Raw genomic sequence first — 55,055 nt, forward strand, 5'->3', positions numbered from 1 at the left:
ATGATGCTTCTCTACTACGTCAAGGTCGCTCTGCACAATGCAGCGAGAAGCAAGGTCGTCACCGGACTGATGGTCCTGGCGATCGCCGTCGGCATTGGTGCCTGCATGGCTACGCTGACCGTCATGCACCTGCTGTCGGGCGATCCACTTCCGGGAAAGAGTGCCCGCATCTTCTACCCTCAGGTCGATGTGAACCCTGCTTCCAAAGGACGCGAGCCATATGACGTGCTGGATTACCGGACTGCCCACGATCTGTGGTCGTCCGGCCAGGCCGACAGGCAGACGATGGTCGTGTCGAGCCCGGTAAAAGTCCGATCAGACCTGGCCGGTACCGTTTCATTGATGGTGTCTTCGACTTCGACCACAGCGGACTTCTTCCCGATGTTCGAGGTCCCGATTCAGTACGGGCGAGCGTGGACGCAGGAGGATGATGGGCGGCGCAGCCGGGTAGTGGTCATATCCGATCGCCTGAATCAGCAACTGTTCGGAGGTCGTGACAGCGTCGGTCAGACCCTCAGGGTCAAAGATACAAAACTGCAGGTAATAGGTGTACTCAAGCCCTGGCGCCCTGCGCCCCTGTTCTACAAAATCCGGGGTGGTCGCTTCTCTGGTGGCGAGACCTCGGGATTCTATGGCGCGGCCGATGATGTCTTTCTCCCGATGTCAGCGAGCCTTGAGATAAACGAAGGAGACTTCCAGCCATTTACCTGCTGGGCCGCCCCAGAGCGCACTGGCGTCCTGCAGGGGTCACCGTGCGTGGCGGTCGGTGTCTGGGTGGAGCTTGGCAGTCGGGAGAAGGTCGCAAACTATCGTCGCTATCTCGCCAACTATGCCAGCGAGCAGAAGCGCCTGGGTCGTATTGCGCATGACCAGAACACTCGTATGCCCTCGCTGATGGAGTGGCTGGACTTCAATCGCGTCGTACCCAGTGATGTGAAAGTTCAGGCCGTTCTGTCATTCGCTTTTCTCATCATCTGCCTGGCGAATGTCGTCGGCCTGTTGCTGGCCAAGTTCATGAGGCATGGCGGCGAGATTGGACTGCGGCGGGCGCTGGGAGCGAGCAGGACAGCGGTGTTTACGCAGTGCCTGGTAGAGGCGGGGGTCATTGGCATCATTGGTGGCGTCGCTGGCCTGCTGTTGACTCTGTTCGCCTTATGGACGATTCGCATCCAGCCGGTGGCATACGCGGACCTGATACGCCTGGACGTCACCATGTTCATCGCTACGTTCGTCCTGTCATTGGTGAGCAGCTTGCTGGCCGGTGCCCTTCCGGCCTACCGGGCCAGCTCGATCCAGCCAGTGGCCCAATTGAAGCTGCTATAGCGGAGTCCATCATGCAAGTTGGAATCATCGTCGCCGCCCTGCGAAAGCATCGAATGGCCACGTTTCTGATAGCAGCGGAGATTGCACTGGCATGCGCAGTGCTCTGCAATGCGATCTTCATGTTCATGGAAAGACGTCGGGCGCTGAATCTGGACAGCGGGATTCAGGAGTCTGCGCTTGGTGTCGTTCAACTCTCTGGTTTCAGCTCGGACAACGCCAATGACATCAATGCCCGTGTGATGAGTGCCCTCCGGGCGATTCCCGGTGTCGAGTCGGTGGGGGTGATAAGCGCTGTGCCTTTTGGAGAGCCGGGCATCCGGGCCGGGGTGAGCACCGACGAGGCGCTGGAGCAACCTGGTGGCGTGCTGGATTTCTACCTGGGAGACTCCGCTGCGCTCCAGGCGTTGCGCTTGAGACTTGTCGCGGGCAGGATGCCGGAGCCGGCTGAGTACACGCCTGTTGTTCAGTACGTCCCTTCGAATGCGCCCGTGCTGATCACCCAACAATTGGCAGAGCGCTATTGGCCCGGCCAGAGCGCCGTGGGGCGGAGCCTGTGGGCGCTGGAGACGCGATTCACTGTCATCGGCGTCGTCGAGCATCTCATCATTTCCCAACCCGGCGGCGGTGAGGCTCTGGGAAATGATTGGTCTCTCTTCGTGCCGGCAAGTCCGGGGCCATACCTTGCAGGACGTTACGTCGTTCGAGCAATGCCCGACGATCTCCCGCGGGTGTTTGGCCAGGTGGCAAGGGTGGTGTCATCTGCCGCCCCTGATGTGGTCTTCGATCAATCCGCCAGTCGAACGTTGACTGAGCTCCGTACAGAGTTCCTCCATGGCGCCACGGTGATGATGGGACTTCTGGCGGGCGTGATCGCCGCGCTCCTCGGTGCTACTGCACTCGGCATCGGGGGATTGGCGAGCTACTGGGTGGAGCAGCGCCGCAAGCAGATCGGGATCCGCCGCGCATTGGGAGCAACACGATGGGACGTGCTTCGCTACTTCCAGATCGAAAATTTCCTGATCGTGAGCGTCGGTGTCGCCGCGGGCCTGGTGCTGGCCTACGGACTGAATCTGGGGCTGATGCGCTTCTATGAACTGCCCAGGCTGCCCGCCATCTACCTGCCACTTGGCGCCATGGCGCTATGGATACTCGGCCAGGTCGCAGTACTTGCGCCGGCGCTGAAGGCATCAATGATCACGCCTGTTCAGGCGATCCGGTCGTTCTGAATCGATCTACGGGCGCTTGCAAGGCGTCTCCCCACGCGCGAGGTGGAAGATGTTGAGAATGCAGGGATTGAGCAAGGTGTTTCAGGTCGAACAGGTGCGAACGCATGCCTTGAGGGAGCTTGACCTTCACGTAGGCGAAGGGGAGTTCCTCGCTGTCACCGGTCCCTCGGGCTCCGGCAAGTCCACATTGCTCAATATTGCCGGGCTTTTGGAAGGGGCGACGGCGGGTACGTACACGCTCGATGGCCGGGATGTGTCCAGGCTCAGTGACGGCAATCGAAGTCGGATCAGGAACGAAAAGATTGGTTTCATCTTCCAGGGCTTTAATCTGATCCCTGATCTGACACTCTACGACAATGTCGATGTGCCCTTGAGATATCGCGGACTCGGCGTGAAAGAGCGCACTGATAGGATCATCCGCGTACTGCAGCGTGTCGGCCTGGGTTCCCGAATGCATCACTTTCCAGGCGCACTGTCTGGTGGGCAGCAGCAGCGCGCAGCCATCGCGCGAGCGTTGGCTGGCCACCCGCGGCTCCTGCTGGCGGATGAGCCGACAGGCAATCTGGACGCTGAGATGGCTCGAACGGTCATGGAGCTGCTGCAGGAGATCAACGCTGGCGGCGCCACGATCATCATGGTCACCCATGATCCTGATCTCGCCCTGAAGGCGACCAGGAACGTACACATCGTGGACGGTACCCTCAGTGACAGATTCAGGCCCGGTGTGAATCTTGTGGCCGCTTAGCCGCCTGACGGCTGGGCCGGCTGCCGGCACGTTGGTGGATCGGACTCCGCCGACGTGTCCCGCATCACGTCCCACCACCCCGATCCAACTGCCGATACCCAACCGCCTCCGCCACATGCGCAGTGTTGATCTCCTCGGCATGATCCAGGTCCGCCAGCGTCCGGGCCACCCGCAGAATGCGATGCATCGAGCGCGCTGACAGCTGCAGCCGCTCCACGGCATTTTCCAACAGCTGCTGATCCTCCCGCGACAGCCGGCAATGCTCGCTCAGCTCGAATGGCAGCAGTTGGGCATTGGCCTTTCCACTGCGCTGCAGCTGCACCTCTCGTGCCGCGACTACACGGGCGCGAACACTCGCACTGTCCTCGCCCAGCGGCGCGTCATCACGCAGCTCGCGCGGGTCCAGCCGCGGCACTTCCACATGCAGGTCAATGCGGTCCATCAGCGGCCCGGAAACGCGCCCGCGGTAGCGGCGGATGACCTCCTCGGTGCAGAGGCAGCGACCGCTGCGATCGCCGGCCCAACCACACGGGCAGGGGTTCATCGCCGCAACGAGCTGGAACCGCGCGGGAAAGCGCTCGGTACGGGCCGCGCGGCTGACCACGGCCACCCCGGATTCGATCGGCTCGCGCATGACTTCCAGCGCGTGCCGACTCCATTCGGGCAGTTCGTCCAGAAACAGCACCCCGTTGTGCGCCAACGAGATTTCGCCCGGGCGCGGATGCGAGCCGCCGCCAATCAGCGCCACCGCGCTGGCGGTATGGTGTGGCGCCCTGTACGGCCGTTGTCGCCATCGCCCGGCGTCAATGCCCTGGCCGCTGCACGACGCAATGGTGGCGGCCTCCAGTGCTTCAAGCTCGCTGGCCGCCGGCAGGATGCTGGGCAGACGCGAAGCCAGCAGCGTTTTGCCGCAGCCGGGGGTGCCGAGCAGCAACAGGTGATGCCCGCCGGCTGCTGCCACTTCCAGCGCCCGGCGCGCCTGCAGTTGGCCGCGCACGTCGCGCAGGTCGGGAATGCTGACCGGAAGTGGGTCAGCGGCCACGGCGGGGGGCAGCGTTCCACTCTCAAGGGCGCTGCAGACCTCCAGCAGGGTGCGGGCGATGCGCACATCGGCATGCTGGGCCAGTGCGGCTTCTTCGCTGTTGGCGGCCGCGACGATCAGGCTCCGGCCGTCCCGGGCGGCAGCGATCGCGGCCGGCAGGACACCGTCAACACCGCGCAGTTCGCCGGTCAGGGCCAGCTCGCCCAGGAACTCATACTTGTCCAGCGACTGCGCGTCGATCTGACCACTGGCGGCGAGGATGCCAAGCGCGATGGCCAGGTCGAATCGACCCCCTTCCTTGGGTAGATCGGCGGGCGCCAGGTTGATGGTGATCCGCCGCTGTGGGAACTCGAACCGCGCGCAGATCAGCGCGGCGCGCACGCGGTCGCGCGATTCCCGCACGGCTGCGGCCGGCAGCCCGACGATCTGGGTGTGCGGCAGTCCGCCCGACAGGAACACCTCGATCCGCACGTAGGGGGCTTTGACACCGGCGCGGGCACGGCTGTGCACCAGCGCAAGGCTCATGCGGTTGTTTCCAGGGGCTGCGGCATGCCGACCACAATGGCAGCGCATGCACGGCCGCTCCATCAGCATTTCCCGCGCCGCGCGGTAGGCAAGTGCCACCCTCCTGTCAGGCACTGCCGCTAGACTGGATGCCCCCACGCACCACGCCGTCGAACACCATGGATATGCACCATCGCTCCGGCCCCATCGAACTGGTCGCCATCGACATGGACGGGACCCTGCTCGATCCCGCACACACGCTCACGCCCCGGGTCATGCAGGCCATCGCCCGCGCCCGCGCGCAGGGCGTGCAGGTGGTGCTGGCCAGCGGTCGCCCGGTGTCGGGGATGGCGCCGTTCCTGCAGCAGCTGGGTATCCAGAGCGAACAGGACTACTGCATCGCCTGCAACGGCGCGCTGGTCCAGAACATCGGCAGCGGCCAGCGCGTGGTCGAATTCCCGCTGAGCTTCGAGGACTTCGTGTTCTGTGAGCGGATCTCACGCGAGCTCGGCATCCACTTCCAGGCGCTTGATGGGCGGCGCATGTACACGCCCAACCAGGACATCAGTATCTACACGGTGGCCGATTCGCACCTGTCGAATGTGCCGTTGTCGTATCGCCGGGTGGCGGACATGGACCCGGCCATGCAGTTCATCAAGCTGATGATGATCGACGAGCCGACCGTGCTGGATGCCGCCATCCAGCGCCTGCCCTCGGAACTGACCGACCGCTTCGCGGTGCTCAAGAGCGCGCCGTTCTTCCTGGAAGTGTTCGATCACCGCGCGGGGAAGGGGTCGAGCCTGGAGAAGCTGGCCGCGCACCTGGGCGTGGACCGGGCCAACGTGATGGCGGTCGGCGATCAGGAGAACGACCTGACCATGCTGCAGTTCGCCGGGACCAGCGTCGCCATGGGCAACGCGATTCCGGCGGTCAAGCAGACCGCGCGCTTCCAGACCGCGACCAACGCCGAAGATGGCGTGGCGTTGGCGATCGAGCGGTTCGTGCTGCAGGACGCGTAAGCAACGCGCAGTCCGAGCCTGGCTCAGTCCCGGGGCGCAGCCGACCCGCCACGCGCTTCCAGCTCGGCCACCGCCTTCTCCAGCGCCTCCAGCTTCTCGCGGGTCCGCAGCAGCACCGCACGCTGCACGTCGAATTCCTCGCGGGTCACCAGGTCGAGCTTGCCCAGGCCGGCCTGCAGCGCGGTCTTGAAGGTGGCCTGCAGTTCTTCGCGCGACTGGCGCAGGCCCGGCGGGACCATGTCGCTCAGGCGGCGGGCGAGGTCATCGAGGTGGTTGAGGTCGATCATGGTGCGGCTCCGCGGGGTATGCGCCAAGGATAAGCCGCCACGTCGCCGGCGGCACTGACCGCGCGCATCGCGTTCACCGGCGGACAGGCGTTATCCTCGCAGCCTGAGAGACAGGAGTGCAGACGGATGAAGATGGTCATGGCGGTGGTCAAGCCGTTCAAGCTCGACGATGTGCGCGAAGCGCTGGCCGAGCGCGGCGTCACCGGGATCACGGTCACCGAGGTCAAGGGCTTCGGGCGGCAGAAGGGCCACACCGAGCTCTACCGCGGGGCCGAGTACGTGGTCGATTTCCTGCCCAAGGTGAAGATCGAGGTGGCGGTCACCGACAGCCAGGTCGAGGAGGTGGTGGAAGCCATCGTCAAAGCCGCCGGCACCGGCAAGATCGGCGACGGCAAGGTGTTCGTGTACGACCTGGGCAGCGTGGTGCGCATCCGCACCGGTGAATTGGACGCCGACGCGCTGTAACGCGCGCCGGCTTGCCGATGGAGGCGCGCTGTCAGGCGTGGCCCTTGAACCAGCGGTAGAAGCGCTTCCAGGCCACGCGTACGCCGGCCACCCAGCGCGGATCGGCCACCTGGGCCACCTCGGAGGCGCTGGGCCGCTCGCCGGTCAGGCGCTGGCGCATCTTCAGCAGGTTCTTCATGTCGCTGCGGCGAAGCTGGCGCGAGACCGGGTGCACCGGCAGCCAGCGCGGGCTGCGCCAGGCCGAGGTGAAATCCACCAGTACCGGCACACCACCGCTGACCATCACGTTGGTGCCGTGCAGATCGTTGTGGGTGATGCCGGCCGCGTGCAGGCGGGTCAGTGCGTACTGCAGCTGCTCGAACACCTCCACGCCGACCGACTGGGCCGCGCTCAGGGTCTGGCCGGGGATGAATTCCATGCCCAGCGCCAGCCCACCGATGGTGCCGAGCAGGGCGGGCGCATGCTTCCAGCCGCTCAGGCGCTGCAGGATGCGCGCTTCGCGGCGGACCAGCAGGCGCGCGATCGGCGACAGCGGGGTGCCGCGATAACGGGTGTAATCCTTGACCACGGCCGGCTGCCCGTTGAGGCAGGTCCGGTAGACGTCGGGTTCCAGGAGGCGTTCGCCGCGCTTGAGCAGCTCGGCGGGGGCGGTGTCATCGACACACGAGGCAACGATTGTGTTCATAGGGGTCTGTGCGACCCGGCGGTCGGCGCAATGCGTCAGGCGTACCGGTGTTGCTTGCTGTGGGAACTAAAGATTTCGTTAATTTTAGTACTCGCCAGTACACGAATCCAGAGAATGTCGGAGAAATGTCGTAGCGCGGCGTGGAACAGTTCGTCGCGCTGAAGCGGACAATCTTGTATCGTTTGCGATAATGTCGTTTTAAATCAGCAGCTTGTCGGCGAACGTCCGAGAGTGCAGCGGAGGCATGGCAGCCGTGCGTCTACCGGAACGTCTGGTCGGGCGAGCCGGGTACCGGCCGCGTGGACGCGGCCGATCCAGGCACGGGGCGATGCCAGCAGGCGACCGCCGGGACCGACCGTTCAGCCACGCCGCGCTGAATGCCGCCCAGCCCGTGCTTGACCGCGACGCGGGCGCTGCCGACCATATGCTGTTGCTTGCGACATCGGCGGCCGCCCCTCCCCGGCACGTCCCCGCCTTCTGCCGCCCTTTCGATGCCGGTCGCTGCCGTGCATCGCCCCCACCATTTCGGGTCCGGCCATGCCGGAGGAAGACTGATGATCAAGATCGTGCTGGCAGGGCTGTTCATCGCCTGCGTGCTGTACATCCATTTCCGCGGCAAGGTGCGTGCGCGCTGGTCGCGCCAGCTGCTGGACCACTCCAGCTTCATGGCCCCGATCAACGTGATCATGTACATGTTCTCGAAGGTGCCGACCACGCCCTTCCTGGACCCGGGCAAGGAGTTCCCGCAGCTCGAGCCGCTGCGCCGCAACTGGCAGATGATCCGCGACGAAGCGCTGGCCCTGCGCGATGCCGACAAGATCGCCGCCTCCAGCACCTTCAACGACGCCGGCTTCAACTCGTTCTTCCGCCGCGGCTGGAAGCGCTTCTACCTGAAGTGGTACGGCCCCTCCCACCCCTCGGCCAAGGCGCTGTGCCCGAAGACCACCGCGCTGCTGGAATCGCTGCCGGACGTGCGCGCGGCGATGTTCGCCCAGCTACCCTCGGGCAGCGAACTGCGCCCGCACCGCGATCCCTTCGCCGGCTCGCTGCGCCTGCACCTGGGCCTGGCCACGCCCAACGATGATGGCTGCTACATCGAAGTGGACGGCATCAGGAAAAGCTGGCGCGATGGCGAGTGGATGATGTTCGATGAGACCTATATCCACCACGCGCACAACGAGACGCCGGACGACCGCGTGATCCTGTTCTGCGATATCGCGCGCCCGCTGCGCTTCGGCCTGCCGGGCCTGTTCAACCGTGCGGTGGCCTCCACGCTGCTGGCCGGCGGCGCCTCGCCGAACCTGCCGGGTGACCCGACCGGTGGCGTCAACAAGGCCTTCGGCAGCGTCTACAAGGTGCGCCTGAAAGCCAAGGCGCTGCGCGAGCGCAGCGTGGTGGCCTACCAGCTGATCAAGTGGGGCCTGGTGGTGGCGGTGATCGCCGGGATCTGGGCGATCTGAGCAACAAGAAACCCGCGCTGTCGCCAGCGCGGGTTTTTGGTTTGTCCGCATGCATCGCGGTTTCAGGGCGCACCGACCAACGGTCGGTGCCTACCCCTTCATTGCCGGGGCCGGCCGATCAACGCCGGGCCCGAAGGCCAACCGGGGCCGGCCGATCAACACCCGGGCCGAAGGCGACCGGTAGAGCCGACCGTTGGTCGGCTGGCCGCGCGAAGCGCGGCAACGATCGACACCGACGCTTAACGCATCAGCCCTTCAGGGCCGCCGCCACGAAGGGCGGGGTCACCAGCACGCCGGTGTGCAGCGCGGCGGTGTAGTACAGCGTATCGAACGACTTGGCGGCCGAATCGGCCTGGCGGAAATCGAAGCTGCTCTCGCCCTTGCGGGCCAGGGTGACGCTCCACCAGCCGGTCGGGTAGCACGGCTGCGGGAACGGCAGGGTCTTGAACGAGCCGAAGCCGGCCTTGCCCATCTCGGCGCGCATTTCGTTGATCAGGTCCAGCTGCATCAGCGGCGACTCGGACTGCTGCACCAGGATGCCGTCGTCCTTCAGGGCCTTGAAGCAGCTCTCGTAGAACGCCTTGTTGAACAGGCCTTCGCCCGGGCCGACCGGGTCGGTGGAATCGACGATCACCACGTCCACGCTGCCGGCCGGGCAGTTGGCCATGTAGGCCACGCCGTCGTCGAACATCAGCTCGGCGCGCGGGTCGTCGTTGGAGTCGCACAGTTCCGGGAAGTGCTTGCGGGCCATCACGGTGACCTGCTCGTCGATGTCGCACTGGGTCACGCTCTCCACGCCCTGGTGCTTGAGCACTTCGCGCAGGGTGCCGCAGTCGCCGCCGCCGATGATCACCACGCGCTTGGGCGCGGCATGGGTGAACAGCACCGGGTGGCTGATCATCTCGTGATAGAAGAAGTTGTCCTTGCTGGTCAACATGATGGCGCCATCGATGGTCATCAGGTTGCCCCAGTCGCTGGTCGCGAAGATCTCGATCTTCTGGAACGGCGACTGCACTTCGTCCAGCTTGCCGGTCAGGCGGTAGCCGATGGCCGAGCCGGTGCGCTCGAAGTGCTCGATGTACCAGTTGTTGTTGTCAGTCATGGAATAGCAGTCCTGTTCGGAGGGGTGTTGGAGCCGGGCTGGCGGCGGTGCCGCGTGGCGCAAGCCACGTCCGGACGGGTTGGCCCGTTCAGGTTTCAAGCCTGAGCACGGGCGCGGGCGCGCATGATAACGGAGCTGTCGCCACATAGGCGTTATCATGCACCCCCTTTTTTTACCAACCAGGCCCACTGAAATGACCGATTGGTCCCTCGACCAAGCCCGCAAGACCTACTCGATTCCGCATTGGGCGGATGGTTACTTCGACGTGGATCAGGCAGGACACATGGTGGTGAGACCGACTGGCCAGGACGGCCCGGTGGTGTCCTTGCCCAAGATCGTGGACGCCGCCCGCGAGGCCGGCGCCAAGCTGCCGCTGCTGGTGCGCTTCCCGGACATCCTGGGCCAGCGCCTGGGCAAGCTGCAGGCCGCGTTCGCGCAGGCGCAGGCCGACTGGGACTATCCCGGCGGCTACACCGCGGTATACCCGATCAAGGTCAACCAGCACCGCGGCGTGGCCGGCACCCTGGCCAGCCACCACGGTGAAGGCTTCGGTCTGGAAGCGGGCAGCAAGCCCGAGCTGATGGCCGTGCTGGCGCTCTCGCGCCCGGGCGGCCTGATCGTCTGCAACGGCTACAAAGACCGCGAGTACATCCGCCTGGCCCTGATCGGCCGCAAGCTGGGCCTGCAGACCTTCATCGTGATCGAGAAGCCCTCCGAGTTGAAGCTGGTGCTGGAGGAATCCAAGGCGCTGGACGTGAAGCCGGGCCTGGGCGTGCGCATGCGCCTGGCCTCGCTGGGCGCCGGCAAGTGGCAGAACAGCGGTGGCGACAAGGCCAAGTTCGGCCTGTCCCCGCGCCAGCTGCTGGACCTGTGGAAGTCGCTGCGCGATACCGAGTACGCCGACTGCCTGAGCCTGCTGCATTTCCATATGGGGTCGCAGATCTCCAACGTGCGCGACATCGCCAACGGCATGCGCGAAGCCACCCGCTACTTCGTGGAGCTCTCGCGCCTGGGCGCCAAGATCACCCACGTGGATGTCGGCGGTGGCCTCGGCGTGGATTACGAAGGCACCCGCTCGCGCAGCTTCTGCTCGATCAACTACGGCCTGAACTCCTACGCCAGCAACATCGTGCAGCCGCTGGCCAATGCCTGCGAAGAACATGGCCTGACCCCGCCGCGGATCGTGACCGAGTGCGGCCGCGCGATGACCGCGCACCACGCGGTGCTGATCGCCAACGTCTCCGAAGTGGAAGAGGCGCAGGAAGGCCGCGTGCCGGACCAGCACGACGACGAGCCGGCGGCGATCCGCCACCTGCGCGAGATCCATGCCGAGCTGGACGAGCGCCCGGCGGTGGAGCTATTCCAGGAAGCGCAGCATTTCCACGCCGAAGGCCTCTCCAGCTATGCGCTGGGCCAGATCGACCTGCCGCAGCGCGCCCGCATCGACGACCTGTTCTACGCCATTGCCCACGCAGTGCGTGCACGCCTGAGCTATGACGAGAAGAGCCATCGCCCGGCGCTGGACGAGTTGAACGAACGCCTGGTCGACAAGTACTTCGTCAACTTCAGCGTGTTCGAATCGATTCCGGACGCCTGGGCGATCGACCAGGTGTTCCCGATCGTGCCGATCGAGCGCCTGAACGAGCAGCCCGAGCGCCGCGGCATCATCGCGGACATGACCTGCGATTCGGACGGCATGGTGAAGACCTATGTCGAAAACGAGAGCCTGGATACCTCGCTGCCGCTGCACGCGGTGAAGCCGGGTGAGAGCTACCGCATCGCCTTCTTCATGGTGGGGGCGTACCAGGAAATCCTGGGCGACATCCACAACCTGTTCGGCGATACCGATGCGGTGGAAGTGCTGGCCGATGCCGATGGCTACGCGATCACCCAGCAGCGCCGCGGTGACACCACCGATGTGATGCTGGATTACGTGGGCTACAGCTTGGCCGACCTGCGCGCGAGCTATGCCGCACGGGTGGCGGCGGCGAAACTGTCGCCGGCGCGCGCGCAGGAACTGTCCGCAGCACTGGAAGCCGGCCTGACCGGCTACACCTACCTGTCCGACGAGCCGCTGACATAAGCCAGTGGCGGCGGGTGACGGCCTTCAGGCCGCACCTGGCTGTCCGTAACGCCGGGCACTGCCCGGCGGTCACTCCAAGGTACCCGGAACCGCCATGAGCACGCGCGCGATCTTTCATCTGTTCCTGCACGCGGCCGTGCCGGCGGTGCTGGCGTGGATGTTCTGGCGCAAGCGCTTCCTGTCCGCCTGGGTGCTGATGCTGCTCGGCTGGATCATCGATCTGGATCACCTGCTGGCCGATCCGATCTACGCCCCGAACCGCTGCAGCATCGGTTTCCATCCGTTGCATACCGCACCCGCGATCGCGGTGTACGCCGGGTTGTGCGTACCGAAGAAAACACGGTTGTTCGGGATCGGGCTGATGATCCACATCGTGCTGGATGCCATCGATTGCTGGTGGATGCGCGCCTGACAGGCAGGGGGGCGCCGTGGAGAAGAACGCGTCGCCACGCGCCCGGCTCCGACCGGTGTTCGTAGCAGGTGCTCTAATGCTGGCAAGCTGGCGCGCACCTGGGTGCGTTCGGGTGTTCGCGAAAGGCAGCCGACCAACGGTCGGCTCTACCGGGGGTTGGTCAGCCTGCTGGCAACGTCACCGTCGCCCGCAGTCCCGGCGCTGCATTAGCCAGGACCAGCGTGCCACCGTAGCTTTCGGCGATGTCGGCCACGATCGACAATCCCAATCCACTGCCGGACGTGCGCTCATCCAGTCGCACGCCGCGTTCCAGCACGCGCTCCAGCTGCTCCGCGGGAAGTCCGGGACCGTCATCACTCACGGTTATCCGCAGCTGTCCATCGCGCTGCGCCACCTCCACGCGCACCACCTGCGCGGCCCATTTGCCGGCATTGTCCAGCAGGTTGCCGAGCATCTCTTCCAGATCTTCGCGTGCACCGGCAAATACGCTGGCCTCGTTGCCGTCGCAGGTGAAATGCAGCGCGCGCGCGGCATGCACACGCTGCATCAGCCCGCATAACGCGCTCACCACCAGCGCCACCGGCGTGCGCTGCTGGCTGTCCGCGCCCAGGCCTGCAGCCAGATAGCGGTCGATGCTGGCCTGCATGCGCGCGGTCTCGCTGCGCAGGGTCTGGCGCCAGTCGCTGCCGTCGCCCTCGGCTTCGGTGGTGAGCACGGTCAATGGGGTCTTCAACGCATGCGCGAGGTCTTCGGCGCTGCGCCGCGCGCGTGCCACCATGCGCTGGTGATGGTCGAGCAGGGCATTGAGCTGGCCGGCCAGGGGCGCGACCTCCTTGACCAGCCCCTGCTGCGGGAAGCGTACGTTTTCGCCGTTGCGCACCTGTCCGGCGATGCGGCCGAGGTCGGCCAGTGGCCGCAGGCCGTAATGCACCTGGGTGACCAGTACGGCAAACCACAGCGCGATCAGCACGGCCAGGGCGAGTGCGGTGCGCTGCCGGAAACTGGCGACCTGGGCATCCAGTTGGCTGCGGTCGGTGGCGACCATCACGATCACCGGCGCGGCGGCACGGGGCAGGGTGACCTGCTGGGCCAGCACGCGCAGCGGTTGCTTCAATGGTCCGATGGCGTCGAAGGCCTGCGCGGGCCCCGGGCGCAATGCGACCGGCGCGGCCAGCGTGTCGTCCCACAGCGAGCGCGACTGCCCAAGCGGACCGCCCTGTTGATCCAGGACCTGCCAGTAATCGCCGGAGAACACGCGCCGGTAGCGCTCGTCGGCCAGCGTGTCGCGCCAGTGCAGTTGGCCGTTGGCATCGCTTTCTGCCAGTGCCAGCACCGCGACCAGATCGTTGTCCAGGCGCATGTCCATCGCGGTGCGTGCCGAGCGCTCGAACATCGCGCCCAGCCACCAGGTGGCCAAGGCGGAGACCAGCACCAGACCGAGGCCTCCGGCGACCAGCAGGCGGGTTCGCAGCGAGCCGGTGGTCATGGCGTCGCCGACAGGCGGAAGCCCTGGCCGCGGTGGGTGTGGATCAACTCACGGCCGAGCTTGCGGCGGATGCGCCCGATCAGTACGTCGAGCGTGTTGGAGTCCGGATCGAAACCATCCTCGTAGACGTTTTCGCCCAGTCGCGCGCGGCTCAGCACCGTATCGGGATGGTGCATGAAGTAGCTGAGGATGCGGTGCTCCTGCGCGCTCAGCGCCAGCGGCGCGCCGTCCAGTTCGAAGCGGCCGGCATTGACGTCCAGCACCAGGGGGCCGCACTGCAGGCGCGGATGCGCGTGCCCGGCACTGCGACGGATCAGGGCACGCAGACGCAGCAGCAGTTCTTCGGGCTGGAACGGCTTGGTCAGGTAATCATCGGCACCAGCATCGAAGCCGGCCAGCTTGTCGTGCCAGCGCGCGCGGGCGGTCAGCACCAGCACCGGGAAGTCGCGCCCGGCCTGGCGCCAGCGCTCGATCACGCTCAGTCCGTCCAGGCCGGGCAGGCCGAGGTCGACCACGGCGGCGGCGATGTCCTCGATCTGGCCCTGGTACTCGGCGTCACGGCCCTCGGCGCTGTGGATGACCACGTAACCGGCTTCTTCCAGCAGCGCCTGCAGGCGGTTGGCGAGCAGGGCGTCATCTTCGGCAAGCAGCACGCGCATCAGTCTTTTTCCATTTTCAGCAGGCGGCCGGTCGCGGCATCGTAATCGAGCTCCATCACCACGCCGTCCGGGCCGAGGATCTCGACCTCGTAGGTGTCGTCATCCAGTTCCACCTCGATGAGCTTGCCGGGGTAACGCCGCAGCGCATCGGCGACCACCTGTTCCAGCGGCACGAAACGGCCCTGGCGCACCGCCTGGCGCACGCTGTCCTGCTGGCGGCTGCCACCGTCGAGCACCCGCATCGGGTCCTGCGGGGCCAGGTTCAACAGCAGGGGCAGCATCAGGGACAGGGCGGACATACGGGCACGCAGGGCAAAGGGCAGGCCACCGGTATACCGGGGATGTCTAAACAGTATCTAACAGTCGCGCTCATGGTCCGGTTAGGCGCGATGACCACACTGGCGGTGCCGGAATGGACCGGCGCCCCCTCAAGGATTCCCATGAAGACGATGATTGCCGCGACCGCCCTGGCCGCTGCGCTGTTCGCTACCCCGGCGTTCGCCGCCAACCTGTCCGCCGCCCAGGTGCAGGCCAAGCTGAGCGCGGCCGGCTACACCCAGGTGCACGAGCTGGAGCACGACGATGGCGTGTGGGAGGCGGATGTGACCCGCAAGGACGGCACCGTCGATGAAGTGATCATCGATGACACCAAGGGCGAGATCTTCGACCCGCGTGACGGCCGCGCGCTGCTGGATGCCGGGCAGATCCTGGCGCTGGCCGGCAAGGCCGGGCTGACGCAGATCGAGTCGCTCGAGCGCGATGGCGCCACCTGGACCCTGGATGCGCGCAATGCCCGCAACCAGCGCGTGGAAGTGCGCATGAGCGGCCACGATGGCCGCGTGCTGGCCAGCAAGCGCGATGGCTGGTGGGACTGATCCGGCCACGCCACCGCGCGCTGGATGCACGAACGGCCGGGTTTCCCCGGCCGTCCGCGCAAGTACCTGGGGCGGCAGCGCTTACCAGCGCGCCGGGTAATCCCAGTAGCCCGGGCCACGCCCGTAACCGCCGTAACCCCCGAAGCCGTCATAGCCATACGGACCGAAGAAGCCGGGGCCCTTGCCCTCGCTCACCCGGATGTTGACGTTGACGTTGCGGGTGTTGCCCTCATCGGTGGTGTAGTTCTTGCTCAGATTGAGCTCGGCCGCGTTGTAATGGCTGTTGCCGTAATTTTCGGAATAGCCGATGCCGGTGGTGAAGCTGCCGTTGACCCGCAGCTTGTCGTCGGTCACATGGGCAATGCCATTGGCGGCCCGGTCGGTGGAGCGCCGGCCGGTGCGGTCGCCGTAGAAGGTGCCGGGCGGATCGCCGCGCAGGGACTGATCGCTCAGGTACTGCAGCGGCGCGTCCGGGATGCTCAGGTCCAGTCCGGTGGCGGACTGCGGGCCGGTGGCGCCTGCAGCAGACTGGGCCAGCGCCACACCGGGCAGGGACAGGCACAGCAGCAGGGGAAGCAGGCGGATCATGAGAGGCTCCGGAGCGGACAGGCGGGACGGCCGACAGCGCTGACGCTAGCAGCCGTAGTTTGAATGATGCCTGTCATGGCGTGCGTTGCAAGGGGAACTCAGCCCAACCGGTCAAATCCGAACAGCTCGGCCAGCGGATGCCGGCGGCGTTCGATCTGCGCCCGCAGCAGCCCGGCGCCGATCATGGAGTAGGTGATTCCGTTGCCGCCGTAGGCCATCGCGAACAGCACCCGCGGCCCCCTCTGTGGGTGCGGACCGAAGAAGGGCAGGCCATCGTGGGTCTCGGCGAAGGTGCCCCCCCCAGGAGAACGCCGGCTGCAGTGGCAGGTGCGGGAACAGCTTGGCGGTCTTCTTGAGCAGCTTGCCGGTCTTGCTCTCCACACGCCGGTCGCGCCGCGCCGGGAGATCGATGGCGTCGTCTTCGCCGCCGATCAGCAGCCGGTTGTCGCCGGTACTGCGCAGATAGAGATAGGGCCGCGCCGATTCCCAGGCCATCGTCTCGCGCAGCGGGCCGAGCAGATCCGGGTGGATCGGGTCGGTGATGAACGCGTAGCTGCTGCGGTTGCGCGCCACCGAGGGTTTCAGCCAGCGCTGTCCGGCGTAGCCGGTGGCCAGCACCACGTGGCGGGCGCGGATGCGTGCGCCGCCCAGGGTGGTGGCGGTGACGCCGCGCGGCGTGGGCGTGAGGGCATCGAGCACGGTGCGGTCGTAGACCCCGCAGCCGCGCGTGTGCAGCCGCATCAGCAGGCGATAGGTCAGCCGGTACGGATCGATGCGTGCCGCCAGCGCGCTGAGGATCGCCCCGGGCGCTCGGATGCCGTACTCGTCCCCGACCGCCTCGCTGTCCAGCCAGCGCACCTCGAAGCCGTGCCTGGCACGCAGCGCGCACTCTTCGGCCAGCACCGCCTGATGCCCGCGCTTGCTCGCGTAGTACAGGCTGGCCATGCGGTGGCAGTCCACATCGCGGAACGGCGCGGCCACCGTACAGATGGCCGGAATCGCCTCGGCACAGGCCTGGTAGGCCTGCACGGCGGCGTCCTCGCCGTAGCGTTGGGCGAGGTCGATCAGGTGGGTGTCGATCTCATACTGCAGCAGCGCGGTGCTGGCCGCCGTGCTGCCCCAGCCGATGTCGCGCTGTTCGATCAGCGCCACATCATGGCCGTGCGCACACAGCTCATCGGCGATCAGCGCACCGCTGATGCCGCCACCGACCACCAGCACCTCGCAGTTCAGATCGTTTTCCAGCGGTGGAAACGCATGCATCAGGCCGTTGCGCACGGCCCAGAACGGGTAACCGCTCTTCAGATCCATTGCAGCCTCAAGCGGTGGGGTGGCCGGTATGCGGGGTCTGGATCAGCTCGGTCAGGTCGAAGCCCTGCAGGCGCGCCTGCGCCAGGTAGTGTTCCTGGGTGGTGCGGTCGAGCGTGGGGGTACGCGAGAGCAGCCAGAGGAACTTGCGGTCCGGGCTGCCGACCAGCGAAACGCTGTAATCCGGCGCGATCTGGATCACCCAGTAGTCGCCCTTGGTGAAGGGCAGCCAGCGCAGGCCTTTGGGCAGGAAGCTGACCTCCAGCCGCGCGGTGTCGTTGTCGACCGGGCAGGCTTCACCCTCGGCTTCCTCGATCTCGTTGCCCATGCGGCAGCGGTTGACCACGGCGACATGGCCGTTGTCTTTCAGGCTGTAATGCGCGGACACATCGGTGCAGCCTTCCGGCTCGTGCTTCATCGGCAGGCGGGCGATCTCGTACCAGGTGCCCAGGTAACGCGGCAGCTTGAGGTCGGGAACGGTTTTCAGGTCGGGATGTGTGGTCATGGGCAACGGCTGGTGGGAATGCGACCCCACGATGCCGGGCCTGCTGCCACGGCCGGGTGAAGCCGGGGCGAGTACGGGGTCGAGAACGCTGCGTTGTCGATGCGTCATGCTGCGGCCGGGTGGGCGGCGCTATGCTGGGGCGGAGCGCCATGAGCGCTTCTTTCAACAGCGATGGAGATGCGGATGTACCAGGTGATCCTGCTCAAGAGCGAAACCGGCTTTGCCCGCCAACAACGTGAGACGGCCGATGATGTGGTCGACCATGACGGGGTGACCTACACCCTGCGCGCCGGGCCGCGGCAGCCGCTGCCGACCGATCACGCCTGGGACGAGATCGCGGTCTACGCGCCCGAAGAGATCACCGAAGAAGAGTTCCAGGACTGGTACGCCCGCCTGCAGCCGCAGGTCGAAGAGCTCCGCCTGAAGTACTGAGCGGCCGCATACCTGTTCTGAACGGGGCCCGGTTTATAGTCGCGGGCAGGCGCGGTGGTCCGCGCGAACCGTTGGTGCTGGCGTGTCGCTTCGTCATTCTTCGTGTGTGGTGCGGTCGTTGTCGTGGCTGCTGTTGTTGGCCTGGCTGGGGGCCGCGCCGATCGCGCTGGCCCAGGCCGGCGATCCGGATCCGGACCCTGCCAAGCAGCTGGTCCAAGCCGAAAAGACCTTCCGGTCCATCAGTGACGACCTGGAGGATGCGGCCACCACCGAGACCCTCAAGACGCTGTCCGACCGCGCCCTGGCCGTCCAGCGTGATGCGGACGGCCTGCAGAGTGCGCTGGACCCGCTGCTCAAGCAGGTGGACGCGCGCCTGTCCCAGCTCGGCGAGGTGGCCGAAGGCACCGTCGAGCCGCCGGAAGTCAGCCGGCAGCGCAAGGCGCTTAACCAGCAGAAGGCCGACATCAACGCGCAGATCGCCCGCGCCAAACTGCTTTCGGTGGATGCCAAGCAGCTCGGCGAGCGCATTGAGAAGATGCGGGTCACCCAGTTCAGCGAGCAGCTGACGCGCAAAGTCGCCTCGCCGTTGTCGCCCGCGTTGTGGCGCAGCTTCGCCAAGGATGTGCCGGGGGATGTGGATCGCCTGGCCATCCTGTACCACATGGGCGTGGACACCGCGCGCAAGGCGATCGCCAGGCACGGCTGGACCGCGCCGCTCATCGGTCTGGGCGTGGCCCTGGTGATGTTCTTTCCGCTGCGGCTGTGGCTGCGCGCGCTGGGCCGGCGCTTCGCCGCCTCCGAGCGGGCACCGGATGGACGGCTGCGCCGCTCCGGGCTGGCGGTCTGGCTGCTGCTGGTCGGCACGCTGCTGCCCGGCCTGGCCGCAGTTGCGTTGATCGAATCACTGGATGCGATTGGGGCGATCCCGGCGCGTCTGCAGTCGGTGGCCGAGACCTTCGAGGTGGCCACCTTCGTGGCGGCCTTCATCGCTGCGCTCAGTGCCTGCCTGCTGGTGCCCAAGCGGCCGTCGTGGCGGCTGCTGTCGCTGGATGACAGCGCGGCCTGGCGCCTGCGCAAGTACGCCTGGGGTGCGGCCGGCCTGACCTGGCTGAGCATCATGCTGGTTGCCCTGGACCGTGCGGCACGCACCAGCGAGGTGACCACGGTCGCCGTGGACGGGCTGATCGCGCTGACCTACATGGGGCTGATCATCGCGATCCTGGTTTCGCTGGCGCGCATGCACAACCGCCAGGCGGCCGAAGCTGCCGAAGCCCAAGCGCGTGCCGATCCCCGCGCCGGTGGCGATGGCAAGGTACGCGGCGCACCCCGTCGCAGCGGCTGGATCTTGCTCGCGCGCCTGGCCGGCCACATCGCCGTGGCAGCGGCGGTGATCGCCACCCTGCTGGGCTATCTCAACTTCGCGCTGTTCGTCGCCCAGCAACTGGTCTGGGGCGCAGTGGTGCTGATGGCCGTCTCGCTGCTGCTCAAGTTCGCCGATGACCTGGCCACCTGGGCCCTGGCGCCCAGCAGCCGTGCCGGGCAGACCATCGTGTTGACCACCGGGCTCAGCGAGGCACGGGTGGAGCAGGCCGGCGTGCTGCTGTCGGCGGTGCTGCGTGTCGGTGTGATCCTGCTCGGCCTGTTGGCGCTGGCGGCACCGTTCGGCAACCTCAACGCCTTCCTCGGTGGGCTGGATTCGCTGTCCGGTGGCCTGAAGATCGGTGAGACCACGCTCAGGCCGAGCACCGTGATGTATGCGGTGCTGGTGTTCCTGGTGGTATGGGCGGTCATGCAGGCGTTCCAGCGCTGGCTGAGCGACACCTACCTGCCCAAGACCGAACTGGACGCCGGTGCGCGCAACTCGATCAGCACCGTCACCCGCTACCTCGGCATCATCGCCGCGGTGCTGTGGGGCCTGACCGCGCTGGGGATCGGCTTCGAGAAACTGGCGCTGGTGGTCAGCGCACTGTCGGTGGGTATCGGTTTCGGCCTGCAGGCGATCACCCAGAACTTCGTCTCCGGCCTGATCCTGCTGGCCGAGCGGCCGGTGAAGATCGGCGATTGGGTCAAGCTGGGCGACCAGGAAGGCGACATCAAGCGGATCAGCGTGCGCTCGACCGAGATCCAGGTGGGCGACAAGTCGACCCTGATCGTGCCGAACTCCGAGCTGATCACCAAGACCATCCGCAACATGACGATGGGCAACGCGCAGGGCCGGATCCAGATCCAGTTCTCGGTGCCGTTGAACACCGATGTGGCCGCATTGCGGCAGATCCTGCTGGATGCGTACACCGATCACCCGGGCGTGCTGAGCGATCCGGCGCCGTCGGTGTTCATCGATTCGATCGCCAATGGGCAGATCGCGATCAACAGCTTCGCCTACGTGTCGGGCCCGCGTGCGGTATACGGCGCACGCAGCGAACTGTACTTCACGATGCTGCAGAGGTTTGCCGCCGCCGGGATCGCGCTGTCGGCGCCGACGGATATCCATCTGGTGCGCGATCCGGCCGCCCAGCCGGACCCGGACGCGTAAAGAAACCGGTGCCGGCCCATGGCCGGCACCGGCCGTCAGCCGCGGTTCCCGCGGCGCGAGGGCACCAGCGCGAAGGTATCCACGGCCAGCTTCTCGGCGTGGTTCAACCAGGCGCGCACTTCCAGGTCATCGACCTCATGGTCCAGGCCGAAGCTCAGGTTGATGCGGCCCTCGGCATCGGGCTGCACCCACTGCTGGGCCACCACCACCTTGCGCTGCGAGGAGACCGCTTCGATCCAGAAGCCACGGTCCGGCGACTGCTTGGTCACCAGCTGCACCATGTACTGGCCGGCGCGGGTGCGGCGGCCCTTCTGCGTGATCATGTGCGCCTGGCGGATGCTCGGGCGCGGGCCGTTGAACGGATCCAGCGGGCCATCCACGGCCACGCCACCGCGCAGCTGGTCATCGCGGAACAGCTTGATGCCCTTGTCCTGGTTGACCAGCATCGCGCACCAGTCGCCATCGGCCGAGCCGTCTTCGAACGCAGTGCAGCGGTCCACGTAGGCCAGCGTACTGGACGGGTCGGCCAGATCGAACTGCTTGGAGGTGTTCTCCAGGTAGACCGACTTCAGATCCCAGTGCTTGTCGTACTCCAGCAGCACCGGCGGCTGCACATGCTGCAGGCCGATCACCACCTGGTTGTCGTCATCGATGCGCAGCTGGCGGGTCTTGTCGCCCAGCCACAGCGAGCGCGAGAACGCGAGGTAACGCGGATAGTCCGTGCCGTTGTCGCGGAACACCGCGGCGCTGGCGCTGTCCGAACGCTCCGGGTGCAGCAGCGAGCGGCCGAAGCCGATCGAATCGATGGCCGGGTCGATCAGGCTCAGCAGGGTGGCGCCCGAGTCCAGCGTCGAGCCGGCCGGCGCGGTCAACTGACGCGGGGCGATGTCCTTGCCCAGGAACAGCAGCAGATTCTCGCGGTCCTGCTTGGCCAGGATATGGCTCAGATCGTTGGGCATGGCGAGGTGATCGGAGGCGATCACGATCAGGGTGTCCTCGCCGTACGGACTGGCCTGGATGCGGTCGACCAGCTTGGCGATCAGCCCATCGGTGCACTTGAGTGCGTTGAGCATGCCGATGTTGCCGTGCTGGCTCTGGTAACGGGTGCCTTTGCAGGCCACGGGCAGGTGACCGGCCGGGTGATGGGTGTCCATGGTCAGCGTGGTCAGCATGAACGGCTCGCCTTTGCGCGAGAGCTGCACGAAGCGGTCGTACGCCTTGTCCAGCAGCACATCGTCATGCACGCCCCACGGCGAGAAATGCGCGCGGGTGATCTTCTGCTGCTTGAACCAGGCCAGGTCGTCCACGGTATCGAAGCCATGCGTGGCCAGGAACTGGCCCTTGCCGGCGAACTGGCCGTTGGCGCCGCCCAGGTAGTGATTGGTATAGCCCTGCTGCTTGAGATAATCGCCCAGGCAGACCGCCTCAGGCAGGAAGCTCCCCATGCGGCCCATGCTGTTCTCATCTTCCTTGGCGGTGGTCAGCGGCACGCCGCACATCGAGGAGACCAGCCCGGCGATGGTCCAGCCACCGCCCTCGGCCGAGACCAGCCCGCGTACGTCCAGCGACTGCGCGGCCAGCCGGTTGATGTTGGGCATCAGGTCCGGGAAGGTGGTTTCATTGAGATACGTGCGCTCCAGGCTTTCACCGTAGATCCACACGATGTTGCGCGGCTTGGTCAGTGGCTGCTGCGGCACGCGGTACTCGGCCTTGACCATGCTGTAGTCGACCGGGCGCATCTGCTGGTACAGGCGCTGGCCATCGCTGTAGAGCGGGCTCACCACGATCGCGACGAACCACATCGCCATGAACCCGGCGAACACCGCCTTGCCATGTGCCCGGCGATCCCGACGACGGAAGCGGGCCAGCAGCAGCGGGGACAACGAGAGCAGGGCCAGTGCGATGAAGCCGGCGATGTAGTGCTTGAAATCGGCGATGCCGGCGCCTTCCATGTCCGCACCGAGGTGGTACAGGGTGGCGGCATTGAGACCATCACCGGACAGCTTGTTGATCAACCACCACGCACTGAGGGTCAGCAGCAGCAATGACATCAGGCTTGCCTTCCACCACACCCATGTGTCAGATGCGAGGAACAGCCAGGCGAGCAGCAACAGAGACAGCAGCAGGATCCAGAGCATAAGCACTTTTGGCAGTGGAGACAGGTGGTGATGGACGTCATGACGACGTATGTCCCATCCGACCGGCTGTCCCAACCACACATGCATGACAAGCCGATGACTCGATCATGCCTGCACGAACCTGACTGAAATGTTTGTTGAAAACGACATTCGTACAGACGCATCGCACTGCGATATGCGACGTAAAACACGCGTGAAGAAGGGCGCACGATGCTGCAGTGCATCGTGCGTTATCCGTGGTGTTTTTCGTTGTGTCTGAATGCGTGGTACGCGCGGCAGGTGCGTCAGCGGTGCCCGCGCTCTTCCTTCGAGCGCGCACGACGATCGAAGATCAGCGCACTGAGGATGATGCCCAATCCGAGGAACACGCCGATCAACATCAAGGTGAACGCGATGGCGGGATAACCGAACAGATGCCAGCCGGTATCGACCTTCATCATCATCGCCGCGGCAAGAATCAGGGCGGCGGTGACGATGCCGGCAGAGACGCGGTTGGCGATCTTCTGCAGGTTTTCCATCAGGCGTGATTCTTCCAGCCCGGTGACCTTCATCTGCAGGCGGTTCTCGGCGAGCAGCGCGAGGATGTCGGTCATCTTGCGCGGCCCATCGCGCAGCAGTTGCTGCATCTCCATCGCCTCGCTGGCGAGGTTGGCGGCCGACAGCGATTTCTTCAGGCGCGCACGCATCACATGCTGCAGCTGTTTCTCCACGATGCGCCGGGTATCCAGGTCCGGCGACAGCAGCCGGCACACGGTTTCCAGATTCAACAGCGCTTTGCCCAGCAGGCTCAGCTCCGGCGGGGTGCGCAGGCCGCTGGCGGTGGCGATGCGGACCAGGTCCAGTACCACCCGGCCCTCGGAGAAGCTGCTGTTGGCGGCATACCGCGCGATGATCTGCCCGGTCTCGCGCAGATAGCGCTCCTCATCGAAGAACTCCAGCCGCGTGCTGATGCCGATGATTTCATCGGCGACTTCTTCACCGCGCCCGTCCACTGCGGCGAACAGCAGTTTCAACAGGCGCTCGCGCAGGCGCGGCGGCATGTGCGCGACCATGCCCAGGTCGAAGATCGCCAGGCGCCCGGCCGGGGTGACGCGCAGGTTGCCCGGATGCGGATCGGCATGGATCTCCCCATGCACGAAGATCTGGTCGACATAGCCGCGGATCAACGCGGCGGCCAGCGGTGCCATCGGCTGCTCGGTGCGGCGCACATCGGGGATCATGTCCACGCGCACGCCCTGCGCCAGCTCCATGGTCAGCACGCGGTGGCTGCAGTAATCCCAGATCGGCTGCGGCACCCACAGCGGCTTGAACGGCTTGAGGTGCTGGCCGAAGCGCTGCAGGTTCTCGGCCTCGGCCTGGTAGTCCAGCTCCTGCATCAGGGTTTTGGCGAACTCATTGAGCCAGTCGCGCAGGCGCACGCGACGGCCGACCTGGGTGAGATGATCGGCGGCCAGCGCGAAGCTGCGCAGCACCTCCAGATCCGAGCGCAGCTGCGCGGCGACCTCCGGCTTCTGCACCTTGACCGCGACCTGGCGGCCATCGTGAAGCTCGGCGCGGTGCACCTGGGCGATCGAGGCGCAGCCCAGTGGCACCGGGTCGAAGCTGGCGAACAGCTTGGATACCGACGCGCCCAGTTCCTTTTCGATGATCGCCGCGACGCGCTCGACCGGGATCGGCGCGACGTTCTCCTGCATGCGCTCCAGGGCCGTGGCGAACTCCACCGGCACCATGTCCGGGCGGGTGGAGAGCATCTGGCCCAGCTTGACGAAGGTCGGCCCCAGCGACTCCAGGTCGGTGACGAACTGCTCCGGGTTGCCCTCCGGTGGCACATCGTGGACCGCGCCTGCGTCCAGGTTCATGCCGGAAAACACGCCGGAATTACGGTAGCGCAACAGCAGGCGCAGAATCTGGCTGCGGCGGTTCATGCCCTTGACCAGCGACGGCGAACCGGGGACGACGGGCGTGGTATTCAAGCAGGACTCCGGGGCGACGATCACCGGCAGTGTGGCCGGGTGGCAGTGGTGGACTGGTGAATCCGCACCCGCTACCGCGACAGGGCTCGGATCGGTCAGAATCGGCGCTCCCGCTTCCTCCTTTGGATCCACCATGGCCGGTGCCAGTCTGTTCGCGTTGCTCGATGACATTGCGTCCCTGCTGGACGATGTGTCGGTGCTGACCAAGGTGGCGGCCAAGAAAACCGCCGGCGTGCTCGGCGACGACCTCGCGCTGAACGCGCAGCAGGTGACCGGGGTCAGTGCCAACCGCGAGCTGCCGGTGGTCTGGGCAGTGGCCAAGGGCTCGCTGGTCAACAAGGCGATCCTGGTACCGGCCGCGCTGGCGATCAGCGCCTGGCTGCCGTGGGCGATCACCCCGCTGATGATGATCGGCGGCGCGTTCCTCTGCTACGAGGGCGTGGAGAAACTGGCGCACCGCTTCCTGCATTCGCGCGACGAGGATGCGCAGCGCAAGGCTGAGCGGGCCAAGGCCCTGGCCGACGAGAAGGTGGACATGGTCGCGTGGGAGAAGGACAAGGTGAAGGGCGCGATCCGCACCGACTTCATTCTGTCGGCGGAGATCATCGTGCTGTCGCTGGGCGTGGTTTCCAGCGCACCGTTCCTCAACCAGGTCAGCGCGCTGGTGGTGATCGCGCTGGCGATGACGGTGTTCGTCTACGGTCTGGTCGCCGGCATCGTCAAGCTGGACGATCTGGGCCTGTACCTGTCGCGCAAGGGCGCGGCGCTGGCCGCGGTCGGCCGTGGGCTGCTGGTCGCTGCACCGTGGCTGATGAAGTTCCTCTCGGTGGCCGGCACCGCGGCCATGTTCCTGGTCGGCGGCGGCATCCTGGTGCACAGCATCGCGCCGCTGCACCACGCCATCCTGGAGATGGGCGGTGACGGCCGCTGGGGCTGGTTGATCAACGCCTTGGGCAACGTGATCGTCGGGGTGGTGATCGGCGCGGTGGTCCTGGCGGCGGTGACCGGGTTCCAGAAGCTGCGCGGGGCCAAGCCCGCGCACTGAGGGGCACGCGCGTCAGGCCGGCTCCCAGCCGCGCAGGGCCTCCAGCTCGGCGCGGGCGCGGGCCAGCCGGCGGCCGGACAGCGCATCGATCGCCCGCTGCAGCCACGGCGAGCCCGGTGCGCGCTGGACCCAGCGACGCGCAAGAATCAACGCGGCCAGCATGGCCAGCGTCCCTGCGGCCAGCGAGGCCAGCAGCCACGGCGCCGCGAAGGCGCCCAGATCCACGCCCCAGGCCTGCCAGGCCACCAGCACCGGTACCGCCAGCCACAGCCAGCACCAGGGCAGGCCGAGCAGCAGTTCGGTCAGTGCGGTGTGCCGGCGCAGCGCGGCCAGCTGTCGCGATTGCTCGACCACGGTCTGCGTCGGCTGCAACTGCCGGCGGCGATGCAGCCGGGTGATGCTGGCGATGATCACCGCGATGCAGTACGCATGCAGCGCCAGCGCACTGAGCATCACCGCCAGCGGTGGCTGCTGCCACCATTGGCTGCCGCAGTAGACCGCCAACGCCAGCCAGGCCACCAGTTGCAGTCCCTGCCACAGGCTGAAGAGGCCGAGCTGGCGTTGAACGCTGCGTTGCCGATGGCTGCGCCACGCCTCCAGCGCGAAGGTTTCCTGCGCATCGGTGGGGGTGCCGACGCTGTTCCACAGGTGCTTGAGTTCATCCGGTTGCATGGCGGGGCTCTCAGTCGGTGGGGTTCAGGCGCGTACGCAGCTGCTGGCGCAGGCGGTGCAGGCGGGTGGAGACGTTGGCGACGCTGATGCCCAGCACCTCGGCGATCTGCCGGTGGTCGTGATCGTCCAGGTGCAGCAGCATCAGGGCGCGGTCCAGCGGCGGCAGCGCATGGATGGCGACCTCCAGCTGGTGCAGGGCGTGGCGCTGCTCGGGCGGCGCGCGCTCGTTGGTGGTGACGGCAGGCAGCGCGTCGTCCAGCGGCGCGTGGTGGCGCTGCCGATGCTGCTGGCGGCGCCATTGCGAGATCGCCACGTTGAGCGCCAGCCGGTACAGCCAGGTGGAAAAGCGGGCCCTTGCCGGGTCGAAATCCTCGAACGCCGCCCACGCCTGCACGCTGATCTCCTGGACCAGATCGAGCCGATCCTCGGGGTGGCGGCAATAGCCGCGCGCCACCTTCAGCACGATGCCGCGGTGCTGCTCCAGCAGCGCGGCGAAGTGCGGGCGCAGATCGATGTCGGTACCGGGCCGTGTCATGTCCATACCCGGGTGATTCGCGCCACTGCGCGGAATATCACAGGCGCGGGCTCAGCGCGGCGGCTCGGCCGCCAGGACGCGGTTCTTGCCGACCCGCTTGGCCGCATACAGCGAGGCATCGGCGCGCCGCAGCAGCGCCTCGGCTGGCTCGCCCGGTTGCCACTGCGCCAGCCCGGCACTGAAATGCACCGGCACGCGCTGTTCGTCCAGCGGCAGCGGCCGCTGCGCCAACGAGCGCTGCAACCGCAGCAGGGTGGACATACTGTCCGCCGCCGGCGTTTCCGGCAGCAGCAGGACGAACTCATCGCCACCCAGCCGGGCGATGGCATCGCTGCTGCGCAGGTGCAGCTGGCAGACACCCACCAGGTGGCGAAGGACCGCATCGCCACCGGCATGGCCGTGCAGGGTATTGGTCTGGTGGAAATCGTCCAGATCCAGCAGGGCCAGCGCCAAGGGATGGCCGTGGCGGGCGGCGCGCGACAGTTCGCGTTCCAGCAGCTCGTCCAGACCGCGGCGGTTGAGCGCGCCGGTCAGCGGATCGGTGCGGATCAACCCGGCCACCTCGCGCAGCTCCTGCTCCAGTTCGGCGATGCGCTGTTCGGCCTGTTCCACTTCGCGGCGCGCATTGCCCAGGTGATCGCGCGCCTGCAGGGCCTGATCCTGCACGCGCCCGGTGTCCTGCAGCACGTCCTGCAGCAGCTGGTTGAGGTCGGCGATGCTGCGGGCTTCCTTCAGGGCCAGCGCGTAGCTGCTGATCCGGTCATGGTATTCGCCGGTGCTCACGGCCATGCCGTCCAGGCGTTCGATGAAGCCACCCATGACGTTCTTCATCGCCGCCTTGGATTCGACGATGCCCTGCTTGAGCAGCCCTTGCTTGTAGATCACCTCGCGCAGGTTGGCGCGCGCCTGTTCGACCGAATCGCGGTCCAGCGGGCCGCCGATCAGCGAGCGCACCGCGTGGACCTGGCCGTGCAGCCAGCTGCTGTCATCGAGCAGCTCGCTGATATTGTCCAACAGCAGATCGAACAGACTCAGCAGCAGCTCCTGCTGCTCCTGCCAGCCATCGCTGCGCACGCCGATCTGGTGCGAGAGCTCGCGCAGGCGCTGTTCGATCGGCTGCAGCGGCTGGCCCGGATGCCAGTGGCGCAGTTCACCGGCCAGCTGCACCGGCTCCTCGCGCAGCTCGGGCATGTTCTGCAGCAGGCTGGCCACGGTCACCCCGACGGTATGCCGCAGCAGCTCGCGCAGGCGCAGGCTGTCGGGCTGGCCGTCGGGCGTTTCCTGCTCGATGGTGCGGATGTACTTGTCGATCAGCTGGCGCATCGCGCGGCCGTAGCTGACCCAGTCGGCGCTGCGCTGCGCCGACTGCAGGCGCAGGCCCATGTCGCCCAGTTCGCCGGGCAGGGTGGACATGCCATTGGCGAACGCGGCCAGCAGCGGCTCGGGCGCATCGATGCCGGCGAACAGCCGCTGCAGCATCGCGCTGCTGCCGCCTTTGGGCCCGGGGGCCGGTTCGCCGGCGGCGTCCACCCCGGTGCCCACGCTCTGCCGCCGCGACAGCAGCCGCCCGACGGCGGTGCCGGGGCTGGGGGGAGCGTCGTGCGGGTCCGTCATGCGGCAGATCCTTGCAGGGCACGGCCGGAGGCCGGCGCGGTGGAGAGGTGGGAACAGTATCGGCGCAGCGGGGCCGGCCTTGAACCGGTCATGCATGGCAGGATGGTAAGCACGGCGACGGCAGGAGAATGCGATGAAGGTGATGCTGGTGGGTGCGACCGGACTGGTCGGTGGTCATGTGCTGCGGCAACTGCTGGACGACCCGCGTTGCGATGCGGTGATCGCCCCGACCCGCCGCGCGCTGGATACCACGGATGCGGCGCTGCTCAATCCGGTGGTGGATTTCGCGCAGCTGCCGGCCGAGGCCGATTGGTGGGCGGTGGATGCGGTGATCTGTGCGCTTGGCACCACGATCAAGCAGGCCGGCAGCCAGGAGGCGTTCGCACGGGTCGACCATGATTTTCCGCTGGCCGTGGCGCGGCTCGCACGCGCGCATGGCGCGCATGCCTTCGCGCTGAACTCGGCGATGGGCGCCGACCCGGGCTCGCGGATCTTCTACAACCAGGTCAAAGGCCGGCTGGAGCAGGACCTGCGGGCACTGGACTATCCGTCGCTCACCCTGGTCCGCCCCGGCCTGATCGGGGGTGAGCGTGCCGAACGGCGCACCGGCGAACATCTGGCCAGCGTGGTGCTGGGCGTGCTCGCCCCGGTCCTGCCGCGCGCGTGGCGGATCAATCCGGCCGAGACCATCGCTGCCGCACTGGTCGAGGCGGCGTTGGTGCCGACGCCCGGCGTCAGGATCGTAGGCTCGGCCGATCTGGTGGAGCGCTGAGCCGCTGACGGCCGGCTGCGCGGCAACCCGGTCACTGCGCTACCCTTTCAGCCCCTTTAGTGGTCCCCGCCATGTCCGTCGACAAGAACCAACGCGATCTCGAAGCTGGTATCCACACCGATCTGGAGGGGCGGCTGACCTACGGCGGCTATCTGCGCCTGGACCAGCTGCTGTCGGCGCAGCAGCCGCTGTCCAACCCGCCGCACCATGATGAGATGCTGTTCATCATCCAGCACCAGACCTCCGAATTGTGGCTGAAGCTGCTGGCGCACGAGCTGCGCGCGGCGATCGGGTTCCTGCAGCGCGACGAGGTCTGGCAATGCCGCAAGGTGCTGGCGCGCAGCAAGCAGGTGCTGCGCCAGCTGACCGAGCAGTGGTCGGTGCTGGAAACCCTGACCCCCTCGGAGTACATGGGCTTCCGTGACGTGCTCGGTCCGTCCTCGGGCTTCCAGTCGCTGCAGTACCGCTACATCGAATTCCTGCTGGGCAACAAGAACGCGCAGATGCTGCAGGTGTTCTCGCATGACCCGGCCGGCCAGGCCCAGCTGCAGGAAGTACTGCACGCGCCCAGCCTGTACGAGGAATTCCTGCGCTACCTGGCCCGCTTCGGCCATCCGGTCCCGGCCGGCTACCAGGGCCGCGACTGGCAGCAGCCACACGTGGCCGATGATGCGCTGCACCCGGTGTTCGAGCGGATCTACCAGAACACCGACCGCTTCTGGCGCGAGTACTCGCTGTGCGAAGACCTGGTCGATCTGGAGACGGCGTTCCAGTTGTGGCGCTTCCGTCACATGCGCACCGTGATGCGGGTGATCGGTTTCAAGCGCGGCACCGGCGGCTCCAGCGGGGTCGGCTTCCTGCGCCAGGCGCTGGAGCTGACCTTCTTCCCGGAGCTGTTCCAGGTGCGCACCACGATCCGCAACGACGACCCGATGCCGCCGGACGCGTAATCGGGCAGCGGTCGCAATAAGCCTATTCATATTTGCCCCGTCCATCCGCCGTACGGTGCGGCAGGCCCCGCCGTTGCTGCGCTGCCGGTCCCGGGCCGGCAGTTGCAGATGCAAGTTCAGCGACCGTGCCGCCAGCTGCACACATTGGCGTGTATTTGACGTGAACGTGGTTGGTCTGGGATTCTCCCGCGCTGCCTTCGCACATCGGACGTGCATGTCTTCCACCGAACCCAGGAATCCCGCATGAGCGTAGACGCCGCCGCGAAATCCGTTCCCGATCCGGCGTTGCCGGAGTTCAAGACCACGCTGGGCCATCCGCGCCCGTTGTGGATGCTGTTCATGACCGAATTCTGGGAACGCTTTGCGTTCTACGGCATCCGTTGGGCGCTGGTGCTGTACATCGTCGCGCAGTTCTTCGACGGTGATTCGGCCGGCCAGGCCGCGGCCAGCCGGACCTACGGCGCCTATCTGGCGCTGGTCTACGCCGCGGCCATCTTCGGTGGCTACGTCGCCGACCGGGTACTGGGCTATCAGCGCTCGATCCTGACCGGTGCGGTGATCATGGCCGCCGGCCTGTTCATGGTCGCCATGCCGAACAAAGAAGTGTTCGAGCTGGGCCTGGCCACGATCATCATCGGCAACGGCCTGTTCAAGCCCAACATCTCGACCATGGTCGGCAAGCTGTACGGCCTGAAGGATGAGCGCCGCGACTCGGGCTTCACGATCTTCTACATGGGCATCAACATCGGCGCGATGATCGCCCCGGTGCTGACCCAGTACCTGGCCGAGCGCGTGTTCGGCACCCAGGCGATGCCGTCCTACAAGATGGTCTTCATCGCCTCGGGCATCGGCATGCTGATCAGCCTGGCCTGGTTCTATGTCGGCCGTGCCGGCCTGAAGGGCATCGGCGCTCCGCCGGCGGGTGCCGAAGGCTTCGGCCGCATCGTGATGGTGTTCGTCGGTGCGATCATCGCCATTCCGGTCGCCTACTTCCTGCTCTCCACCGGCGCCACCGCGCTGGCCTGGATCCTGGGTGTGATGTTCATCGCACTGGGCATCCTGCTGCTGGTCGAAGGCATCCGTGAAGGCAAGGTCCAGCGCGACCGCGTGATCGCGATGCTGATCATCTTCACCTTCAACGTGATGTTCTGGATGTTCTTCGAACAGGCCGGCAGCTCGTTCACCTTCCTGGCCGACAACATCGTCAACCGCAACCTGGGCGGCTGGGAATTCCCGACCGCGTGGTTCCAGTCGGTCAACTCGGTGGCGATCATCACCCTGGCCCCGATCATCGCCTGGATCTGGATCAAGCTGGGCCGCGCCAACCCGTCGATCCCGCGCAAGTTCGGCCTGGGCCTGCTGTTCAACGGCGCGGCCTTCGCGCTGCTGATGGTGGCCCTGTCGAGCATGGTCGTGGACGGCAAGATTCCGTTCTGGACGCTGTTCATGGTCTACGTCATCCAGTCCGTCGGTGAGCTGTGCCTGTCGCCGATCGGTCTGTCCATGGTGACCAAGCTGGCCCCGGTGCGCCTGGTCGGCTTCGGCATGGGTGGCTGGTTCCTGTCCACCGGCATCGGCAACAACCTGTCGGGCATCTTCGCCGGCGTGGTCAGTGGCGAAGGCGGCATGACCGTGGAATCGGCGCTGAAGGGCTATACCTTCGGCTTCTGGGCGTTGATTGGCTCCGGCGTGGTCCTGTTCCTGGTCGCGCCGCTGATCAACAAGCTGATGCACGGCGTCAAGTGAGGTCTGCGATGCGCATGAAAGCTGCGGGAATGTCGATGATCGTGGCCGGCCTGCTGGCCGCCTGTTCGCCCTCGTCGGCACCCACCGCAGCGCCTGCGCAGCCGCTGGATACCACCGAACAGCAAGCCCCGGTCGCCGATCCCGGCGTACCGGTGGCCTCGGGCAACACCCCGGCCGCGGCGGACATCGCCGCGATCGCGGCGCTGAACGCCCAGTTCGATCCGGCCCGCGATCCGGTCGCCGACCTGGCCACGGCCAAGGTCGAGGCCAAGGTCGAGGCCCAGCGTGGCGGCAAGCGGATCATCCTGGACGTGGGCGGTGAGTGGTGCCCGTGGTGCCATCTGATGGACGGGTTCATCGAGGGTGATGCGGAGATCCGCAGCTTCCGCGATGCGAACTACGTCTGGATGAAGGTCAACTACAGCGAAGACAACGAGAACGTGGCCTTCCTGTCGCAGTTCCCGCCAGTGAAGGGCTATCCGCACCTGTTCGTGCTCGACGCCGACGGCAAGCTGCTGCACTCGCAGTTCACCGGCGAGCTGGAAGCCGACAAGGGGCAGAAGAAGGGCTACGACCGTGGCCGCTTCTTCGCCTTCATGAAGCAATGGGCGCCGCCGAAGGCGCCGTGATCGAAGAGGCCGCGGATTCCGCGGCCTTTTTTTTGCCCTCAATTTGTGCGCTGCCCTGCCGCTACCCCCAAGGACCTCATGCCGCGCTGTTCGTGGCGGACAACCGACGGAATTCGACGCATGCAGCCGGGCACCAGTGACAGCACCACCGATGTTTCCCTTGATGCGCCGACCGGCGTGAGCCTGCCGCCGGTCGACGTGCTGCTGGATGACCAGACCGCACCGGATGCGCTCGATGGCGAAGGCGGGACCCCGGCGCCGGGGTCGATCCGCTACCGCCTGCCGATGGTGTCCGTGCCCGACAACGTGCTGCTCAAGGCCGCGGTGCAGAAGCTGGTGGAGCAGAAGGTGCAGCTGGATGCGCTGGCACGCCAGGGCAGCCTGCCCGGGCTGATTCCGGTCGAGTGGCAGGGCAGCGGCATCCGTGGCGTGGACCTGCAGGGTTTCGTGCTGAGCGTGGTGCCGTTCCTGCAGAACGCCGGCAAGGACGAAACCGCCCCGGCGCGCCTGCCGCTCAAACACGTGCTGGGCGATGCCGGCCGCTGGGACCAGCATGACGTGGAAGAACCCAAATCACTGGGGTTCTTCCTGGCCAGCGATGATCGCGCCAGCGCCGGCGCCAAGGATCCTGCCGAGGCCTACCTGGTCGGCGCGCTCGGCCTGGCCTGGGCGCACGAAGGACGCACCCGCCCGGGCTTCCTGCGCGCGATGGGCTACGACAGCATGGCCGCGCGCGTGCACCTGCTGCCGTATCCGGCGGCGGCCCAGCTGGCGCTGTACAGCGTCACCGCGCACGGGGTGACGCAGATCTGGTGCGTGCTGGACCGTCGCAACGTGCGCCCGCTGCTGGCGCCGTGGATCAGCGTGCCGCTGCTGACCGCCTATGGCGTCAACGCGCCGCAGACCTGGCCGACCAGCTTCCCGGCGGTCGACGAGGTGGCCGCGATGCTGGCCGCCGCGCGGGGTGGCAAGGGGCCGGTCGAAGCGGACCTGGGCAAGGTGGCGGCCAAGGTTGCCCAGGACGCCTCCGGCGAAGCCTGGATGCCGGTCAGCCTGCTCCAGGTCGGCACGTGGTCACCGCGCTGGCGTTACTTCATGGCCACCTTCATCGGGTTGCCATCGCTGCTGCTGGTGGTGGCCGCGCTGGCCCTGCCGGGGGCGATCGAAGCGGCCGCCGTGGCGGCTTCGCTGGGCTTTGCCGGCGGCGCCATCGGCGCGCTGGCCGCGCCCTGGGTGCATGCGCGGCGCAAACACCTGAGTTGAGGCGCGCGGGCCAACGACCCGCGCGCGCCGGTTACTCGTCCATCCGCTGCAGGCCTTCCCCGGCCAAGCGCAGGATCAGCGTCTCCAGCATCTGTTCTTCGTCCTCGCTGAGCACGGACATCAGCTTGCGGGTGATGTCGATCACCAGCGGGGCGATGGTCTCGTACACCTCGAAACCGGCGGCCGACAACGCCAGCACCGAGCGGCGGCGGTCGTCGCCATGGGTTTCACGCTTGATGAAGCCCCGTTCGAGCAGTCTGGCCACGGCGCGGCTGACCGCGACCTTGTCCATTGCGGTGCGGTCGGACACTTCGCTGGCCGACGAGCCCGGATACAGCGCCAGGACCGTGATCACCCGCCACTCGGGGATCGCCAGGCCATAACGGTCCCCGTACAGCTTGGCGATGTTGCCGCTGACGCGGTTGGACAGAACGCTCAGCCGGTAGGGCAGGAACTGCTCCAGATCGAGCAGGGCGTGCGAGGCGCGGATGCTGTGACTGCTGGGATCGGGCGGGCTCATGCTGCGGTGCACCTTGATGGTGGTTTCATGTGAAACTATAACCTACGTTCCGGACTCCGCATTCTCGCGGGTCTGCCTTCCTACCGCACCTGGTTTTTCCGATGCGGACTGCTTTGGAGCCACAGCATGACCAGCCAAACGAGCACCGCGTCCTTCGCACCCGATCCGGGCATGCAGGTCACCACCTTCGAAAACCCGATGGGCATCGATGGTTTCGAGTTCGTCGAGTTCGCCGCCCCGGCCGGCCGTGGCGCGGAACTGCACGACTATTTCCGCAAGATGGGCTTCACCGCCGTGCTGCGCCACAAGCAGCGCGCGATCACGGTCTATCGCCAGGGCGACGTGAATTTCCTGGTCAACGAAGAGCCGGACTCGTTCGCTTCGGATTTCGCCGAGAAGCACGGCCCGTGCGCCTGTGGTTTCGCGATCCGCTTCAAGAAGCCGGGCGATGAGGTCTACCAGATGGCCCTGGGCAACGGCGCCGAAGCGATCGACTTCAAGCCGGAAACCCGCGCCGTCGCGGCCCCGATCATCAAGGGCATCGGCGACTGCATGTTGTACCTGGTCGACCGTTACGGTGCCAACGGCAGCATGTTCGATACCGATTACGCGCCGATCGAGGGCGTCGACCAGCGCCCGAAGGGCTTCGGGCTGACCTTCATCGACCACCTGACCCACAACCTGTACTTCGGCAACATGCAGCAGTGGTCGGATTACTACGAGCGCCTGTTCAACTTCCGCGAGATCCGCTACTTCGACATCAAGGGCCTCAAGACCGGCCTGGTGTCCAAGGCGATGACCGCGCCGGACGGCATCGTGCGCATCCCGCTCAACGAATCGTCCGATCCGAAGAGCCAGATCAACGAATACCTCGACGCGTACAAGGGCGAGGGCATCCAGCACATCGCCTGCTTCACCGAGAACATCTACGACACCGTCGAAGCGATGCGTGCCCAGGGCGTGGACTTCCTGGATACCCCGGACACGTACTTCGACGTGATCGACATGCGCGTGCCCAACCACGGTGAAGACGTGGCCCGGCTGGCGAAGAACAAGATCCTGATCGATGCCGATCCGGAGACCAAGCAGCGCAAGCTGCTGCAGATCTTCACCACCAACTGCATCGGCCCGATCTTCTTCGAGATCATCCAGCGCAAGGGCAACGAAGGCTTCGGCGAAGGCAACTTCACCGCGCTGTTCGAAAGCATCGAGCGCGACCAGATGAAGCGCGGCGTGCTGTAAGACGCGTGCTGTAACCCACCGGCAGCTGCCGGGGTTACGCTGCGACGACGGCATCCGCGTCCGTGCGGATGCCGTCGGCTGTATTCCCTTGCCATCCACGCCTCTGGCGGAGCAGGACCATGAACAACCCGATGTCATCGCGCGGCTATCAGACCGGTTTCGGCAACGAGTTCGCCACCGAGGCGGTACCCGGTGCGCTGCCGGTGGGGCAGAACTCCCCGCAGCGTGTCGCCCATGGCCTGTACGCCGAACAGCTGTCCGGCACCGCGTTCACCGCGCCGCGCGGCAGCAACCGTCGCAGCTGGGTGTACCGCATCCGCCCGGCGGTGACCCACGGCGAGTTCACTCCCTTCGCCCAGCCACACCTGCGCGGTGACGTCGCCCAAGGCGCGGTCTCACCCAACCAGCTGCGCTGGGATCCGTTGCCGCTGCCAACCACGCCCACCGATTTCATCGAGGGGCTGTACACGATGGGGGGCAACGGCTCGCCCGACGCCCACCATGGCGTGGGCATCCACCTGTATGCCGCCAACCGCGACATGCAGGGCCGCTATTTCTACAACGCCGATGGCGAGCTGCTGATCGTCCCGCAGCTCGGCCGCCTGCGCCTGCTCACCGAGCTGGGCGTGATCGAGATCGAACCGCAGCAGATCGGGGTGATTCCGCGTGGCGTGCGCTTCCGTGTCGAACTGCCCGATGGCGACGCCCGCGGCTATATCTGCGAGAACTTCGGCGCGCTGTTGAAGCTGCCGGACCTGGGCCCGATCGGGTCCAATGGCCTGGCCAATCCGCGCGACTTCGAAACCCCGCATGCCGCGTTCGAGCACATCGACGGCGCGTTCGAACTGATCGCCAAGTTCGAGGGCCAGCTGTGGCGCGCGGATATCGATCATTCGCCACTGGACGTGGTCGCCTGGCACGGCAACTACGCGCCGTACCGCTATGATCTGCGCCGCTTCAACACGATCGGTTCGATCAGCCACGACCATCCCGATCCCTCGATCTTCCTGGTGCTGCATTCGCCCAGTGACACCCCAGGGACCAGCAACATGGATTTCGCGATCTTCCCGCCGCGTTGGCTGGTCGCGCAGAACACGTTCCGCCCGCCGTGGTTCCACCGCAACATCGCCAGCGAGTTCATGGGCCTGATCCACGGCGCCTACGACGCGAAGGCCGAAGGCTTCGTGCCCGGCGGCGCCTCGCTGCACAACTGCATGAGCGGCCACGGCCCGGACGCGGCGACCTTCGAGAAGGCGTCCGCTGCTGACCTGAGCAAGCCGGACGTGATCAAGGACACCATGGCCTTCATGTTCGAAACCCGCGGCGTGATCCGCCCGACCGCCCAGGCGATGGACGCGGCGCACCGCCAGCGTGGGTACCAGCAGTGCTGGCAGGGGCTGAAGGCGAATTTCTCGGGGTAGGCAGTCTCAAACCGCCGCGATCTGGAGCCTCTCGGCATGCGCCGTCGGCAGCACCTCCAGCAACCGCTGCCGCACCCGTTCGGCATAGCCGGTGGAGGTCAGGTCCGGCAGTGCCTCCAGCGCGGCGTGCAGCGCCGCCATGACCGCGTCGTCGCTGCGGGCCTGCTGCAGGGTGTGGAACAGCGCTGCCGCGCGCGGATGTCGCTGCAGTTCCAGGATGTCCAGCAGATAGATCCGGGCGGCGACCAGCGAGCGGCGGCGTTCGGTCACCGGCGCGGGCGCCGGCGCCACGGTGGGCATCACGCCGGGCACGAGTGTGGCAGGCGCGACAACGACCGCCTCCGCGACCGCACTCGATACCAGATACCCGCTCTGGATCAGCTGGATCACCATCGCCGGGGTTTCCGGCCCCACCAGCTGGCCCAGCTGGACCAGGTCACGCTGGCCATCGCACAGGATCAACAGCCGGCGCTGGCGCATGTCCAGTGGGGCACGGTGGGCCTGCAGCGCGGTGCGGGCGAGATCGGTCTTCTGCGGTTGCATGGGGGCGGGTCGATGCGGTGCAGGCCGAGCCTGAACGCGGCAGGTGAAACGCGGATGACAGCGACAGCCTGCATCCCGCCCACACAGCGTTCGCGCTAGGCTGCGCCCATTCACCGGGAGGATGCAGGCATGAAACAGCTGGGAAGCATGATCGCACTGGGTATGGTGCTGGCCTTGGCCGCGTGCGAGCGCACGCCGGAAACCCCGTCGGGCGATGCCGAGGCGGCCGTGCCGGCACCGGCGGCGGACACCGCGCCGGCAGCGCCTGGCACGGCGGCACCGGGCACGGATACGCAGGGGCCGGCACGCCTGGATGGCTACGGCCCGGTGGCGCTGGGCAGCGCGCTGGACGAGCTCAGGGCGGCCTGGAAGGAACCGCTGCAGGGGGACGTCGCTGACGACTACTGCCATGCGCTGCGGCCCGAAGGCGCGCAGGCCGAGGACGTGATCTTCATGATCGAAGGCAAGCGACTGGTGCGCTACGACGTGCGCAACGACCGCATCGTCGCCCCCGGCGGCGGCAAGGTCGGCATGTCACTGGGCCAGCTGCAGACGCTGTACCCGGACCGCGGCGACCTGACCCCGCACAAGTACGATCCGCAGGGCCACAACCTGCGCGTGCGCCCGGCCACCGAAGGCGGCGCGCTGGTCAACTTCGAGATCAATGGCGATGGCAACGTGACCGCCTGGCGCGTCGGCAAGACCCCGCAGGTGGACTACGTGGAAGGCTGTTCCTGAGCCACCGGTACCGCCCCGGTCGCATCGACGGGGCGGGCCTTCACTGTTCGGGCCGGGCTGGCCCTAGAATCGGCCCAGATCTGTCACCGGGGAGCACCAGATGATCGCTGCCACTGTTTGGTTCGTGCTGGGGCTGGTGCTGTTGGCACTGGGCGGTGATTCCATCGTCCGGGCCGCATCGGGCCTGGCCCAGCGCTTGGGCGCCTCACCGTTCGTGGCCGGGCTGCTGCTGGTGGCCTTCGGCACCTCGCTGCCGGAACTGGTGGTCAATGCCCGCGCCTTCGTGGTCGGTGCTGAAGAACTCGCCCTGGGCAACGCGGTGGGCAGCAACATCGTCAATGTCGGCCTGACCCTGGGCCTGGCGGCGCTGGCCGCGCCGCTGCTGGTGCGTGCGCGGCTGCTCTCGCCGCTGCTGGTGTGCCTGGCGGGCGCCAGCGCGCTGCTGATTCTGTTCGGTCTGGATGGTGTGATCGCACGCTGGGAAGGGGCCGTGCTGCTGCTCGCCTTCGTCGGCCTGCTGGTGTTCCTGCTGCGCCGCGCGCGGCTGGAAGTCGAGCCGGTGCGTGAGGGCATCGCCGGCTACGCCATGACTCGCACGGGACTGTTCCTCAACCTCCTGCGGCTGCTGTTCGCGGGTGTGTGCCTCTATTTCGGCGCGCGCTGGATCGTGCAGGCCGCGCCGGTGTTTGGCGCCGGGCTGGGCTGGTCACCGTTGCTGGTCGGCCTGCTGCCGGTGGCGATCGGCACCGCATTGCCCGAAGTGGTTGCAGCGATCGCGGCGGCACGCCGTGGCCAGGGCGACATGGTGCTGGGCCACGTGATCGGCTCGAGCCTGTTCAACCTGCTGGTGGTGGTCGGCGGCATGGCCGCGCTGCGCCCGTTGGCGCTGCCCGAATCGTTCGTCAAACTCGAGCTGCCGGCGGCGATCGCCTTCGTGCTCGTGCTCTACCCGATGCTGCGCGGTGACCTGACCATCAGCCGGCGCGAAGGCGCGGTGCTGGTGGTGGCGTTCGTCGGTTGGGCGGCGCTGGAGCTGGCGTTGATCTGGGGCGGCTGACCGTCGCAGGACGCAGCGCCGACCGTGGGTCGGCTGCCCTCCGGTACGATGCAGGCAGCCGACCAACGGTCGGCCCTACTGGCTGTCCCGGGAAACGGGTGCCTTCGCATCGTCGGCCTCGTCCGCACGGCGCGGTTCCGGCGGTGGCAACTGTTCTTCCTTGGCGGTCTTGTGGCCCGGCAGGTCCGGTCGGGTTTCCATCAGCAGCGACAACGCGGCCTTGGCCATCATGTGCGCGCTGATCGGTGCGGTGATGAACAGGAATACGGTGATCAGCAGTTCGCGCGGCTGCGGGTCCTCGCCGAGGAAGATGTGATAGCAGACCGAGCCGACCAGCACGCAGCCCACGCCCAAGGTGCTGGCCTTGGTGGGTGCATGCAGGCGCTTGAAGAACGTGGACAGCTTCACCAGGCCGAGCGCGCCGACCAGGATGAAGAAGCAGCCGAACAGCAGCAGGATCGACAGCACGATCTGGATGAAGGTGATCATTCGACGATGTCCCGGCGCAGCACGAACTTGCTCAGCACCACCGTGCTGCCGAAGCCGAGCATGGCGATGATCAGCGCGGCTTCGAAATACACCGCCGAGTTGAGGTACATGCCGAACAGCATCAATTCGGCGATCGCCGTCACCGACAGCGTATCCAGCGCGAGGATGCGGTCGGGCACGGTCGGGCCGCGCAGCAGGCGCCAGGTGGCCAGCAGCATGGCCAGGCCGACCACGTGCATGCACACCACCATCGTGGTCTGGATGAACATGTATCCGGTCATGGGAAGATCTCCATCAGCGGGGCTTCATAGCGGGATTTGATCTGCCGGATCAGTTCGTCCGGATCATCCAGGTGCAGCACATGCACCAGCAGATACCTGCGGTCATCCGACAGCGCTGCCGAGACCGTGCCCGGGGTCAGCGTGATCATGCTGGTCAGCGCGGCGATGCCGTGGATGTTGGCGATATCCAGCGGCAGCCAGATGAAGCCGGGATGGATGCGGCGCTCCGGTCCCAGCACCTGGATCGCGACCCGGATGTTGGAGATCAGGATGTCCCACAGGGTGACGAACAGCAGCTTGGGCAGCGGGCGTAGCGAACCGATGCGGGCGAACTCGCGGTCCAGCCGCGCGGCGAACAGCGGCACCACCACGCCCAGGATCATGCCGAGCACGATCTGGCCGACGGTGAAGCTGTCGGACATCAACAGCCAGAACACCACCACCATCACGCTCAGCGAGGGCGAGGGCAGCACGCGTTTGTACAGGGATGGCTTGCGCGTCATGGCTGGCGGATCTCCGGCGTGGTGGCGCGCAGTTCACCCACGTAGTCCTGGGGCTGCAGCAGCTGGGTGGCCATCGCATCGGTGTGCTGCATCAGCGGCCCGGCGAACACACTCATCGCGATGCCGTAGCTGAGCAGCAGCGCGGCGGCGAACAGCTCCACGGTCCGCGTGGGCGCCTTGCGTGGTTTGGGCGCGCCCTCTTCGACGACGGGAACGCGCCAGAACAGGCGGATGCCGCCACGGGTCAGGCCGATGATCACCATCAGGCTGCTGCCCAGCACGGCAGCCCAGACTGCCCAGGTGTACTGCGCCGGCATGCCGGCCAGCAGTGCCGCCTTGGCCAGGAAGCCGGACAGCGGCGGCAGGCCGGCCACCGACACCGCACCGATCAGGAACAGCACCGCCGGCGTTTCCTTGCCCGGCATCGGCGCGATGATCTCCTTGCGGTCGCTGGCACCGCCACGACGGCGGCGGATCAGATCGGCGATGAGGAACAGTGCGGCGGCCACGAAAGTGCTGTGCGGCAGGTAATACAGGCCGGCCGAGAGCACTTCCGGCGTGCGGACTGAGAAGGCGATGAACAGCGTCGCCGCCGAAACCACCACCAGGTAGGAAATCAGCACGCGCAGGCGCGCCGCAGCGAGCACGCCCAGGCCACCCAGCACCAGCGTGGCGACACCGGCCCAGAGCAGCCACTGGCTGCCGTAGCCGGCCATCGGGCCTGCGCCTTCGCCGAACCACAGCGTGCTGACCCGCAGTACCGCGTACAGGCCGACCTTGGTCATGATCGCGAACAGCGCGGCCACCGCGGCCGGGGCGCGCGCATACGCTTCGGGCAGCCACAGATACAGCGGCATCAGCGCGGCCTTGCTGCAGAACACCAGCAACAACAGCCCCATGGTCGCCTTGACCAGGGTCAGGTGCGTGGCCGGCACTTCGGCGATGCGCTGGGACAGCTCGGCCATGTTGAGCGAGCCCAGCGACGCGTACAGCAGGCCAAGTGCGATCAGGAACAGGGTCGAGGCGGTGACGTTGAACACTACGTAGTGCAGGCCGATGCGCATGCGCAGGCCGCGCCCGCCGCTGAGCAGCAGGCCGTAGGAGGCGATCAGCATCACCTCGAAGAACACGAACAGGTTGAAGATGTCGCCGGTCAGGAACGCGCCGTTGAGGCCGACCAGCTGGAACTGGAACAGCGCATGGAAGTGCGGCGCGCGCCGGTCCCAGCCCGAGCAGGCGTGCAGCAGGCAGGGAATGGCCAGCAGCAGGGTGGTCACCAGCATCCAGGCCGACAAGCGGTCGGCCACCAGCGCGATGCCCAGGCGCGAGGGCCAGTCGCCCAGCAGGTACACCGCGATGCTGCCGTCGGCGGTCTGCGCGAACAGCAGCGCGACAGCCGCGGCGAGTGCGGTCAGCGTGGTCCATGCGACCGTGCGCTGTACCTTCGGCCCATAGCGGCGGTGCTCGACGAACAGCGAGCAGGCCGCACCGAACAGGGGAATCAGGATGGGCAGGATCACCGCATGGTTCATGCGCCGCCCTCCCGGCCCGGCGCGGTATCGGCAGGCAGCTCTTCTTCTTCGTGCGCGTCCACGTGGTCGCTGTGGTTGTCGCTGCGGCTGCGCATGGCCAGCACGATGCTGACCGCGGTCATCGCGAAGGCGATCACGATCGCGGTCAGGACCAGCGCCTGCGGCAGCGGATCGGTGTAGTTGCCCAGGTCGCTGTCGATGCCCTCACGCAGCACCGGGGCCTTGCCCTGCACCAGCCGGCCACCGGCGAAGATCAGCAGGTTGGTCGCATACGACAGGAAGGTCATGCCGAGGATCACATCGAAGCTGCGCGCGCGCAGCAGCAGGTAGATGCCGATCGCGCTCAGTACGCCGATGGCGCTTGCCAGGGCCAGTTCCATCAGTGCATCTCCCCGGTTTTTGCCGAACGGCGGGTGGGATCGATCTCGCCTTTGCGGGCATTGCGGGTGCGCGAGGGCTTGATCGTGCCCATCATCGAGAGCATCAGCATCACGCCGCCGAACACCACCAGGTACACCCCGGTGTCGAAGCCGATCGCACTGGCCAGCGGTACCTCGCCGATCAGCGGAATGTGCAGGTCCAGGTGACCACTGGTCAGGAACGGCACGCCGAACAGCATCGAGGCGCAGCCACTGAGGATGGCGATCAACAGGCCCGCACCGATGCAGCGGATGTAATCGAAGCCGAAGCGCGATTCCACCGAGGTGGTGCCCTGGATCACGTACTGGATCAGCAGCGGCACGGCCAGCACCAGGCCGGCGATGAAACCGCCGCCGGGCGCGTTGTGGCCGCGCAGGAACAGGAAGATCGAGACGGTCAGGGTCAGCGGGAACATGATCTGGGCCAGATCAGCCGGCACCGGCAGCTTGATCGGCGGGCCCGGCATGATCTGCTCCGGCGCCATCCGCGAACGGCGCAGCATGGCGTGCACCACCAGCGCGGCGATGCCGAACACGGTGATCTCACCGAAGGTATCGAAGCCGCGGAAGTCGACCAGGATCACGTTGACCACGTTCTGCCCATAGGCCTCGGGCAGCGCACGCGCCAGCAGCTCGCCGGCCATGGTGTTGGGCGGCAACGTCATGGCGGTGTAGGCCATCGCGGCCAGGCCGCCACCGGCGACGATCGCGATCACCGCATCGCGCCGCTTGCGCCAGACGGACTTCTCCGGCGGCGACTGGATCGGCAGGTAGTTCATGCCCAGCAGCATCAGCACCAGGGTGACCATCTCGACCAGCAGCTGGGTCAGGGCCAGATCCGGCGCGGACAGGAACACGAAGGTCAACGACACCATCAGGCCCACGCCACCGACCACCAGCACCGCCAGCAGGCGCTGCCGGTACACGAACAGTGCGCCCAGCGCGCAGGCCATCATCACCAGCCACAGCGCCCAGCCCAACAGGGGGATCGGCTGCGGCGAGGGCCAGTTCGGCGAGGCCGGATTGGCCACGAACGGTGCCACGGCGACGATGATCGCCACCACCACCAGCGCCATCAGCATGCGTTGCAGGCTGCCGTTGGCCAGGCCCTGGGTGAGCCGGTGGGCGAAGCCGAACACCAGGTCCAACTGTTTGTGGAACAGGTTGCGGCCGATGCTGCGGCTGACCACCGCATGCAGGTCGATCAGGCGGCGCAGCCCGAAGTACAGCGCGATGCCACCGATCACGCCAGCGATGCTCATCATCAACGGGGTGTTGAAACCGTGCCAGACCGACAGGCTGTAGGCCGGCATCGCCGCGCCCAGGATCGAGGAAGCCGCGGCGTGCAGCACCGGCGCGATGGTGATCGCCGGGGCGACGCCGACGGCGACGCAGACCACGACCAGGATCTCGACGGGCACCTTCATGAAGCGCGGCGGCTCATGCGGGACCCGGTCCAGATCGTGCGGGCCTTTGCCGAAGAAGGTGTCGTGCACGAAGCGCAGGCTGTAGGCCACCCCGAACACGCCGGCCAGCAACGCGGCGATCGTCATGGCGATGCGCATCGCCTCCGGCCCGGCGGTCAGGGCTTCGGCGAACAGCATTTCCTTGGACAGGAAGCCGTTGAGCAGCGGGATGCCGGCCATGGCCAGCGAGGCGATGATCGCCAGCGCACTGGTGATCGGCATCAACCGCCGCAGCCCACCCAGTTTGCGCATGTCACGGGTGCCGGTTTCATGGTCGATGATGCCGGCGGCCATGAACAGCGAAGCCTTGAAGGTGGCGTGGTTGAGGATGTGGAACACGCCGGCCACCACCGCCATCGGTGCGGACAGGCCGAACAGCATGGTGATCAGGCCCAGGTGGGAAATCGTCGAATACGCCAGCAGGCCCTTGAGGTCGTGCTGGAAAATCGCGTTCCAGGCGCCGATCAGCAGGGTGATCGCGCCGATCCCGCTGACGGTATAGAAGAACAGGTCGGTGCCGGCCAGCGCCGGGTGCAGCCGGGCCAGCAGGAACACGCCGGCTTTGACCATCGTGGCCGAGTGCAGATAGGCCGAGACCGGGGTCGGGGCGGCCATCGCGTGCGGCAGCCAGAAGTGAAACGGGAACTGCGCGCTCTTGGTGAAGATGCCGGCCAGGACCAGGAACAGCGCATACGGGTACAGCGCACTGGCGCGGATCAGATCGCCGGCGGCGAGCACCGCATCCAGCTCGAAGCTGCCGACGATGCGGCCGATCAGCAGCACGCCGCCGAGCAGGGCCAGGCCGCCGCCGCCGGTGACCACCAGGGCCATCCGGGCGCCCTCGCGGGCGTCCTGGCGGTGCGACCAGAAGCCGATCAGCAGGAACGAGCTGATGCTGGTCATTTCCCAGAACACCATCAGCAACAACAGGTTGCCCGACAGCACCATGCCCAGCATGGCGCCCATGAACAGCAGCAGGTAGCAGTAGAAGCGGTGGGCGCTGTCGCGGGCGCTGAGGTAGTAGTGGGCGTACATCACCACCAGCGCACCGATGGCCAGCACCATCCCGGCGAACATCCAGGCCAGGCCGTCCAGGCGCAGCGAGAAGGCCAGGCCGATCTGCGGTATCCACTCCCCATAGCTGCGGACGATCCCGCCCTCCATGATCGCCGGGGTCATCGTCGCCAACAGCGCCAGTCCTCCCAGCGGAGCGGCCGCGGCTACCCAGGCGGCCGTGGAGCGGGAGGTGCGACGGAATGAAGCGACGGCCACTGCCATCAGGAAGGGCAGGGCGAGCAGCAGGAGCAGAGTAGGATTCATGCAGGGAATGCGGGATTCACGAGCAGGTCGTTCAGTCTAACAGGCAGTCAATTGCCGCCGATACACCCGAATACGCCCTCAATTGCATGTAACGTGCGCTGATTCATCTTTTCAGGGCGGCGCGGTGCCCCATTCGGGTCCGCCAACGGCCGTATGGAAGGTGGGCCTCCACTTTGCCGACTGTGGCCGCCCGGCGATCCTGCAACAGGGTCCGGAACCAGTCATCGCAGGGGCTGCGGGACCGTGTGGGTGTGCACGAAGATGAACGGTGACCGTCGCTCGAAAGGTCACTGTGGACGATGCTGGACGGTCCCGCGTGGAGTGCCGGTGAGCACGCCTGCTCGTTCAGGAAAAACAGGTCAGTAACGCCAGTCCATCCGGCGATAGAACTTGGCGAGCACCCAGAGCGGGCCGATCAGCAGGTAGATCAGGTCGGTCAGGAAGCTCGGCTTGCGGCCTTCGTGCTTGTGGCCGACGAACTGGGCGACCCAGGCCACGGCAAAGACGCCCAAGGCCAGCCAGAACAGGTTCACCTGGCCGATCTCGGCTTCCAGCAGCCGGCAGAGGCAGCCGCTGACGAAGAAGAACGCCAGCATGCCGTAGCCCAGCGTGCGTGAGAGGCGGTTGTAGAAGCACCAGGCGGCGAACATCGCCAGGCCGGCCCAGATCCCGTTCTGGAACCAGGTGATCAGCGGCGGCAGGCACCACAGCAGGGCGATCACCGACCAGGCGATCGCCGGGACGGCCACGACATGGATGCGCTGGTTCAGCACATTGCGGTGATCGTCGGAATAGCTGGCGAAGTAGCGGTCGATCGGGCGTGCGACGGTGGTGGTGGCCATGTTCCCTCCCAGGATCTGCAGAGCATACCGCCGGCCATGGCCCCGGGGATCGAAAACCGCGTTCCCCGGCGCAGGGCCGGGGAACGCGGTGCCGGGTCAGTCGACCGAGATGCCGGCCAGACGCTGCAGCGCCTCGGCGTACTTGGCGCGGGTGCGCTCGATGATCTCGGCGGGGATGCTCGGGCCCGGGGCGGTCTTGCCCCAGTCCAGCGTCTCCAGGTAGTCACGGACGAACTGCTTGTCGTAGCTCGGCGGGCTGGTGCCCACCTCGTACTCGTCGGCCGGCCAGTAGCGCGAGGAATCCGGGGTCAGCATCTCGTCCATGATGTACAGGCGACCATCGGCATCGGTGCCGAACTCGAACTTGGTGTCGGCCAGAATGATGCCGCGCTCGCGCGCATAGTCGGCGGCGAAGGCGTAGATGCGCAGGGTGGCATCGCGCACGCGCTCAGCCAGGTCGGCACCGACCGCCTTCACCATCGCATCGAAATCGATGTTCTCGTCATGATCGCCAACGGCGGCCTTGGTCGAGGGGGTGAAGATCGGTTCGGGCAGCTGTTCGGCCTGGCGCAGGCCGTCGGGCAGCTCGATGCCGCTGATCTTGCCGGTGCGCTGGTAGTCCTTCCAGCCGCTGCCGATCAGGTAGCCACGGGCGATTGCCTCGACGGGAACGGGTTTGAGCTTGCGGGTGACCACCGCGCGCTTGGCGTACAACGCCGGATCGACGCCTTCGTGCAGCACGCTGGCCACATCGATGCCGGTCAGGTGATTGGGCATCAGGTGCGCGGTCTTGGCGAACCAGAAGTTGGATACCTGGCAGAGCATTTCGCCCTTGCCGGGGATCGGGTCGGGCAGCACCACGTCGAAGGCTGACAGACGGTCGGTCGCGACCATCAGCAGGTAGTCCCCCGGCGGAGTGCCGGCGGGCAGCCGGTCGCGCGGAATGTCGAAAACATCACGCACCTTGCCGCGATGGCGCAAGGGCAGGCCGGGGAGATCGGATTGCAACAACGTGGTCGGCACGGGCACTCCTGAGGCTTCGTCATGACAGCTGTCCAGGGGACCCGGAGGGCCCGCACAGACAGCGGGCGGCCTAGTGTAAAGCGGGTTGGGCCCGCTGTGACGTAAAATGAGGATCCTTTGTCGCCTCGGCTGCCCAGACCACCATGCGCTGGTACGGAAAACTGCTCGGATTCATCGCTGGCGCCCTGCTGTTCAGGCCCAATCCGCTGTTCGGGGCCGCGTTCGGGCTGTTGCTGGGGCATGCCTTCGATGCCGACTGGTTCCGGCTGAACAGGGAAAACCCCTACCGCGAACTGGGGCTGACCTCCGAGGCGACCGATGCCGAGATCGATCTGGCCTACCGCCGGCTGATGTCCCAGTACCACCCGGACAAGGTGGTCGGCGCCGCCCCGGAGCTGCGCCAGCAGGCCGAGCGCAAGTCGCGCCAGCTCAATGCCGCCTATGACCGCATCAAGACCCTGCGCAAGCGCTGATTCCGCGCGGCGCCCCCTTTCAACATCCTGAAGGTCCCGGCCATGTCCAACTGCATCATTGCTCCCTCCATCCTGTCCGCCGATTTCGCCCGCCTGGGCGAGGAAGTGGACAACGTGCTCGCCGCCGGTGCGGACTGGGTGCACTTCGATGTGATGGACAACCACTACGTGCCGAACCTGACGATCGGCCCGCTGGTCTGCCAGGCGCTGCGCAAGCACGGCGTGACCGCGCCGATCGATGTGCATCTGATGGTGGAGCCGGTGGACCGGATCATCCCGGATTTCGCCGAGGCCGGTGCGACCTACATCAGCTTCCATCCGGAGGCGAGCCGCCACGTGCACCGCACGATCCAGCTGATCCGTTCGCTGGGCTGCAAGCCGGGCGTGGTGCTCAATCCGGCCACGCCGGTGGACATCCTGGACTGGGTGCTCGATGACCTGGACCTGGTGCTGGTGATGTCGGTCAATCCCGGCTTCGGTGGCCAGGCCTTCATTCCCTCGGCGCTGGACAAGCTGCGTGCCATCCGCAAGAAGATCGATGCCAGCGGCAAGGACATCCGCCTGGAGATCGACGGCGGGGTGAAGGCCGACAACATCGGCGCGATCGCGGCCGCCGGTGCGGATGCGTTCGTGGCCGGCTCGGCGATCTTCAATGCGAAGACCAGCTACCAGGACATCATCGCGCAGATGCGCGGCAACGTCGCCGCGGCGCGGGGCTGAGCCATGGGATCGGTGGCTGCCGTGAACATCCGCGTGGCCACCGCCGAGGATGCGGGACTGATCCTGCGTTTCATCCGCGAGTTGGCGATCTACGAAAAGGCCGAGTCGTCGGTGCAGACCGACGAAGCGGGCATCCGCGCGAGTCTGTTCGGGCCGGCGGCGAAGGCGCACGCGTTGATCTGCGAAACCGACGGCGTGGCGATCGGGTATGCGGTGTATTTCTACAATTACTCCACCTGGCTGGGCCGCAACGGGATCTACCTGGAAGATCTGTACGTGAGCCCTGAGCGCCGCGGCAGCGGTGCGGGCAAGGCGCTGCTGCAGCACATCGCGCGGATCGCGGTCGCCGAAAACTGCGGGCGGTTCGAATGGTCGGTGCTGGACTGGAATGCGCCGGCCATCCAGTTCTACGCAGCCGCGGGTGCGAAGCCGCAGAGCGAATGGACGGTGTACCGGATGGAAGGCGAGGCGCTGCGGACCTTCGCCGAAGGCTGAGCAGCCGCAGCCGATCCAACGCGGTAGCGCCGACCGTTGGCCGGCAGCCGCAGCCACCCGGGTAGCGCCGACCGTTGGTCGGCTGCCGTTCCGGCGGCAAAAAAAAAGACCGCACCATTGCTGGTACGGCCCCGGGAACAGCGGGAGGCTGATCCTGCCTCCATCCATCTTCCTTGCTATGGCCTCCCATTCTCCGGGGGATCGGTGACGCTTTGATGACGTTCACCGGGGCCCACGCTGCGCGCTGCTAGCCTTCGCTTCCCCACTCTCTGGAAGTACCGCATGAGCCGTCCCCATTGGCGTTTGATCCTCAACGGCAAGGCCACGGGGAACGAAGATGTGCGCGAAGCCGTGACGGCGCTGCGCGAGCGCGGGGTGCAACTGGAGGTGCGGGTGACCTGGGAGTCGGGCGATGCCGAGCGCTACGTGGCCGAGGCGATCGCACATGGGGTCGATACGATCATCGCCGCCGGCGGCGATGGCACGCTCAGCGAGGTGGCCGAGACCCTGGCCCACCGCGAAGAGCCGGCCGACGCACTGCCGTCGCTGGGACTGGTGCCGCTGGGCACGGCCAATGACTTCGCCACGGCCGCCGAGATTCCCGATGCACCGCTGGCGGCGTTGGAACTGATCAGGCACGCGCCGGCGCGTCCGGTCGATCTGCTGCGCATCGATGCCGATGGCCAGGTGTGGTGGTGCGCGAACGTGGCCAGCGGCGGCTTCGGCACCGAGGTGACGGTGGAGACCGATGAGGGCCTGAAGAAGGTGCTCGGCGGGCTGGCCTATCTGGTTACCGGGGTCTCGCGGCTGGGCCGCATCGACCCGATCCAGGCGCGGGTCCGGGCGCCGGGTTTCGCGTGGGCCGGTGGCTTCATCGCGCTCGGCGTCGGCAACGGCCGCCAGGCCGGCGGTGGCCAGGTGCTGTGCCCGGAGGCCCTGATCGACGATGGTCTGCTGGATGTCACGGTGATCCCCGAACTCAGCGGGGAGGTCGCCTCCACCTTCGCCGCACTGGTCAAAGGCGGCAAGCGCGGTGCGCTGGAGCAGGTGGCCGAACGCGTCCAGGCGCCGTGGGTGGAGATCACGGCCGAGCTGCCGCTGACCCTCAACCTGGATGGCGAGCCGGTCCAGGCCCGGCACTTCCGCATCGACTGCGTGCCCGGCAGGGTCAACCTGCATGTGGCGCTGGACAGTCCGCTGCTGTCGCGCGGCTGATGCGCCGGGCGGCGCCGGGTTCCATCCGGTGCCGTCAATGCGGTACAGTCGACGGGTGTCCATTCTGACGACCCCGCATACCCTTTCTTCCGCTCGCCGTTGGTGGCGATGGTGGCCTGTTGCCGTCGTCCGTCCCGCCACCGCCGTTTCCCGGAAGGAAAGTCGTCTTGATTACGCTCGAGCAGTTCCAGCAGCAGGCCGCTGAAGGCCACACCCGCATCCCCGTCGTCCGTGAAGTGCTGTCCGATCTGGACACGCCGCTGTCGGTCTATCTGAAGCTCGCCGACGGCCCGCACACCTATCTGTTTGAATCGGTCGAAGGCGGCGAACGCTTCGGGCGCTATTCCATCATCGGCCTGCCGGCGCGCCGGGTGTATGCCTTCCACGGCCACACCCTGACCATCAGTGAGTCCGGCACCGTGGTGGACACCCGCGAAGTCGCCGACCCGTTCACCGAGGTCGAGGCACTGCGCAGCGCCCACTCGGTGCCCAAACTGGCCGGTCTGCCGGGCTTCACCGGCGGCCTGGTCGGCTGGTTCGGCTTCGAATGCATCGGCTATATCGAACCGCGCCTGGCCCCGCCGCGTGGTCGTGACGAGCTGGGCACGCCGGACATCCTGCTGCTGCATTCCGAAGAACTGGCGGTGTTCGACAACCTCAAGGGCCGCCTGTACCTGATCGTGCATGCCGACCCGGGCCAGCCCGGTGCGTGGGATGACGCCCAGGCGCGGCTGGATGCGCTGGTCGCCAAGCTGCGTGTGCCCGGTGCCGGCTACCCCGCGCCGATCACCCGCGACGTGCTGGACGAGAACGATTTCGTCTCCGGGTTCACCCGCGAAGGTTTCATCGCCGCGGTCGACAAATCCAGGGAGTACATCCGCGCCGGCGACATCTTCCAGGTGGTGCTGAGCCAGCGCCTGAGCGTGCCGTTCAAGGCGCGCCCGGTGGATGTGTACCGCGCGCTGCGTGCGCTCAATCCCTCGCCGTACATGTACTTCCTCGATACCGGCGACGTGCAGGTGGTCGGCTCCTCGCCGGAAATCCTGGTGCGTTTGCAGGACGGTGAAGTGACCGTGCGCCCGATCGCCGGCACCCGCCCGCGTGGCGCGACGGTGGAAGAAGACAACGCACTGGAAGTCGAACTGCTGGCCGATCCCAAGGAACGCGCCGAGCACCTGATGCTGATCGACCTGGGCCGCAACGATGCAGGCCGCGTGTCCAAGGCCGGTACGGTGGAAGTGGGCGAGCAGTTCGTGATCGAACGCTACAGCCACGTCATGCACATCGTCAGCGAAGTCACCGGGCAGCTGCAGCCGGGCCTGAGCTACGCCGACGTGCTGCGCGCGACGTTCCCGGCCGGCACCGTCAGCGGTGCGCCGAAGATCCGCGCGCTGGAAGTGATCCGCGAGCTGGAACCGATCAAGCGCAACGTCTATGCCGGCAGCATCGGCTACATCGGCTGGCATGGCGATGCCGATACCGCGATCGCGATCCGCACCGCGGTGATCAAGGACGGCCGCCTGCACGTGCAGGCCGGCGCCGGCATCGTCTACGACTCCGATCCCGGCAAGGAATGGGACGAGACGATGAACAAGGGTCGCGCGTTGTTCCGTGCGGTCGCGCAGGCTGCCAAGGGCCTGTAACGGCGCACTGCCGAACTGCCTGACCCGTGCGCGGTTGCGTGCACGCCACTTCCCCATTCAAGACGGACCCTGACCATGTTGTTGATGCTCGACAACTACGACAGCTTCACCTACAACCTCGTGCAGTACCTGCAGACGCTGGGCGCCGAGGTGAAGGTGGTGCGCAACGACGCGTTGAGCGTCGATGAGATCGCTGCGCTCGCCCCTGAGCGCATCGTGATTTCACCCGGCCCGTGCACGCCCAACGAAGCGGGCGTGTCGCTGGAGCTGATCCGCCGGCTCGGCCCGACCACGCCGATCCTCGGCGTGTGCCTGGGCCACCAGAGCATCGGCCAGGTCTACGGCGGCGATGTCATCCGCGCCACCAACATCATGCACGGCAAGACCTCGCCGATCCGCCATGAAGGCAAGGGCGTGTTCGCCGGCCTGCCGGACCGCTACCAGGCCACGCGCTACCACTCGCTGGTGGTCGACAAGACCACGCTGCCGGCGTGCCTGGAAATGACCGCCTGGACCGAGAACGAGGACGGTTCGATCGAAGAGATCATGGGCCTGCGCCATCGCCAGTACCCGGTGGAGGGCGTGCAGTTCCACCCCGAGTCGATCCTCACCGAGCATGGCCACGCCCTGCTGAAGAACTTCCTGCAGCGCTGAGCGCGCTGCACCTGCATCACAAAGGACCCCGCATGACCTTCTCCCCCCAGGAAGCCCTGCAGCGCACCATCGAACACCGCGAAATCTTCTTCGACGAAATGGTCGACCTGATGCGGCAGATCATGCGCGGTGAAGTCTCGCCGGTGATGACCGCCGCGATCCTGACCGGCCTGCGGGTCAAGAAGGAAACCATCGGCGAGATCGCCGGCGCGGCCACCGTGATGCGCGAGCTCGCGCTGGCCGTGCCGGTGGAGGACAAGACGCACCTGGTGGACATCGTCGGCACCGGTGGCGATGGCTCGCATACCTTCAACATCTCCACCTGCGCGATGTTCGTGGTCTCCGCGGCCGGGGCCAAGGTGGCCAAGCACGGCAACCGCAGTGTCTCCTCCAAGTCGGGCAGTGCCGATGCGGTGGAGGCGTTGGGAGCGATCATCGATCTGCGTCCGGACGAAGTCGCACGTGCGATCACCGAGACCGGCATCGGCTTCATGTTCGCGCCGATGCACCATCCGGCGATGAAGGTCGTCGCGCCGGTCCGCCGCGAAATGGGCGTGCGCACGATCTTCAACATCCTTGGGCCGCTGACCAATCCGGTCGGGGCGACCAATGTGCTGATGGGCGTGTTCCACTCGGATCTGGTCGGCATCCAGGCGCGCGTGCTGCGCGAGCTCGGCGCCGAGCGCGCGCTGGTGGTGTGGGGCCGCGACAACATGGATGAGATCTCGCTCGGTGCCGGCACGCTGGTGGGCGAACTGCGCGACGGCAAGGTACGCGAGTACGAAATCCATCCGGAGGACTTCGGCATCGCGATGTCGGCCAGCCGCAACCTCAAGGTCGACGGCCCGGAGGAATCCATCGCGATGCTGCGTGGGGTGCTCGACAACCAGCCCGGCCCGGCGCTGGACATCGTCGCGCTCAATGCCGGTGCCGCGCTGTACGTGGCCGGTGTCGCCGACAGCATCGCCGATGGCCTGGCGCGTGCGCGTGCGGCGCTGGCCGATGGCAGCGCGCGCTCGCGGATGGAGCAGTACGTGGCCGCCACCCGCCGCATCCGCGGGGCCGCCTGAGCCCGCGTTTTCCGAATTCAGCGGGGCTGGCCGATAATGGTCGGCCTCCAGGACCCCCAATGACATGAGCGACATCCTCGATACCATCCTGGCCCGCAAGGCCGAAGAAGTCGCCGCACGCCGTGCCCAGGTGCCGCTGGAGGCGCTGATCGCGCGCGTGGAACAGGCCCCGCCGGTACGTGGGTTCGCCGATGCGCTGCGCGCCTCGATCACCGCCGGCAACCCGGCCGTGATCGCCGAGATCAAGAAGGCCAGCCCGTCCAAGGGCGTGATCCGTCCGGACTTCCATCCGGCCGATATCGCGGTGAGCTACGAATTCGGCGGCGCCAGCTGCCTGTCGGTGCTGACCGACGTGGATTTCTTCCAGGGGGCCGATGCATACCTGCAGCAGGCCCGCGACGCGTGCACGCTGCCGGTGCTGCGCAAGGACTTCGTGATCGATGCCTACCAGGTGTACGAAGCGCGCGTGCTTGGCGCCGACTGCATCCTGCTGATCGTCGCCGCGCTGGATGATCGCCAGCTGGCCGAGCTGTCCGACCTGGCCATGCAGCTGGGCATGGACGTGCTGGTGGAAGTGCACGACATCGACGAGCTCGAGCGTGCCATCCAGGTGCCGGTGCCGCTGATCGGCATCAACAACCGCAACCTGCGTACCTTCGAGGTGTCGCTGCAGACCACGCTGGACATGCGCCAGGCCGTGCCACGTGACCGCCTGCTGGTCACCGAAAGCGGCATCCTCGGCCCGGCCGATGTCACCGTGATGCGCGAGGCCGGGGTCAATGCGTTCCTGGTCGGCGAGGCCTTCATGCGCGTGGAAGAGCCCGGCGAGGGCCTGCGTCAGCTATTCTTCAGCGCATGACAGCGATCTACCCAACGCCGCGCGACGACGCCCCGCTGGTGGTCTTCGATTTCGATCACACCCTGTATGACGGCGATTCCGGCAGCCATCTGTTCGCCTGGCTGATCAAGCGCAACCCGCTGCGGCTGTTGGCCGCGATCGTGGCCACGCCGCTGCTCGGCCCGCTGGTGGCGTTCCTGCCGACCCGCCGCCGCGGCATCTCCGGCTATGTCTGGATCGCCACCTTCGGGCTGCACCGGGCGCGTGAGTTCAACAAGGTGATCGACCGCTACGTGCTCAAGCACGAGGCCGATATCCGCCGCCGCCTGTTGCCGGTCGCGCTGGACGTGTTTGCCCGTCACCGCGCTGCCGGTGACCGCGTGGTGGTCGCCACCGGCGCGCCGCCGGAGCTGGCCCGCGCGATCCTGGCCTTCGTCGCCCACCAGGGCGTGCCGGTGATCGGCAGCGAGGTCGG

At 66.7% G+C, this 55,055-nt stretch carries 54 protein-coding genes and 1 pseudogene (1 of these 55 running past the window's edge); 30 read left to right on the top strand and 25 right to left on the bottom strand.

All coding sequences use genetic code 11. The features are described 5' to 3' along the window. From AC07WC_RS10480 to AC07WC_RS10490, 3 genes are all read left to right on the top strand, one after another. Positions 1-1,323 (top strand): ABC transporter permease (locus AC07WC_RS10480; protein WP_495209950.1); only part of this gene is annotated, 1,323 nt, incomplete at its 5' end. Positions 1,324-1,334: 11 nt separating this feature from the next. After that, on the top strand, positions 1,335-2,549 hold the full coding sequence (locus AC07WC_RS10485; RefSeq protein WP_495209951.1) for an ABC transporter permease: 1,215 nt from the start codon (positions 1,335-1,337) through the stop codon (positions 2,547-2,549). A gap of 49 nt (positions 2,550-2,598) precedes the next feature. After that, entirely contained in the window at positions 2,599-3,294 is a 696-nt protein-coding gene (locus AC07WC_RS10490) for an ABC transporter ATP-binding protein (protein ID WP_495209952.1), read from the top strand. A gap of 64 nt (positions 3,295-3,358) precedes the next feature. Here AC07WC_RS10490 and AC07WC_RS10495 read toward each other — a convergent pair whose 3' ends face one another. Continuing rightward, positions 3,359-4,861 carry a YifB family Mg chelatase-like AAA ATPase gene (locus tag AC07WC_RS10495; protein ID WP_495209953.1) on the bottom strand — a complete coding sequence of 501 codons (1,503 nt, stop codon included), beginning with the start codon at positions 4,859-4,861 and terminating at the stop codon, positions 3,359-3,361. A 158-nt stretch (positions 4,862-5,019) separates the two neighbouring features. Here AC07WC_RS10495 and yidA point away from each other — a divergent pair, with 158 nt between their 5' ends. Next, positions 5,020-5,859, top strand: coding sequence for a sugar-phosphatase (gene yidA, locus AC07WC_RS10500; RefSeq protein WP_495209954.1), 840 nt, complete (start codon positions 5,020-5,022; stop codon positions 5,857-5,859). A 23-nt stretch (positions 5,860-5,882) separates the two neighbouring features. Here the strand turns inward: yidA and ubiK are convergent, their stop codons facing one another. Continuing rightward, positions 5,883-6,146 carry a ubiquinone biosynthesis accessory factor UbiK gene (gene ubiK, locus AC07WC_RS10505; RefSeq protein WP_495209955.1) on the bottom strand — a complete coding sequence of 88 codons (264 nt, stop codon included), beginning with the start codon at positions 6,144-6,146 and terminating at the stop codon, positions 5,883-5,885. A 126-nt stretch (positions 6,147-6,272) separates the two neighbouring features. Here ubiK and AC07WC_RS10510 point away from each other — a divergent pair, with 126 nt between their 5' ends. Beyond that, positions 6,273-6,611, top strand: coding sequence for a P-II family nitrogen regulator (locus AC07WC_RS10510; protein WP_019185257.1), 339 nt, complete (start codon positions 6,273-6,275; stop codon positions 6,609-6,611). Between the two features lie 31 nt (positions 6,612-6,642). Here the strand turns inward: AC07WC_RS10510 and AC07WC_RS10515 are convergent, their stop codons facing one another. Next, the gene (locus AC07WC_RS10515) at positions 6,643-7,296 is read right to left on the bottom strand and encodes an RIO1 family regulatory kinase/ATPase domain-containing protein (protein WP_495209956.1); all 654 of its coding nucleotides are present in this window, start codon (positions 7,294-7,296) and stop codon (positions 6,643-6,645) included. Positions 7,297-7,850: 554 nt separating this feature from the next. Here AC07WC_RS10515 and AC07WC_RS10520 point away from each other — a divergent pair. Then, complete coding sequence (locus AC07WC_RS10520; protein WP_495209957.1) at positions 7,851-8,756, top strand: aspartyl/asparaginyl beta-hydroxylase domain-containing protein; 906 nt, start codon at positions 7,851-7,853, stop codon at positions 8,754-8,756. Between the two features lie 247 nt (positions 8,757-9,003). Here the strand turns inward: AC07WC_RS10520 and speE are convergent, their stop codons facing one another. Further along, on the bottom strand, positions 9,004-9,858 hold the full coding sequence (speE, locus tag AC07WC_RS10525; RefSeq protein ID WP_495209958.1) for a polyamine aminopropyltransferase: 855 nt from the start codon (positions 9,856-9,858) through the stop codon (positions 9,004-9,006). A 193-nt stretch (positions 9,859-10,051) separates the two neighbouring features. Between speE and speA the strand changes: the two genes are divergently transcribed. Both speA and AC07WC_RS10535 read left to right on the top strand, forming a co-directional pair. Then, positions 10,052-11,941, top strand: coding sequence for an arginine decarboxylase (gene speA / locus AC07WC_RS10530; RefSeq protein WP_495209959.1), 1,890 nt, complete (start codon positions 10,052-10,054; stop codon positions 11,939-11,941). Between the two features lie 94 nt (positions 11,942-12,035). After that, the gene (locus tag AC07WC_RS10535) at positions 12,036-12,353 is read left to right on the top strand and encodes a DUF6122 family protein (protein ID WP_495209960.1); all 318 of its coding nucleotides are present in this window, start codon (positions 12,036-12,038) and stop codon (positions 12,351-12,353) included. Positions 12,354-12,513: 160 nt separating this feature from the next. Here AC07WC_RS10535 and AC07WC_RS10540 read toward each other — a convergent pair whose 3' ends face one another. Genes AC07WC_RS10540 through AC07WC_RS10550 form a run of 3 tightly spaced genes read right to left on the bottom strand, consistent with a single transcriptional unit; the run spans position 12,514 to position 14,797 of the window. Then, on the bottom strand, positions 12,514-13,839 hold the full coding sequence (locus AC07WC_RS10540) for a sensor histidine kinase (protein WP_495209961.1): 1,326 nt from the start codon (positions 13,837-13,839) through the stop codon (positions 12,514-12,516). Next, positions 13,836-14,498 carry a response regulator transcription factor gene (locus AC07WC_RS10545; protein WP_495209962.1) on the bottom strand — a complete coding sequence of 221 codons (663 nt, stop codon included), beginning with the start codon at positions 14,496-14,498 and terminating at the stop codon, positions 13,836-13,838. The genes AC07WC_RS10540 and AC07WC_RS10545 overlap by 4 nt, the downstream gene beginning before the upstream one ends. Then, positions 14,498-14,797 carry a PepSY domain-containing protein gene (locus AC07WC_RS10550; RefSeq protein ID WP_495209963.1) on the bottom strand — a complete coding sequence of 100 codons (300 nt, stop codon included), beginning with the start codon at positions 14,795-14,797 and terminating at the stop codon, positions 14,498-14,500. The genes AC07WC_RS10545 and AC07WC_RS10550 overlap by 1 nt, the downstream gene beginning before the upstream one ends. A 141-nt stretch (positions 14,798-14,938) precedes the next feature. On the opposite strand from AC07WC_RS10550, the gene AC07WC_RS10555 reads away from it, so the two are divergent. After that, positions 14,939-15,373: a PepSY domain-containing protein gene (locus tag AC07WC_RS10555; protein WP_070426134.1), complete on the top strand. Its 435-nt coding sequence runs from the start codon at positions 14,939-14,941 to the stop codon at positions 15,371-15,373. Positions 15,374-15,454: 81 nt separating this feature from the next. Here the strand turns inward: AC07WC_RS10555 and AC07WC_RS10560 are convergent, their stop codons facing one another. The 3 genes and pseudogenes from AC07WC_RS10560 to AC07WC_RS10570 all read right to left on the bottom strand — a co-directional run bounded on the left by AC07WC_RS10560 (position 15,455) and on the right by AC07WC_RS10570 (position 17,774). After that, complete coding sequence (locus AC07WC_RS10560) at positions 15,455-15,961, bottom strand: hypothetical protein (protein WP_088433546.1); 507 nt, start codon at positions 15,959-15,961, stop codon at positions 15,455-15,457. Between the two features lie 98 nt (positions 15,962-16,059). Continuing rightward, positions 16,060-17,272, bottom strand: a pseudogene (locus AC07WC_RS10565) (NAD(P)/FAD-dependent oxidoreductase). A gap of 7 nt (positions 17,273-17,279) precedes the next feature. After that, entirely contained in the window at positions 17,280-17,774 is a 495-nt protein-coding gene (locus tag AC07WC_RS10570) for a lipocalin family protein (protein ID WP_293981496.1), read from the bottom strand. Positions 17,775-17,957: 183 nt separating this feature from the next. Here AC07WC_RS10570 and AC07WC_RS10575 point away from each other — a divergent pair, with 183 nt between their 5' ends. Next, on the top strand, positions 17,958-18,206 hold the full coding sequence (locus AC07WC_RS10575; protein ID WP_088433844.1) for a hypothetical protein: 249 nt from the start codon (positions 17,958-17,960) through the stop codon (positions 18,204-18,206). Positions 18,207-18,288: 82 nt separating this feature from the next. Then, positions 18,289-20,739 (top strand): DUF3772 domain-containing protein, encoded by a 2,451-nt coding sequence (locus tag AC07WC_RS10580; protein ID WP_495209964.1) that lies wholly within the window; start codon positions 18,289-18,291, stop codon positions 20,737-20,739. Between the two features lie 35 nt (positions 20,740-20,774). Here AC07WC_RS10580 and AC07WC_RS10585 read toward each other — a convergent pair whose 3' ends face one another. Continuing rightward, complete coding sequence (locus tag AC07WC_RS10585) at positions 20,775-22,877, bottom strand: phosphoglycerol transferase I (RefSeq protein ID WP_495209965.1); 2,103 nt, start codon at positions 22,875-22,877, stop codon at positions 20,775-20,777. Positions 22,878-23,161: 284 nt separating this feature from the next. Beyond that, positions 23,162-24,802 carry an ABC1 kinase family protein gene (locus AC07WC_RS10590; protein WP_172407541.1) on the bottom strand — a complete coding sequence of 547 codons (1,641 nt, stop codon included), beginning with the start codon at positions 24,800-24,802 and terminating at the stop codon, positions 23,162-23,164. Positions 24,803-24,983: 181 nt separating this feature from the next. Between AC07WC_RS10590 and AC07WC_RS10595 the strand changes: the two genes are divergently transcribed. Then, the gene (locus tag AC07WC_RS10595; RefSeq protein ID WP_495209966.1) at positions 24,984-25,895 is read left to right on the top strand and encodes a DUF808 domain-containing protein; all 912 of its coding nucleotides are present in this window, start codon (positions 24,984-24,986) and stop codon (positions 25,893-25,895) included. 12 nt (positions 25,896-25,907) lie between these two features. Here the strand turns inward: AC07WC_RS10595 and AC07WC_RS10600 are convergent, their stop codons facing one another. Genes AC07WC_RS10600 through AC07WC_RS10610 form a run of 3 tightly spaced genes read right to left on the bottom strand, consistent with a single transcriptional unit; the run spans position 25,908 to position 28,716 of the window. Beyond that, positions 25,908-26,567, bottom strand: a complete 660-nt coding sequence (locus AC07WC_RS10600; protein WP_495209967.1) for a hypothetical protein — start codon at positions 26,565-26,567, stop codon at positions 25,908-25,910. A gap of 10 nt (positions 26,568-26,577) precedes the next feature. Next, positions 26,578-27,108: an RNA polymerase sigma factor gene (locus AC07WC_RS10605; protein WP_495209968.1), complete on the bottom strand. Its 531-nt coding sequence runs from the start codon at positions 27,106-27,108 to the stop codon at positions 26,578-26,580. A 45-nt stretch (positions 27,109-27,153) separates the two neighbouring features. After that, positions 27,154-28,716, bottom strand: coding sequence for a GGDEF domain-containing protein (locus AC07WC_RS10610; RefSeq protein WP_495209969.1), 1,563 nt, complete (start codon positions 28,714-28,716; stop codon positions 27,154-27,156). A gap of 133 nt (positions 28,717-28,849) precedes the next feature. On the opposite strand from AC07WC_RS10610, the gene AC07WC_RS10615 reads away from it, so the two are divergent. The 5 genes from AC07WC_RS10615 to AC07WC_RS10635 all read left to right on the top strand — a co-directional run bounded on the left by AC07WC_RS10615 (position 28,850) and on the right by AC07WC_RS10635 (position 34,076). Beyond that, positions 28,850-29,488, top strand: coding sequence for a Rossmann-fold NAD(P)-binding domain-containing protein (locus tag AC07WC_RS10615; protein ID WP_495209970.1), 639 nt, complete (start codon positions 28,850-28,852; stop codon positions 29,486-29,488). 71 nt (positions 29,489-29,559) lie between these two features. After that, complete coding sequence (locus tag AC07WC_RS10620; RefSeq protein WP_495209971.1) at positions 29,560-30,438, top strand: tryptophan 2,3-dioxygenase; 879 nt, start codon at positions 29,560-29,562, stop codon at positions 30,436-30,438. A 243-nt stretch (positions 30,439-30,681) separates the two neighbouring features. Then, positions 30,682-32,184 carry a peptide MFS transporter gene (locus tag AC07WC_RS10625; RefSeq protein ID WP_495209972.1) on the top strand — a complete coding sequence of 501 codons (1,503 nt, stop codon included), beginning with the start codon at positions 30,682-30,684 and terminating at the stop codon, positions 32,182-32,184. Between the two features lie 8 nt (positions 32,185-32,192). Further along, on the top strand, positions 32,193-32,813 hold the full coding sequence (locus AC07WC_RS10630) for a thioredoxin fold domain-containing protein (protein WP_495209973.1): 621 nt from the start codon (positions 32,193-32,195) through the stop codon (positions 32,811-32,813). Positions 32,814-32,933: 120 nt separating this feature from the next. Further along, positions 32,934-34,076 carry a hypothetical protein gene (locus AC07WC_RS10635; protein WP_495209974.1) on the top strand — a complete coding sequence of 381 codons (1,143 nt, stop codon included), beginning with the start codon at positions 32,934-32,936 and terminating at the stop codon, positions 34,074-34,076. 31 nt (positions 34,077-34,107) lie between these two features. Here AC07WC_RS10635 and AC07WC_RS10640 read toward each other — a convergent pair whose 3' ends face one another. Continuing rightward, on the bottom strand, positions 34,108-34,596 hold the full coding sequence (locus AC07WC_RS10640; protein WP_088433561.1) for a MarR family winged helix-turn-helix transcriptional regulator: 489 nt from the start codon (positions 34,594-34,596) through the stop codon (positions 34,108-34,110). A 171-nt stretch (positions 34,597-34,767) separates the two neighbouring features. On the opposite strand from AC07WC_RS10640, the gene hppD reads away from it, so the two are divergent. Then, positions 34,768-35,838, top strand: a complete 1,071-nt coding sequence (gene hppD / locus AC07WC_RS10645; RefSeq protein ID WP_495210146.1) for a 4-hydroxyphenylpyruvate dioxygenase — start codon at positions 34,768-34,770, stop codon at positions 35,836-35,838. A gap of 119 nt (positions 35,839-35,957) precedes the next feature. Beyond that, the gene (gene hmgA / locus AC07WC_RS10650; protein WP_495209975.1) at positions 35,958-37,259 is read left to right on the top strand and encodes a homogentisate 1,2-dioxygenase; all 1,302 of its coding nucleotides are present in this window, start codon (positions 35,958-35,960) and stop codon (positions 37,257-37,259) included. Between the two features lie 6 nt (positions 37,260-37,265). Here the strand turns inward: hmgA and AC07WC_RS10655 are convergent, their stop codons facing one another. Beyond that, positions 37,266-37,802 (bottom strand): hypothetical protein, encoded by a 537-nt coding sequence (locus AC07WC_RS10655; RefSeq protein WP_495209976.1) that lies wholly within the window; start codon positions 37,800-37,802, stop codon positions 37,266-37,268. A 129-nt stretch (positions 37,803-37,931) separates the two neighbouring features. Here AC07WC_RS10655 and AC07WC_RS10660 point away from each other — a divergent pair, with 129 nt between their 5' ends. Together AC07WC_RS10660 and AC07WC_RS10665 are read left to right on the top strand one after the other, a co-directional pair. Further along, complete coding sequence (locus AC07WC_RS10660) at positions 37,932-38,540, top strand: hypothetical protein (RefSeq protein ID WP_495209977.1); 609 nt, start codon at positions 37,932-37,934, stop codon at positions 38,538-38,540. A gap of 100 nt (positions 38,541-38,640) precedes the next feature. Next, positions 38,641-39,597 (top strand): sodium:calcium antiporter, encoded by a 957-nt coding sequence (locus AC07WC_RS10665; protein WP_495209978.1) that lies wholly within the window; start codon positions 38,641-38,643, stop codon positions 39,595-39,597. A 75-nt stretch (positions 39,598-39,672) separates the two neighbouring features. On the opposite strand, the gene AC07WC_RS10670 is transcribed toward AC07WC_RS10665, so the two are convergent. The 8 genes from AC07WC_RS10670 to AC07WC_RS10705 all read right to left on the bottom strand — a co-directional run bounded on the left by AC07WC_RS10670 (position 39,673) and on the right by AC07WC_RS10705 (position 47,472). Further along, the gene (locus tag AC07WC_RS10670) at positions 39,673-40,086 is read right to left on the bottom strand and encodes a Na+/H+ antiporter subunit G (RefSeq protein ID WP_088433566.1); all 414 of its coding nucleotides are present in this window, start codon (positions 40,084-40,086) and stop codon (positions 39,673-39,675) included. Further along, complete coding sequence (locus AC07WC_RS10675) at positions 40,083-40,367, bottom strand: K+/H+ antiporter subunit F (RefSeq protein WP_070472350.1); 285 nt, start codon at positions 40,365-40,367, stop codon at positions 40,083-40,085. The genes AC07WC_RS10670 and AC07WC_RS10675 overlap by 4 nt, the downstream gene beginning before the upstream one ends. Then, positions 40,364-40,870, bottom strand: a complete 507-nt coding sequence (locus AC07WC_RS10680; RefSeq protein ID WP_495209979.1) for a Na+/H+ antiporter subunit E — start codon at positions 40,868-40,870, stop codon at positions 40,364-40,366. Before AC07WC_RS10680 ends, AC07WC_RS10675 begins: the two co-directional genes overlap by 4 nt. Continuing rightward, on the bottom strand, positions 40,867-42,402 hold the full coding sequence (locus tag AC07WC_RS10685; protein ID WP_495209980.1) for a monovalent cation/H+ antiporter subunit D: 1,536 nt from the start codon (positions 42,400-42,402) through the stop codon (positions 40,867-40,869). Before AC07WC_RS10685 ends, AC07WC_RS10680 begins: the two co-directional genes overlap by 4 nt. Continuing rightward, positions 42,399-42,782, bottom strand: a complete 384-nt coding sequence (locus AC07WC_RS10690) for a Na+/H+ antiporter subunit C (RefSeq protein WP_019185295.1) — start codon at positions 42,780-42,782, stop codon at positions 42,399-42,401. The genes AC07WC_RS10685 and AC07WC_RS10690 overlap by 4 nt, the downstream gene beginning before the upstream one ends. Then, the gene (locus AC07WC_RS10695; RefSeq protein WP_495209981.1) at positions 42,782-45,607 is read right to left on the bottom strand and encodes a monovalent cation/H+ antiporter subunit A; all 2,826 of its coding nucleotides are present in this window, start codon (positions 45,605-45,607) and stop codon (positions 42,782-42,784) included. Before AC07WC_RS10695 ends, AC07WC_RS10690 begins: the two co-directional genes overlap by 1 nt. Before the next feature lie 359 nt (positions 45,608-45,966). After that, the gene (locus tag AC07WC_RS10700; protein WP_495209982.1) at positions 45,967-46,449 is read right to left on the bottom strand and encodes an Mpo1 family 2-hydroxy fatty acid dioxygenase; all 483 of its coding nucleotides are present in this window, start codon (positions 46,447-46,449) and stop codon (positions 45,967-45,969) included. 96 nt (positions 46,450-46,545) lie between these two features. Then, a complete protein-coding gene (locus AC07WC_RS10705) occupies positions 46,546-47,472 on the bottom strand; it encodes a phosphoribosylaminoimidazolesuccinocarboxamide synthase (protein ID WP_495209983.1) in 927 nt (308 codons plus the stop codon). Between the two features lie 143 nt (positions 47,473-47,615). On the opposite strand from AC07WC_RS10705, the gene AC07WC_RS10710 reads away from it, so the two are divergent. The 9 genes from AC07WC_RS10710 to AC07WC_RS10750 form a co-directional block, all read left to right on the top strand. Further along, positions 47,616-47,945: a J domain-containing protein gene (locus AC07WC_RS10710; protein WP_019185299.1), complete on the top strand. Its 330-nt coding sequence runs from the start codon at positions 47,616-47,618 to the stop codon at positions 47,943-47,945. A 42-nt stretch (positions 47,946-47,987) separates the two neighbouring features. After that, positions 47,988-48,665: a ribulose-phosphate 3-epimerase gene (rpe, locus tag AC07WC_RS10715; RefSeq protein WP_495209984.1), complete on the top strand. Its 678-nt coding sequence runs from the start codon at positions 47,988-47,990 to the stop codon at positions 48,663-48,665. 12 nt (positions 48,666-48,677) lie between these two features. Beyond that, positions 48,678-49,160, top strand: coding sequence for a GNAT family N-acetyltransferase (locus tag AC07WC_RS10720; protein ID WP_495209985.1), 483 nt, complete (start codon positions 48,678-48,680; stop codon positions 49,158-49,160). A gap of 282 nt (positions 49,161-49,442) precedes the next feature. Continuing rightward, complete coding sequence (gene yegS / locus AC07WC_RS10725) at positions 49,443-50,375, top strand: lipid kinase YegS (RefSeq protein WP_495209986.1); 933 nt, start codon at positions 49,443-49,445, stop codon at positions 50,373-50,375. 167 nt (positions 50,376-50,542) lie between these two features. Beyond that, positions 50,543-52,018 carry an anthranilate synthase component I gene (trpE, locus tag AC07WC_RS10730; protein ID WP_495209987.1) on the top strand — a complete coding sequence of 492 codons (1,476 nt, stop codon included), beginning with the start codon at positions 50,543-50,545 and terminating at the stop codon, positions 52,016-52,018. Between the two features lie 75 nt (positions 52,019-52,093). Next, positions 52,094-52,672: an anthranilate synthase component II gene (locus AC07WC_RS10735; RefSeq protein ID WP_495209988.1), complete on the top strand. Its 579-nt coding sequence runs from the start codon at positions 52,094-52,096 to the stop codon at positions 52,670-52,672. A 32-nt stretch (positions 52,673-52,704) separates the two neighbouring features. Then, the gene (gene trpD, locus AC07WC_RS10740; protein WP_495209989.1) at positions 52,705-53,742 is read left to right on the top strand and encodes an anthranilate phosphoribosyltransferase; all 1,038 of its coding nucleotides are present in this window, start codon (positions 52,705-52,707) and stop codon (positions 53,740-53,742) included. 64 nt (positions 53,743-53,806) lie between these two features. Continuing rightward, on the top strand, positions 53,807-54,601 hold the full coding sequence (gene trpC, locus AC07WC_RS10745) for an indole-3-glycerol phosphate synthase TrpC (protein WP_495209990.1): 795 nt from the start codon (positions 53,807-53,809) through the stop codon (positions 54,599-54,601). After that, positions 54,598-55,055, top strand: partial view of a haloacid dehalogenase-like hydrolase gene (locus AC07WC_RS10750; RefSeq protein WP_495209991.1) — the 5' portion only. The gene runs 259 nt beyond the window's last position; only the first 458 of its 717 coding nucleotides appear in the window; its start codon is at positions 54,598-54,600; its stop codon lies beyond the right edge, outside the window. Before trpC ends, AC07WC_RS10750 begins: the two co-directional genes overlap by 4 nt.

Source organism: Stenotrophomonas sp. GW821-FHT01H02A, from assembly GCF_059422145.1.

Excerpts from the sequence above, each read along its gene's own strand:
- AC07WC_RS10560 (WP_088433546.1), bottom strand. The coding sequence starts at position 15,961 with ATGATCCGCCTGCTTCCCCTGCTGCTGTGCCTGTCCCTGCCCGGTGTG.
- AC07WC_RS10710 (WP_019185299.1), top strand. The coding sequence starts at position 47,616 with ATGCGCTGGTACGGAAAACTGCTCGGATTCATCGCTGGCGCCCTGCTG.
- AC07WC_RS10700 (WP_495209982.1), bottom strand. The coding sequence starts at position 46,449 with ATGGCCACCACCACCGTCGCACGCCCGATCGACCGCTACTTCGCCAGC.
- hmgA (WP_495209975.1), top strand. The coding sequence starts at position 35,958 with ATGAACAACCCGATGTCATCGCGCGGCTATCAGACCGGTTTCGGCAAC.
- AC07WC_RS10680 (WP_495209979.1), bottom strand. The coding sequence starts at position 40,870 with ATGACGCGCAAGCCATCCCTGTACAAACGCGTGCTGCCCTCGCCCTCG.
- trpC (WP_495209990.1), top strand. The coding sequence starts at position 53,807 with ATGAGCGACATCCTCGATACCATCCTGGCCCGCAAGGCCGAAGAAGTC.
- AC07WC_RS10735 (WP_495209988.1), top strand. The coding sequence starts at position 52,094 with ATGTTGTTGATGCTCGACAACTACGACAGCTTCACCTACAACCTCGTG.
- AC07WC_RS10600 (WP_495209967.1), bottom strand. The coding sequence starts at position 26,567 with ATGCAACCGGATGAACTCAAGCACCTGTGGAACAGCGTCGGCACCCCC.
- AC07WC_RS10515 (WP_495209956.1), bottom strand. The coding sequence starts at position 7,296 with ATGAACACAATCGTTGCCTCGTGTGTCGATGACACCGCCCCCGCCGAG.
- AC07WC_RS10635 (WP_495209974.1), top strand. The coding sequence starts at position 32,934 with ATGCAGCCGGGCACCAGTGACAGCACCACCGATGTTTCCCTTGATGCG.
- AC07WC_RS10690 (WP_019185295.1), bottom strand. The coding sequence starts at position 42,782 with ATGGAACTGGCCCTGGCAAGCGCCATCGGCGTACTGAGCGCGATCGGC.
- AC07WC_RS10625 (WP_495209972.1), top strand. The coding sequence starts at position 30,682 with ATGAGCGTAGACGCCGCCGCGAAATCCGTTCCCGATCCGGCGTTGCCG.
- AC07WC_RS10615 (WP_495209970.1), top strand. The coding sequence starts at position 28,850 with ATGAAGGTGATGCTGGTGGGTGCGACCGGACTGGTCGGTGGTCATGTG.
- AC07WC_RS10620 (WP_495209971.1), top strand. The coding sequence starts at position 29,560 with ATGTCCGTCGACAAGAACCAACGCGATCTCGAAGCTGGTATCCACACC.
- AC07WC_RS10665 (WP_495209978.1), top strand. The coding sequence starts at position 38,641 with ATGATCGCTGCCACTGTTTGGTTCGTGCTGGGGCTGGTGCTGTTGGCA.
- AC07WC_RS10675 (WP_070472350.1), bottom strand. The coding sequence starts at position 40,367 with ATGACCGGATACATGTTCATCCAGACCACGATGGTGGTGTGCATGCAC.
- AC07WC_RS10585 (WP_495209965.1), bottom strand. The coding sequence starts at position 22,877 with ATGCTCTGGATCCTGCTGCTGTCTCTGTTGCTGCTCGCCTGGCTGTTC.
- AC07WC_RS10540 (WP_495209961.1), bottom strand. The coding sequence starts at position 13,839 with ATGACCACCGGCTCGCTGCGAACCCGCCTGCTGGTCGCCGGAGGCCTC.
- speE (WP_495209958.1), bottom strand. The coding sequence starts at position 9,858 with ATGACTGACAACAACAACTGGTACATCGAGCACTTCGAGCGCACCGGC.
- AC07WC_RS10545 (WP_495209962.1), bottom strand. The coding sequence starts at position 14,498 with ATGCGCGTGCTGCTTGCCGAAGATGACGCCCTGCTCGCCAACCGCCTG.
- trpD (WP_495209989.1), top strand. The coding sequence starts at position 52,705 with ATGACCTTCTCCCCCCAGGAAGCCCTGCAGCGCACCATCGAACACCGC.
- AC07WC_RS10655 (WP_495209976.1), bottom strand. The coding sequence starts at position 37,802 with ATGCAACCGCAGAAGACCGATCTCGCCCGCACCGCGCTGCAGGCCCAC.
- AC07WC_RS10660 (WP_495209977.1), top strand. The coding sequence starts at position 37,932 with ATGAAACAGCTGGGAAGCATGATCGCACTGGGTATGGTGCTGGCCTTG.
- AC07WC_RS10520 (WP_495209957.1), top strand. The coding sequence starts at position 7,851 with ATGATCAAGATCGTGCTGGCAGGGCTGTTCATCGCCTGCGTGCTGTAC.
- AC07WC_RS10695 (WP_495209981.1), bottom strand. The coding sequence starts at position 45,607 with ATGAATCCTACTCTGCTCCTGCTGCTCGCCCTGCCCTTCCTGATGGCA.
- AC07WC_RS10595 (WP_495209966.1), top strand. The coding sequence starts at position 24,984 with ATGGCCGGTGCCAGTCTGTTCGCGTTGCTCGATGACATTGCGTCCCTG.
- AC07WC_RS10610 (WP_495209969.1), bottom strand. The coding sequence starts at position 28,716 with ATGACGGACCCGCACGACGCTCCCCCCAGCCCCGGCACCGCCGTCGGG.
- AC07WC_RS10640 (WP_088433561.1), bottom strand. The coding sequence starts at position 34,596 with ATGAGCCCGCCCGATCCCAGCAGTCACAGCATCCGCGCCTCGCACGCC.
- AC07WC_RS10555 (WP_070426134.1), top strand. The coding sequence starts at position 14,939 with ATGAAGACGATGATTGCCGCGACCGCCCTGGCCGCTGCGCTGTTCGCT.
- speA (WP_495209959.1), top strand. The coding sequence starts at position 10,052 with ATGACCGATTGGTCCCTCGACCAAGCCCGCAAGACCTACTCGATTCCG.
- AC07WC_RS10485 (WP_495209951.1), top strand. The coding sequence starts at position 1,335 with ATGCAAGTTGGAATCATCGTCGCCGCCCTGCGAAAGCATCGAATGGCC.
- rpe (WP_495209984.1), top strand. The coding sequence starts at position 47,988 with ATGTCCAACTGCATCATTGCTCCCTCCATCCTGTCCGCCGATTTCGCC.
- AC07WC_RS10535 (WP_495209960.1), top strand. The coding sequence starts at position 12,036 with ATGAGCACGCGCGCGATCTTTCATCTGTTCCTGCACGCGGCCGTGCCG.
- hppD (WP_495210146.1), top strand. The coding sequence starts at position 34,768 with ATGCAGGTCACCACCTTCGAAAACCCGATGGGCATCGATGGTTTCGAG.
- AC07WC_RS10510 (WP_019185257.1), top strand. The coding sequence starts at position 6,273 with ATGAAGATGGTCATGGCGGTGGTCAAGCCGTTCAAGCTCGACGATGTG.
- AC07WC_RS10495 (WP_495209953.1), bottom strand. The coding sequence starts at position 4,861 with ATGAGCCTTGCGCTGGTGCACAGCCGTGCCCGCGCCGGTGTCAAAGCC.
- AC07WC_RS10575 (WP_088433844.1), top strand. The coding sequence starts at position 17,958 with ATGTACCAGGTGATCCTGCTCAAGAGCGAAACCGGCTTTGCCCGCCAA.
- AC07WC_RS10670 (WP_088433566.1), bottom strand. The coding sequence starts at position 40,086 with ATGATCACCTTCATCCAGATCGTGCTGTCGATCCTGCTGCTGTTCGGC.
- AC07WC_RS10630 (WP_495209973.1), top strand. The coding sequence starts at position 32,193 with ATGCGCATGAAAGCTGCGGGAATGTCGATGATCGTGGCCGGCCTGCTG.
- AC07WC_RS10685 (WP_495209980.1), bottom strand. The coding sequence starts at position 42,402 with ATGAACCATGCGGTGATCCTGCCCATCCTGATTCCCCTGTTCGGTGCG.
- ubiK (WP_495209955.1), bottom strand. The coding sequence starts at position 6,146 with ATGATCGACCTCAACCACCTCGATGACCTCGCCCGCCGCCTGAGCGAC.
- yidA (WP_495209954.1), top strand. The coding sequence starts at position 5,020 with ATGGATATGCACCATCGCTCCGGCCCCATCGAACTGGTCGCCATCGAC.
- AC07WC_RS10490 (WP_495209952.1), top strand. The coding sequence starts at position 2,599 with ATGTTGAGAATGCAGGGATTGAGCAAGGTGTTTCAGGTCGAACAGGTG.
- AC07WC_RS10590 (WP_172407541.1), bottom strand. The coding sequence starts at position 24,802 with ATGAACCGCCGCAGCCAGATTCTGCGCCTGCTGTTGCGCTACCGTAAT.
- AC07WC_RS10570 (WP_293981496.1), bottom strand. The coding sequence starts at position 17,774 with ATGACCACACATCCCGACCTGAAAACCGTTCCCGACCTCAAGCTGCCG.
- AC07WC_RS10605 (WP_495209968.1), bottom strand. The coding sequence starts at position 27,108 with ATGGACATGACACGGCCCGGTACCGACATCGATCTGCGCCCGCACTTC.
- yegS (WP_495209986.1), top strand. The coding sequence starts at position 49,443 with ATGAGCCGTCCCCATTGGCGTTTGATCCTCAACGGCAAGGCCACGGGG.
- AC07WC_RS10550 (WP_495209963.1), bottom strand. The coding sequence starts at position 14,797 with ATGTCCGCCCTGTCCCTGATGCTGCCCCTGCTGTTGAACCTGGCCCCG.